Origin of the sequence: Streptomyces sp. NPDC050625 (assembly GCF_040654755.1) — a bacterium.
Classification (GTDB): Bacteria; Actinomycetota; Actinomycetes; order Streptomycetales; family Streptomycetaceae; genus Streptomyces.
Window position 1 is genome coordinate 171,011 of sequence record NZ_JBFAIQ010000005.1, and the last position, 57,671, is coordinate 228,681.

45 protein-coding genes and 2 pseudogenes (2 of these 47 running past the window's edge) are annotated in these 57,671 nt (G+C 71.3%); 25 read left to right on the plus strand and 22 right to left on the minus strand.

The window, feature by feature from the left end; all coding sequences use genetic code 11:
• The 3 genes in view from pdhA to AB0I54_RS14070 are tightly spaced (at most 10 nt apart) and all read left to right on the plus strand, a layout consistent with a single transcriptional unit that may run on beyond the window.
• Positions 1-808: the 3' portion of a pyruvate dehydrogenase (acetyl-transferring) E1 component subunit alpha gene (gene pdhA, locus AB0I54_RS14060; RefSeq protein WP_363296230.1), read on the plus strand. 383 nt of this gene lie to the left of the window's left edge; the window shows 808 of its 1,191 coding nt (coding positions 384-1,191); the start codon falls outside the window, past its left edge; the stop codon is at positions 806-808.
• Between the two features lies 1 nt (position 809).
• A complete protein-coding gene (locus AB0I54_RS14065) occupies positions 810-1,787 on the plus strand; it encodes an alpha-ketoacid dehydrogenase subunit beta (protein ID WP_363296231.1) in 978 nt (325 codons plus the stop codon).
• Between the two features lie 10 nt (positions 1,788-1,797).
• The gene (locus AB0I54_RS14070) at positions 1,798-3,195 is read left to right on the plus strand and encodes a dihydrolipoamide acetyltransferase family protein (RefSeq protein ID WP_363296232.1); all 1,398 of its coding nucleotides are present in this window, start codon (positions 1,798-1,800) and stop codon (positions 3,193-3,195) included.
• A gap of 76 nt (positions 3,196-3,271) precedes the next feature.
• Here the strand turns inward: AB0I54_RS14070 and AB0I54_RS14075 are convergent, their stop codons facing one another.
• Entirely contained in the window at positions 3,272-4,174 is a 903-nt protein-coding gene (locus AB0I54_RS14075; protein WP_363296233.1) for a D-alanyl-D-alanine carboxypeptidase, read from the minus strand.
• Between the two features lie 187 nt (positions 4,175-4,361).
• Here AB0I54_RS14075 and AB0I54_RS14080 point away from each other — a divergent pair, with 187 nt between their 5' ends.
• Positions 4,362-5,012 (plus strand): GntR family transcriptional regulator, encoded by a 651-nt coding sequence (locus AB0I54_RS14080; protein ID WP_363296234.1) that lies wholly within the window; start codon positions 4,362-4,364, stop codon positions 5,010-5,012.
• On the plus strand, positions 5,009-6,304 hold the full coding sequence (locus AB0I54_RS14085) for an MFS transporter (protein ID WP_363296235.1): 1,296 nt from the start codon (positions 5,009-5,011) through the stop codon (positions 6,302-6,304). Before AB0I54_RS14080 ends, AB0I54_RS14085 begins: the two co-directional genes overlap by 4 nt.
• A 16-nt stretch (positions 6,305-6,320) precedes the next feature.
• Here the strand turns inward: AB0I54_RS14085 and AB0I54_RS14090 are convergent.
• Together AB0I54_RS14090 and AB0I54_RS14095 are read right to left on the minus strand one after the other, a co-directional pair.
• A pseudogene (locus tag AB0I54_RS14090) lies at positions 6,321-7,022 on the minus strand (class I SAM-dependent methyltransferase); the annotation flags it as partial.
• A gap of 194 nt (positions 7,023-7,216) precedes the next feature.
• Positions 7,217-8,041, minus strand: a complete 825-nt coding sequence (locus tag AB0I54_RS14095; protein WP_363296236.1) for a maleylpyruvate isomerase family mycothiol-dependent enzyme — start codon at positions 8,039-8,041, stop codon at positions 7,217-7,219.
• 214 nt (positions 8,042-8,255) lie between these two features.
• Between AB0I54_RS14095 and AB0I54_RS14100 the strand changes: the two genes are divergently transcribed.
• Positions 8,256-9,056, plus strand: coding sequence for a carbon-nitrogen family hydrolase (locus tag AB0I54_RS14100; RefSeq protein ID WP_363296237.1), 801 nt, complete (start codon positions 8,256-8,258; stop codon positions 9,054-9,056).
• 86 nt (positions 9,057-9,142) lie between these two features.
• Here AB0I54_RS14100 and AB0I54_RS14105 read toward each other — a convergent pair whose 3' ends face one another.
• From AB0I54_RS14105 to AB0I54_RS14115, 3 genes and pseudogenes are all read right to left on the minus strand, one after another.
• A complete protein-coding gene (locus AB0I54_RS14105) occupies positions 9,143-11,824 on the minus strand; it encodes a SpoIIE family protein phosphatase (protein ID WP_363296238.1) in 2,682 nt (893 codons plus the stop codon).
• Between the two features lie 43 nt (positions 11,825-11,867).
• On the minus strand, positions 11,868-12,362 hold the full coding sequence (locus AB0I54_RS14110; RefSeq protein WP_363296239.1) for an LURP-one-related family protein: 495 nt from the start codon (positions 12,360-12,362) through the stop codon (positions 11,868-11,870).
• A 32-nt stretch (positions 12,363-12,394) separates the two neighbouring features.
• A pseudogene (locus AB0I54_RS14115) lies at positions 12,395-13,413 on the minus strand (helix-turn-helix domain-containing protein).
• A gap of 52 nt (positions 13,414-13,465) precedes the next feature.
• Here AB0I54_RS14115 and AB0I54_RS14120 point away from each other — a divergent pair.
• The 4 genes from AB0I54_RS14120 (at position 13,466) to AB0I54_RS14135 (ending at position 18,232) form a co-directional block, all read left to right on the plus strand.
• Positions 13,466-13,861, plus strand: a complete 396-nt coding sequence (locus AB0I54_RS14120; RefSeq protein WP_363296240.1) for a cupin domain-containing protein — start codon at positions 13,466-13,468, stop codon at positions 13,859-13,861.
• Between the two features lie 148 nt (positions 13,862-14,009).
• Positions 14,010-14,870 carry a calcium-binding protein gene (locus AB0I54_RS14125; protein WP_363296241.1) on the plus strand — a complete coding sequence of 287 codons (861 nt, stop codon included), beginning with the start codon at positions 14,010-14,012 and terminating at the stop codon, positions 14,868-14,870.
• 224 nt (positions 14,871-15,094) lie between these two features.
• Positions 15,095-16,351: a recombinase family protein gene (locus AB0I54_RS14130; RefSeq protein WP_363296242.1), complete on the plus strand. Its 1,257-nt coding sequence runs from the start codon at positions 15,095-15,097 to the stop codon at positions 16,349-16,351.
• A gap of 30 nt (positions 16,352-16,381) precedes the next feature.
• The gene (locus AB0I54_RS14135) at positions 16,382-18,232 is read left to right on the plus strand and encodes an NHL domain-containing thioredoxin family protein (RefSeq protein ID WP_363296243.1); all 1,851 of its coding nucleotides are present in this window, start codon (positions 16,382-16,384) and stop codon (positions 18,230-18,232) included.
• Here AB0I54_RS14135 and AB0I54_RS14140 read toward each other — a convergent pair.
• The 3 genes from AB0I54_RS14140 to AB0I54_RS14150 all read right to left on the minus strand — a co-directional run bounded on the left by AB0I54_RS14140 (position 18,220) and on the right by AB0I54_RS14150 (position 21,786).
• Positions 18,220-18,468, minus strand: coding sequence for a DUF6458 family protein (locus AB0I54_RS14140; protein WP_363296244.1), 249 nt, complete (start codon positions 18,466-18,468; stop codon positions 18,220-18,222). The two genes, AB0I54_RS14135 and AB0I54_RS14140, sit on opposite strands and share 13 nt — an antisense overlap.
• A 90-nt stretch (positions 18,469-18,558) precedes the next feature.
• Positions 18,559-19,857: a M18 family aminopeptidase gene (locus AB0I54_RS14145; RefSeq protein WP_363296245.1), complete on the minus strand. Its 1,299-nt coding sequence runs from the start codon at positions 19,855-19,857 to the stop codon at positions 18,559-18,561.
• 87 nt (positions 19,858-19,944) lie between these two features.
• On the minus strand, positions 19,945-21,786 hold the full coding sequence (locus AB0I54_RS14150) for an acyl-CoA dehydrogenase (RefSeq protein WP_363296246.1): 1,842 nt from the start codon (positions 21,784-21,786) through the stop codon (positions 19,945-19,947).
• A 214-nt stretch (positions 21,787-22,000) separates the two neighbouring features.
• On the opposite strand from AB0I54_RS14150, the gene AB0I54_RS14155 reads away from it, so the two are divergent.
• The 3 genes from AB0I54_RS14155 to AB0I54_RS14165 all read left to right on the plus strand — a co-directional run bounded on the left by AB0I54_RS14155 (position 22,001) and on the right by AB0I54_RS14165 (position 25,099).
• A complete protein-coding gene (locus AB0I54_RS14155; RefSeq protein ID WP_363296247.1) occupies positions 22,001-22,468 on the plus strand; it encodes an SseB family protein in 468 nt (155 codons plus the stop codon).
• A gap of 501 nt (positions 22,469-22,969) precedes the next feature.
• On the plus strand, positions 22,970-23,947 hold the full coding sequence (locus tag AB0I54_RS14160) for a pirin family protein (RefSeq protein WP_363296248.1): 978 nt from the start codon (positions 22,970-22,972) through the stop codon (positions 23,945-23,947).
• Positions 23,948-24,067: 120 nt separating this feature from the next.
• Entirely contained in the window at positions 24,068-25,099 is a 1,032-nt protein-coding gene (locus tag AB0I54_RS14165; RefSeq protein WP_363296249.1) for an AI-2E family transporter, read from the plus strand.
• Between the two features lie 17 nt (positions 25,100-25,116).
• Here AB0I54_RS14165 and AB0I54_RS14170 read toward each other — a convergent pair whose 3' ends face one another.
• Positions 25,117-27,276, minus strand: coding sequence for a SpoIIE family protein phosphatase (locus tag AB0I54_RS14170; RefSeq protein WP_363296250.1), 2,160 nt, complete (start codon positions 27,274-27,276; stop codon positions 25,117-25,119).
• A gap of 175 nt (positions 27,277-27,451) precedes the next feature.
• Between AB0I54_RS14170 and aspS the strand changes: the two genes are divergently transcribed.
• Positions 27,452-29,215: an aspartate--tRNA ligase gene (gene aspS / locus AB0I54_RS14175; protein WP_363296251.1), complete on the plus strand. Its 1,764-nt coding sequence runs from the start codon at positions 27,452-27,454 to the stop codon at positions 29,213-29,215.
• 121 nt (positions 29,216-29,336) lie between these two features.
• Positions 29,337-30,287 carry an intradiol ring-cleavage dioxygenase gene (locus AB0I54_RS14180; protein ID WP_363296252.1) on the plus strand — a complete coding sequence of 317 codons (951 nt, stop codon included), beginning with the start codon at positions 29,337-29,339 and terminating at the stop codon, positions 30,285-30,287.
• Between the two features lie 25 nt (positions 30,288-30,312).
• Here the strand turns inward: AB0I54_RS14180 and AB0I54_RS14185 are convergent, their stop codons facing one another.
• Complete coding sequence (locus AB0I54_RS14185; protein WP_363296515.1) at positions 30,313-30,918, minus strand: hypothetical protein; 606 nt, start codon at positions 30,916-30,918, stop codon at positions 30,313-30,315.
• A 269-nt stretch (positions 30,919-31,187) separates the two neighbouring features.
• On the opposite strand from AB0I54_RS14185, the gene AB0I54_RS14190 reads away from it, so the two are divergent.
• Together AB0I54_RS14190 and AB0I54_RS14195 are read left to right on the plus strand one after the other, a co-directional pair.
• Positions 31,188-32,537 (plus strand): polysaccharide lyase family 1 protein, encoded by a 1,350-nt coding sequence (locus AB0I54_RS14190; RefSeq protein ID WP_363296253.1) that lies wholly within the window; start codon positions 31,188-31,190, stop codon positions 32,535-32,537.
• Positions 32,538-32,669: 132 nt separating this feature from the next.
• Positions 32,670-33,017 carry a DoxX family protein gene (locus tag AB0I54_RS14195; protein WP_363296254.1) on the plus strand — a complete coding sequence of 116 codons (348 nt, stop codon included), beginning with the start codon at positions 32,670-32,672 and terminating at the stop codon, positions 33,015-33,017.
• 19 nt (positions 33,018-33,036) lie between these two features.
• Here AB0I54_RS14195 and metG (AB0I54_RS14200) read toward each other — a convergent pair whose 3' ends face one another.
• The 3 genes from metG (AB0I54_RS14200) to AB0I54_RS14210 form a co-directional block, all read right to left on the minus strand.
• The gene (gene metG / locus AB0I54_RS14200; RefSeq protein WP_363296255.1) at positions 33,037-34,638 is read right to left on the minus strand and encodes a methionine--tRNA ligase; all 1,602 of its coding nucleotides are present in this window, start codon (positions 34,636-34,638) and stop codon (positions 33,037-33,039) included.
• A gap of 4 nt (positions 34,639-34,642) precedes the next feature.
• Positions 34,643-36,358, minus strand: a complete 1,716-nt coding sequence (gene metG / locus AB0I54_RS14205; RefSeq protein WP_363296256.1) for a methionine--tRNA ligase — start codon at positions 36,356-36,358, stop codon at positions 34,643-34,645.
• Between the two features lie 150 nt (positions 36,359-36,508).
• On the minus strand, positions 36,509-38,104 hold the full coding sequence (locus AB0I54_RS14210; RefSeq protein WP_363296257.1) for a VWA domain-containing protein: 1,596 nt from the start codon (positions 38,102-38,104) through the stop codon (positions 36,509-36,511).
• A gap of 217 nt (positions 38,105-38,321) precedes the next feature.
• Here AB0I54_RS14210 and AB0I54_RS14215 point away from each other — a divergent pair, with 217 nt between their 5' ends.
• Positions 38,322-40,394 (plus strand): PhoX family protein, encoded by a 2,073-nt coding sequence (locus tag AB0I54_RS14215; RefSeq protein WP_363296258.1) that lies wholly within the window; start codon positions 38,322-38,324, stop codon positions 40,392-40,394.
• A gap of 84 nt (positions 40,395-40,478) precedes the next feature.
• Here the strand turns inward: AB0I54_RS14215 and AB0I54_RS14220 are convergent, their stop codons facing one another.
• From AB0I54_RS14220 to AB0I54_RS14230, 3 genes are all read right to left on the minus strand, one after another.
• The gene (locus tag AB0I54_RS14220) at positions 40,479-41,405 is read right to left on the minus strand and encodes an endonuclease/exonuclease/phosphatase family protein (protein WP_363296516.1); all 927 of its coding nucleotides are present in this window, start codon (positions 41,403-41,405) and stop codon (positions 40,479-40,481) included.
• 126 nt (positions 41,406-41,531) lie between these two features.
• On the minus strand, positions 41,532-42,455 hold the full coding sequence (locus AB0I54_RS14225) for a hypothetical protein (RefSeq protein ID WP_363296259.1): 924 nt from the start codon (positions 42,453-42,455) through the stop codon (positions 41,532-41,534).
• A gap of 318 nt (positions 42,456-42,773) precedes the next feature.
• Positions 42,774-43,220 (minus strand): hypothetical protein, encoded by a 447-nt coding sequence (locus tag AB0I54_RS14230; protein ID WP_363296261.1) that lies wholly within the window; start codon positions 43,218-43,220, stop codon positions 42,774-42,776.
• Positions 43,221-43,302: 82 nt separating this feature from the next.
• Here AB0I54_RS14230 and AB0I54_RS14235 point away from each other — a divergent pair, with 82 nt between their 5' ends.
• Entirely contained in the window at positions 43,303-44,496 is a 1,194-nt protein-coding gene (locus AB0I54_RS14235; RefSeq protein ID WP_363296262.1) for a PP2C family protein-serine/threonine phosphatase, read from the plus strand.
• Between the two features lie 86 nt (positions 44,497-44,582).
• Complete coding sequence (locus tag AB0I54_RS14240) at positions 44,583-45,638, plus strand: hypothetical protein (RefSeq protein ID WP_363296263.1); 1,056 nt, start codon at positions 44,583-44,585, stop codon at positions 45,636-45,638.
• A 40-nt stretch (positions 45,639-45,678) separates the two neighbouring features.
• Here the strand turns inward: AB0I54_RS14240 and AB0I54_RS14245 are convergent, their stop codons facing one another.
• The 3 genes from AB0I54_RS14245 to AB0I54_RS14255 form a co-directional block, all read right to left on the minus strand.
• The gene (locus tag AB0I54_RS14245; protein ID WP_363296264.1) at positions 45,679-47,652 is read right to left on the minus strand and encodes an Ig-like domain repeat protein; all 1,974 of its coding nucleotides are present in this window, start codon (positions 47,650-47,652) and stop codon (positions 45,679-45,681) included.
• A 121-nt stretch (positions 47,653-47,773) separates the two neighbouring features.
• Positions 47,774-49,015, minus strand: coding sequence for an amidohydrolase (locus AB0I54_RS14250; RefSeq protein WP_363296265.1), 1,242 nt, complete (start codon positions 49,013-49,015; stop codon positions 47,774-47,776).
• A gap of 73 nt (positions 49,016-49,088) precedes the next feature.
• The gene (locus AB0I54_RS14255; RefSeq protein WP_363296267.1) at positions 49,089-49,244 is read right to left on the minus strand and encodes a hypothetical protein; all 156 of its coding nucleotides are present in this window, start codon (positions 49,242-49,244) and stop codon (positions 49,089-49,091) included.
• A 155-nt stretch (positions 49,245-49,399) separates the two neighbouring features.
• On the opposite strand from AB0I54_RS14255, the gene AB0I54_RS14260 reads away from it, so the two are divergent.
• Entirely contained in the window at positions 49,400-50,743 is a 1,344-nt protein-coding gene (locus AB0I54_RS14260) for a helix-turn-helix domain-containing protein (RefSeq protein WP_363296517.1), read from the plus strand.
• A 263-nt stretch (positions 50,744-51,006) separates the two neighbouring features.
• On the plus strand, positions 51,007-51,741 hold the full coding sequence (locus tag AB0I54_RS14265) for a GAF and ANTAR domain-containing protein (protein WP_363296268.1): 735 nt from the start codon (positions 51,007-51,009) through the stop codon (positions 51,739-51,741).
• Positions 51,742-51,749: 8 nt separating this feature from the next.
• Here AB0I54_RS14265 and AB0I54_RS14270 read toward each other — a convergent pair whose 3' ends face one another.
• Positions 51,750-52,526 carry a hypothetical protein gene (locus AB0I54_RS14270; RefSeq protein WP_363296269.1) on the minus strand — a complete coding sequence of 259 codons (777 nt, stop codon included), beginning with the start codon at positions 52,524-52,526 and terminating at the stop codon, positions 51,750-51,752.
• Positions 52,527-52,637: 111 nt separating this feature from the next.
• On the opposite strand from AB0I54_RS14270, the gene thrS reads away from it, so the two are divergent.
• On the plus strand, positions 52,638-54,062 hold the full coding sequence (gene thrS, locus AB0I54_RS14275; protein ID WP_363296270.1) for a threonine--tRNA ligase: 1,425 nt from the start codon (positions 52,638-52,640) through the stop codon (positions 54,060-54,062).
• Positions 54,063-54,122: 60 nt separating this feature from the next.
• Positions 54,123-55,094 (plus strand): nucleoside hydrolase, encoded by a 972-nt coding sequence (locus AB0I54_RS14280; RefSeq protein ID WP_363296271.1) that lies wholly within the window; start codon positions 54,123-54,125, stop codon positions 55,092-55,094.
• A 106-nt stretch (positions 55,095-55,200) separates the two neighbouring features.
• Here the strand turns inward: AB0I54_RS14280 and AB0I54_RS14285 are convergent, their stop codons facing one another.
• Positions 55,201-56,121 (minus strand): LAETG motif-containing sortase-dependent surface protein, encoded by a 921-nt coding sequence (locus AB0I54_RS14285; protein WP_363296272.1) that lies wholly within the window; start codon positions 56,119-56,121, stop codon positions 55,201-55,203.
• A 291-nt stretch (positions 56,122-56,412) separates the two neighbouring features.
• On the opposite strand from AB0I54_RS14285, the gene AB0I54_RS14290 reads away from it, so the two are divergent.
• Positions 56,413-57,671, plus strand: partial view of a glycoside hydrolase family 13 protein gene (locus AB0I54_RS14290; RefSeq protein ID WP_363296273.1) — the 5' portion only. Its footprint extends 388 nt past the window's final position; 1,259 of the gene's 1,647 nt are visible here — the first part of the coding sequence; the start codon lies at positions 56,413-56,415; the stop codon falls past the right edge of the window.

The following is a 57,671-nucleotide window of genomic DNA, read 5'->3' on the forward strand; positions in this document are numbered from 1 at the left end:
CGTGGCCTGGTGCCGCGGGGTCGACCCGACCAACCTGCTCGGCATGTTCCGCGGTGTGAACCACGGCGGCTGGGACCCGAACAGCAACAACTTCCACCTCTACACGATCGTCATCGGCTCCCAGGCGCTGCACGCCACGGGCTACGCGATGGGCATCACCAAGGACGGCGCGGACTCGGCGGTCATCGCCTACTTCGGCGACGGCGCCTCCAGCCAGGGCGACGTGTCCGAGGCCTTCAACTTCGCCGCGGTCTACAACGCACCCGTCGTGTTCTTCTGCCAGAACAACCAGTGGGCCATCTCCGAGCCGACCGAGAAGCAGACCCGGGTGCCGCTCTACCAGCGCGCGCAGGGCTTCGGCTTCCCGGGCGTGCGGGTCGACGGCAACGACGTGCTGGCCTGCCTCGCGGCCACCCAGTGGGCGCTGGAGCGCGCCCGTGCCGGTGAGGGCCCGACGCTGATCGAGGCGTACACGTACCGCATGGGCGCCCACACCACCTCGGACGACCCCACCCGCTACCGCCACGACGACGAGCGGGCGTCCTGGGAGGCGAAGGACCCGATCCTGCGCCTTCGACGGTTCCTGGAGTCCGCAAACCACGCGGACGAGGGATTCTTCGCGGAACTTGAAGCGGAGAGCGAAGCGTTGGGCAAACGAGTACGCGAAGTGGTCCGAGCCATGCCGGATCCGGACGACTTCGCCATGTTCGAGAACGTGTACGCGGACGGGCACGCGCTCGTCGACGAGGAGCGAGCCCAGTTCGCCGCCTACCAGGCGTCGTTCGCGGACGCAGAGGGGGGCAACTGACATGGCCGAGAAGATGGCGCTCGCCAAGGCGATCAACGAATCCCTGCGCAAGGCCCTGGAGTCCGACCCCAAGGTCCTCGTCATGGGTGAGGACGTCGGCAAGCTCGGCGGAGTCTTCCGTGTGACGGACGGACTGCAGAAGGACTTCGGCGAGAGCCGGGTCATCGACACCCCGCTCGCCGAGTCCGGCATCGTCGGCACCGCGATCGGCCTGGCCCTGCGCGGCTACCGCCCGGTCGTGGAGATCCAGTTCGACGGCTTCGTCTTCCCGGCGTACGACCAGATCGTCACCCAGCTCGCGAAGATGCACGCCCGCTCCCTGGGCAAGGTCAAGATGCCGGTCGTCATCCGCATCCCCTACGGCGGTGGCATCGGCGCGGTCGAGCACCACTCCGAGTCCCCCGAGGCCCTGTTCGCGCACGTGGCGGGCCTGAAGATCGTCAGCCCCTCCAACGCGTCGGACGCCTACTGGATGATGCAGCAGGCCATCCAGAGCGACGACCCGGTGATCTACTTCGAGCCCAAGCGGCGCTACTGGGACAAGGCCGAGGTCAGCACCGAGGCCATCCCGGGTCCGCTGCACAAGGCCCGTGTCGCCCGCGAGGGCACCGACCTGACCCTCGTCGCCTACGGCCCGATGGTGAAGCTCTGCCAGGAGGCCGCCGACGCGGCCGCCGAGGAGGGCAAGTCCCTGGAGGTCGTGGACCTGCGCTCGGTCTCCCCGCTCGACTTCGACACCGTCCAGGCCTCGGTCGAGAAGACCCGCCGCCTGGTCGTGGTCCACGAGGCGCCGGTGTTCTTCGGCTCGGGCGCGGAGATCGCCGCCCGGATCACGGAGCGCTGCTTCTACCACCTGGAGGCCCCTGTGCTCCGGGTGGGCGGCTACCACGCCCCGTATCCGCCGGCGCGCCTGGAGGAGTCGTATCTTCCGGACCTGGACCGGGTGCTCGACGCCGTCGACCGTGCCCTGGCGTACTGAGGAGAGGGTCGTGACGACGATGACGGAAGCATCCGTACGCGAGTTCAAGATGCCCGACGTGGGCGAGGGACTCACCGAGGCCGAGATCCTCAAGTGGTACGTGCAGCCGGGCGACAAGGTGACCGACGGCCAGGTGGTGTGCGAGGTCGAGACCGCGAAGGCGGCCGTCGAACTCCCCATCCCCTACGACGGAGTGGTCCGCGAACTGCACTTCCCCGAGGGCACCACGGTGGACGTGGGCACGGCGATCATCGCGGTGGACATCGCGGGCGGGGCCCCCGCCGAGGCGCCCGCACCGGCTGCCGCCGAGCAGCCCGAGGAGGAGCAGAAGCCGGAGGGCCGCCAGCCGGTGCTGGTCGGCTACGGCGTCGCCGCCTCCTCGACCAAGCGCCGCCCGCGCAAGGGCACCGAGGCCACGGCCCCGGCGGCCGCGCAGGCGGTCCAGACCGAGCTGAACGGCCACGGCCCCGCTTCCTCCGCCGCCCAGCCGCGCCCGCTGGCCAAGCCCCCGGTGCGCAAGCTGGCGAAGGACCTCGGCGTCGACCTGGCCACGGTGGTCCCGTCGGGCCCCGACGGCATCATCACGCGCGAGGACGTGCACGCGGCGGTGTCGGAGGTCACGGCGGTCGCGCCCGCGGCTGCCGAGCCCGTGGTGGCGGCACCCGCCGCCGTGACGCCTCCGGCGCCGGCCGTGACGTACGACGGCGCGCGCGAGACCCGTGTCCCGGTCAAGGGCGTCCGCAAGGCGACCGCGCAGGCCATGGTCGGCTCGGCGTTCACGGCGCCGCACGTCACGGAGTTCGTGACGGTGGACGTGACGCGCACGATGCGGCTCGTCGAGGAGCTCAAGCAGGACAAGGAGATGCAGGGCCTGCGGGTCAACCCGCTGCTGCTGGTCGCCAAGGCCCTGCTGGTCGCCATCAAGCGCAACCCGGACATCAACGCGTCCTGGGACGAGGCGAACCAGGAGATCGTGCTCAAGCACTACGTCAACCTGGGCATCGCCGCCGCCACCCCGCGCGGCCTGATCGTCCCGAACATCAAGGACGCGCACGCCAAGACGCTGCCGCAGCTCGCGGAGGCCCTCGGCGAGCTGGTTGCGACGGCGCGGGAGGGCAAGACGTCCCCCGCCGCGATGCAGGGCGGCACGGTGACGATCACCAACGTCGGCGTCTTCGGCGTCGACACCGGCACGCCGATCCTGAACTCCGGCGAGTCCGCGATCCTCGCGGTCGGCGCGATCAAGCTCCAGCCGTGGGTCCACAAGGGCAAGGTGAAGCCGCGTCAGGTCACCACCCTGGCGCTGAGCTTCGACCACCGACTGGTGGACGGCGAGCTGGGCTCGAAGGTGCTGGCCGACGTGGCGGCGATCCTGGAGCAGCCGAAGCGGCTGATCACCTGGGCGTAACTGCCGTCGGGAACACAGATACACGGAAACGGGCCCGTCGTGACGACGACGGGCCCGTTCGCGGTACTGGTGGGCGTCAGCCCAGCTTGGCGAAGCCGTAGTTCATCAGCTTCTTGGCGTCCGACTCGCGCTGCGAGATGGAGGTGGAGGAGAGGACGGTACCGATGACCGTCTTGCCGTTGCGCGTGGCGGCGAAGACGAGGCAGTACCCGGCCTCGGGACCGGAGCCGGTCTTCACACCGATGGTGCCGCTGTAGCTGCTGAGCAGCCCGTTGGTGTTGGTCCACGGCGCCATCGTGCGGGTGCTGCCCGTCTTGGTGATGGTCTTGGCCGTGTACGACTTCGTCTTCACGACCGTGCGGAACGTGGAGTTCTTCATCGCGCTGCTGGCGATCTTCGTCAGGTCGCGCGGCGTCGAGTAGTTGGACCCGTTGCCGATGCCGTCGAACGAATCGAAGTGCGTGTTCGTCAGGCCGAGGTTCTTCGCAGCCGTGTTCATCTTGCCGATGAACGACTTCACGCGCGCGGCGCGGGTCGTACCGGAGCCGAACTTGTCGGCGAGCGCGTAGGCGGCGTCGCAGCCGGACGGCAGCATCAGGCCGTACAGCAGCTGGCGGACGGTGACCTTGTCGCCGACGATCAGGTGCGCCTGGGAGGCGTTGTTGGCGACGACGTAGTCGCTGTAGGCCTTCTGGATCGTCACCTTGGCGTCGAGGTTGAGGTTCGACTGGGCGAGCACGACCTTCGCGGTCATGATCTTCGTCGTCGAGCCGGTGGAGCGCTTGGTGTCCGCTGCCTTGGTGTACAGCGTCTTGGCGGTCCCGTTGTTCATGACGTAGCCACCCTTGGCCACGATCGTGGGCGTGGTGACGGCCTGCGCCGGTGCCGCGGTGAGGGCCCCGGTCGCGAGCACCGCGCCGGACGTGACGGCGACGGCTACGGCTCTGCGGAGGCGGATGCCCTTAATGCCGGTAATCAAGTGAATACCCCGAATTGTGTCGAATGCCCCTGCGGTGCGGCCGAGTTGAGGTGGCAAGGAGAGTGGGGCCGCACGTGTGTGACACGTAAATAGCACAGAAGGTTGTGTTGTTCCTGGGGAGAATTTCGGCCCGTCCGCATGATGGACCGCCACCCCGATGCGTACGTGTTGTATCTATCCTGTGGACATGAGCCTGGCCGTCAAACAGCCCCCCGCCGCCGACCGCGTCTACAGCCATGTCAAGCAGGGTGTCCTGGACCGCCGTTACGAGGGCGGCACGCTGCTCACCGAGGGCGAGCTGGCCGAGGCCGTCGGTGTCTCGCGCACACCGGTGCGCGAGGCGCTGCTGCGGCTCGAGGTGGAAGGACTCATCAAGCTCTATCCGAAGAAGGGCGCCCTGGTGCTGCCCGTCTCCGCGCAGGAGATCGCGGACGTCGTGGAGACCCGGCTGCTGGTGGAGGAGCACGCGGCCCGCAAGGCCGTTCCCGCACCGGCCGGTCTGATCGAGCGTCTGGAGGAACTGCTCGCCCGGCAGAAGGAGCAGGCCGCCGCCGGTGATCTGGCCGCGGCCGCGGTCACCGACCGCTGTTTCCACGCCGAGATCGTGCGCAGCGGCGGCAACGAGATCCTCTCCCGGCTCTACGACCAGCTCCGCGACCGCCAGCTGCGCATGGGCGTCGCCGTCATGCACTCCCACCCCGACCGGATCGCCAAGACGCTCACGGAGCACGAGGAGATCCTCGACGCGCTGCGCTCCGGTGACGCGGAGGGGGCCGTCGGGATCGTGCACCGGCACGTGAGCTGGTTCTCGCACCTCGCACGGGGTGAGGTGCGATGAGGAACGCCACCCTTCCGGGTGACCCTCCGGGCGGCCGCCGCGCCGTCGCCGTCTGGGGCATCGGCGTCTCGGTCTACTTCGTCGCCGTCATCTTCCGGACCTCCCTCGGAGTCGCCGGCCTGGACGCGGCCGACCGCTTCCACGTCAACGCCTCGGCCCTGTCCACGTTCTCGATCCTCCAGCTCCTGGTCTACGCCGGCATGCAGATACCCGTGGGCCTGCTCGTCGACCGGCTGGGCACCAAGAAGGTGCTGAGCATCGGGGCCGTGCTGTTCACCGCGGGACAGCTGGGCTTCGCCTTCTCACCGTCGTACGGCATGGCCCTCGCCTCGCGCGCGCTGCTCGGCTGCGGTGACGCGATGACGTTCATCAGCGTGCTGCGCCTGGGCACCCGCTGGTTCCCGGTGCGGCGCGGGCCGCTGGTCGCGCAGCTCGCGGGACTGGTCGGCATGGCGGGCAACCTGGTCTCCACCCTGCTGCTGGCCCGGCTGCTGCACGGCATCGGCTGGACCCCGGCGTTCGGGGGCAGCGCGCTGGCGGGCGCCGTCGTCCTCGTCCTCGCCCTGCTCTTCCTGAAGGACCACCCCGAGGGCCACGAGCCCGAGCCCTTCCCGCACCGGGGCGCGGCCTACGTACGCCGGCAGATCGCCGCGTCCTGGCGGGAGCCGGGCACCCGCCTGGGCCTGTGGGTGCACTTCACGACGCAGTTCCCGGCGATGGTGTTCCTGCTGCTGTGGGGCCTTCCGTTCCTGGTCCAGGCACAGGGCCTGAGCCGCGCCACCGCGGGCGGGCTGCTGACCCTGGTCGTCCTGTCGAACATGGTGGTCGGCCTGGTCTACGGCCAGATCGTGGCCCGGCACCACGCGGCGCGGCTGCCGCTGGTCCTGGGCACGGTCGCCGCGACCGCCGTCGTCTGGGCCGCGACCCTGCTCTACCCGGCCGACCGGGCGCCGATGTGGCTCCTCGTCGTGCTGTGCTCGGTGCTGGGCGCGTGCGGTCCCGCGTCGATGATCGGCTTCGACTTCGCCCGCCCCGCCAACCCGCCCGAGCGACAGGGCACCGCGTCCGGGATCACCAACATGGGTGGTTTCGTCGCCTCGATGACGACCCTGTTCGCGATCGGCGTCCTGCTGGACGCCACCGGCGACAACTACAGCGTGGCCTTCTCGGCGGTGTTCGTCCTGCAGGCGCTGGGCGTGAGTCAGATCCTGCGGCTGCGCAGCCGGGCGGTGCGGCGGGAGCGGGAACGGCTGGTCGCCAGCCGGGTGGAGACGGTGCACGTCCCCGCGTGAGCCGGCCGGCCGCGGCGACCGGTACGAGGGTGAGATGGACGATGCCCAGGATGCCGCGGTAGGTGAGCCACCGGGCCCGGTGCCGGTCGAGGTCCGCGCGCGTCTCGGCCGCCCGGGGATGGTCCGGATGCCCGGCGAGCCACACCTCGGTGTCCGCCTCGTACGCCGACTCGAACTCCTCCCACTCGTCCAGGCTCGCGGTCTCGATCCCCTCGGGCCGGAACCCGGCCTCCACGGCGAGGTCCACGAGCCGAGCCAGGTCGTAGTGCTGCCCGCCTCGGCCCCGGGCCACATGCCCGCCAGCTCGGCCGACGTCGGCGGCCGCTTCCAGAAGCCCTCGCCGAGCACCACACGCTCGCCGTCGGAGACCAGCCGCCGCAGCTCGCGCAAGGCCTCCAGGGTGTGCCCGGGGGGCTCGGCCGGCCCCGAGGCACAGCACCAGTTCGGCGGGCCCGCGCTGCGTCCCCTCGGCGGACTCCCCGACGAACTCCACCCGGTCCGCGAGCCCCCGCGCCCCGGCGTTGCGCCGGCCCCGCTCCAGATCCTCGCCGCGCACATCGATGCCGGTCCCACGGGCGTCCGGTACGGCGTCCAGGACGCGGAGCATCAACTCGCCCCGGGCGCAGCCGACGTCGAGCACACTGCCGGCCCGCAGCCGCGTGAGACGGCCGACCAGCGGGGCCGCGCTGGCCTCGGAGAGCGGGCCGTGGAGGGGCAGCCGGTTCCAGGCGGAGCGGTCGGTCGTCGGTCCCGGGGGTGGCCACTGTGTCCGTCACGGCGGGCACGCTGGTTACCGGCAGCGGACCGGGGACACCGAATTACCCGCCCCGGACGGCCGTACTGATCGACCGCCCGGACGGCCCCGCCGAACGACCGTCCGGGTGGCCCTGCCGCGTGACCGTGCGGGCGGCCCTACTGCGTGACCGTGAAGTTCCGCAGGACGGCCGCCGTCAGTTCCGGGTCGCCCTCCGTCTTCACCCGCTCGCCCGCGGCCTCCGGCGTCAGACGGCCGCAGGCCAGCCGGACATAGGTCTCCCAGTCCAGGGTGAAGGAGGCGGCGGGGCCGAGTGCGGGGGCCGTCTCCAGGGTGCCGCGGCCCTGGATGTCGACGCGGATGGTGCGCAGGAACTCCACGGGCCCGTACACGTCGAAGACGATCGCCGAACTGCGCGGGGCGTTCGCCTTGTCGGCGACGACGTGGGGCAGCTCGGCGAGCAGCATGTCACGGGTGATGTGCGCGCCCGGGGAGTCGAGGTTGCCCGGCTGCCCCAGGGCCGTGCGCAGATCCTGCTCGTGGACCCACACGTCGAACGCGCGGTTGCGCATGGCCTCCTCAAGCGTGATCTCGGTGCCGAGCGGGCCGCGCACCTTGTGGCCGGGCTCGCGCGACTCGTTCCGCAGCTGGCGGTTGCGGCGGATGATCGTGTACTCCAGCTCGGAGGTCATCTCCGGGGCCGTGTGATGGCGGCGGACGTCGACCTGCATCTCCATGTACCGCTGGTGTTCGTTCGTCACATGGAACAGGTCGCGCGGCAGTGCGTGGATGGGACGCGGGTCGCCGAGCATTTCACAGTCCATGCCGATGACATGGGAGACGATGTCGCGGACCGACCATCCGGGGCATGGGGTCCGCCGGTTCCACTCACCCTCGACAAGAGGCTGCACCAGCTCGGATATCGCATCGATGGAGTGGGTCCAGGCGTCGGCGTAGGGCTGGAGGGTGGGATGCAGACTCACGGAACGGGACCCCTCGGCGGTCGGTACACGGGCAGGTTGGGCGGCGGTGCCAGGGACGTGCCTGTCGGCGGGTGTCTTGGAACTCCCCCAGGCTCTCGGCTTTGCTCGAACAGGGGGGACCCCCAAGTTACGCTGCTGTGAGGCACCCCGGCAGTGCTTTCGTGTGACGATCGTAGGCCCGTGTGGACGGCTCGAATGCCAGGACGGTGGTAGTGTGCGCGCCTCGCTGATCCAGATCGCAGTAGATGAGGGCGAATCGGTCGAATCCCGTCGGCGGCGGGTGGCCGCGCTGGTACGGGACCAGGCCGACTCCGATCTCGTCGTGCTGCCCGAGCTGTGGACGACGGGCGCCTTCGCCCATGAGGAGTTCGGTCGCGAGGCCGAGCCGCTCGAAGGCCCCACGTACGAGGAGATGGCGAAGGCCGCCGGCGAGGCGGGTGTCTGGCTGCACGCGGGCTCGATCCCGGAGCGCGACCCCGACGGCCCCCTCTACAACACGTCCCTCGTCTTTTCCCCCTCCGGTGATCTGGTCGCGGCCTACCGCAAGATCCACCGCTTCGGCTTCGACAAGGGCGAGGCCGTCATGATGGGCGCGGGGCAGGATCTGGTGACGGTCCGTCTGCCCGGGACCACCCTTGGCGTGGCCACCTGTTACGACCTCCGTTTCCCCGAACTCTTCCGCGGGCTCGTCGACGCCGGCGCCGAGACACTGGTCATCCCGGCGGGCTGGCCCGAGCGCCGGCGCGCGCACTGGACGCTGCTGGCCAGGGCGCGGGCGGTCGAGAACCAGGCGTTCGTGCTCGCCTGTGGAACGGCCGGGACCAACGGACGGGTTCCGCAGGCGGGTCACTCGATCGTGGTCGATCCCTGGGGCGACGTGCTGGCGGAGGCGGGAGCCGAGGAGCAGGTGCTCACCGTGGAGTTCGACCCGGCAAGGGTGGCGACGATCCGGGAGCAGTTCCCGGCGCTCAAGGACCGCGTCCTGGGGCTGGCGCCCCCGCGCCACGCCCTTTAGATCGCGAAGGGAGCGCGAAGGGGGGCGCGAAGGAACCGCGTAGGGAGCGGATGGCGGCGGGCGGCGAATGGCGGATGGCGGCCGCTCTACGTCCCGTCCCACCCGGCCGGCAGCGGCTGTTCCGCCCAGACGACCTTGCCCTCGGCCGTGTAGCGGGTGCCCCAGCGTTCGGCGAACTGGGCCACCAGGAACAGGCCCCGTCCGTCCTCGTCCGTGGCGGACGCGCGGCGCAGATGCGGGGCCGTGCTGCTGCCGTCGGCGACCTCGCAGATCAGGGTGCGGTCGCGGATCAGACGGACGCGGATGGGGCCGTCGGCGTGCCGGATGGCGTTGGTGACCAGCTCGCTGAGGATCAGTTCGGTCGTGAAGGCGGACTCCGCAAGGCCCCAGCCCGCCAGCGTCCGGGCGGCCGAGGCACGGACCCGGCCGACGGCCGACGGTTCGGACGGCACGTCCCAGGCCGCTGTGCTGTCGGCGGCGAGCATCCGCGTACGGGCGACGACCAGGGCCACGTCGTCGCGCGGCCGCTCGGGCACCATGGCCTTCAGCACCGCCCGGCAGGTCGCCTCCGGTGTCCGGCCGGGCCGGGCCAGCGTCTTCCGCAGCAGCTCAAGACCCTCGTCGATGTCACGGTCGTGGTCCTCGACCAGCCCGTCCGTGTACAGCACCAGCGCGCTGCCCTCGGGAAGCTGCAGCCCGGTCATCTCGAACGGGAGGCGGCTGCCCAGGCCCAGCGGAGGCCCGCCGGGGACGTCGAGGAACTCCACGCTGCCGTCGGGACTGACGACGGCGGGCTGGAGATGCCCGGCGCGGGACAGGACGCACTGGCCGGAGCCGGGGTCGTAGACGGCGTACAGACAGGTGGCTCCGGTGACCGGCGGGCCCTCGTCGCCGGCGGTCCCGTCCTCGTCCTGGTCGATACGGGTCACCAGCTCGTCCAGGTGTCCCAGGAGCTCGTCGGGCGGGACGTCCAGGGTGGAGAAGTTGTGCACCGCGGTCCGCAGCCGTCCCATCGTGGCGGCCGCGTGCAGACCGTGGCCGACGACGTCCCCGACGACGAGCGCCACCCGGGCGCCGGGCAGCGGGATGACGTCGAACCAGTCCCCGCCGACCCCGCCCTGTGAGGCCTGCGCGGGCAGATAGCCGTAGGCCACGTCGAGGGCGCTCTGGTCGGGCAGGGCCCGGGGCAGCAGGCTGCGCTGCAGCGTCACGGCCATCGCGTGCTCGCGGGTGTAGCGGCGGGCGTTGTCGATGCTGACGGCGGCGCGCGCCACCAGCTCCTCGGCGAGGGAGACGTCGTCCTGCTCGAAGGACTTGCGCGGGCCGTGGCGCCAGAAGGTGGCCACGCCCATGATGACGCCGCGGGCGCGCAGCGGGGCGGCGATCATGGAGTGGATCCCGAACTCCACGAGCTTGCGGGCCCGCTCCGGGTCCTGTACCTGCCAGCCGGAGAACGCGGCCAGGTCCGCCTCCAGCACGGCCTCGCCGGTGCCGAAGCCGGAGGCCTGCGGGGTGGCCGGGACGAAGCGGATCAGCCGGCCGACGCCGTAGAACGGGCTGCCCTCCCGCACCCCGCGGAACGCGACGCGCCGCATGTCGGGGGAGCCGTCCCCGGGCTCCCCGCCGCGCAGGACGGGATCGGCCAGGTCGATGGTGACGAAGTCGGCGAACCGGGGTACCGCGACGTCCGCCAGCTCCTGGGCGGTGCGGGTCACGTCGAGGCGGGTGCCGACCTCCAGCCCGGCGTCGTACAGCAGCTTGAGGCGCTCCTGGGCCTGGTCCGCGCGGCCGGTGAGGGCCTGCAGCTCGGTGGTGTCCCGCAGGGTCGCGACGCTGCCCGGCGGCCCGCCCTCACGGTCGGTCGGCCGCTGGCTGACGGCCAGCAACCGGCCGCGGGCCAGGTGCACCTCGTCGGTGGCGTCCCGTCCGGAGGCGAACAGGCGGGCGATGTCGCCGCCGATGTCCAGGTCGAGGGCCGCGCGTCCCTCTGCGTCCGCGGGCAGCCCGATCAGTCTGCGCGCCTCGTCGTTGGCCAGCGCCAGCCTGCCCTCGCCGTCCAGGATCAGCACGCCCTCCCGCACGGAGTGCAGGACGGCGTCGTAATGCTCGTACATCCGGGTCATCTCGGCGGGCCCCAGACCGTGCGTCTGGTTCCGCAGCCGCCTGCTGACCAGGGCGGTGCCGGCGGTGGCGACGGCGAGGGCCACGGCCGCCGCGCCGATGAACACGGGCAGCTGGCGTGCGACGACCCCCGTCACCTCGGAGAGCCTGACCCCGGCGGCGACGAGACCGACGACCTTGCCGTGCGCGTCCTTCACGGGGACGACGGCGCGCACCGAGGGGCCCAGCGTGCCCGTGTAGGTCTCCCGGACGGTTCCGCCGTTCGCGGCGGGGCCGATCGTGCCGATGTAGGGCTTGCCGATCTGGCCGGGGTCGGGGTGCGTGTAGCGGACGCCGTTCTTGCTCATGGCCACGACAAAATCGACGCCGGACGCCTTCCGTGCCGCCTCGGCGTGCGGCGCCAGCGCCGCGCTCGGGTCGGCACTCTGCATCGCCGCCGCGACGCCCGGCGAGTGCGCGAAGGTCTGGGCCACCGCGAGCGACCGGTTACGGGCCTCTCGTCCGCTGTCCGACCGCACCTGAAGCAGGACGGCGGCCACCGCGGCGACGACGAGGAGCACCACGATCGCCGCCTGGAGGACGAAGACCTGCTGGGCGACGGTGCGTGCGCTCAGCACCGAACGCAGGCGGCCGGGAAATCCCGCCATGCCTCTTTTCTAACACTGTTCCGCGGGCCGGACACGGTGGCCGTCAGCCCGCCGCCCGCTCCTTCTCCGCGAGGTGGATCACGCACACCGCCACCGCGATCAGCAGCGCCGGGTCCGCGTCGTCCCGTACGACGTCGACGCCGTACGTCTCCCGGACGTGCAACCACCGCCGGGAGATCACCGCGAGGAGCTCTCCGTCGTACTCGATCGCGAACTCACGGTCGAGGATCTTGCCGCTGACGTCCAGTTCCGTGCCGTCGGCCAGGGACACGCGGTAGTGGTTGCGCAGCAGGGAGAGCCGCTTGCGCCGAATGGTCGCCAGCGGCTCGCCGGCGCGCTGGACGACCATGGTGTCGCGCAGCGAGAACACCTTCCGGTGGATGTCGATCAGGACGCGCCCGTGCGTGTCCTTCAGCTCGAAGGTGTCGCGCAGCCGCATCGCCTTGCCGTCGACGAGGAAGACCTTGTCGCCGTGCTCGTCCTCGATCCAGTAGTCGTCACCGATGCCCAGGAGCCGGTCGCGTACGAGGAGTCTCATACGGTCACCGGTTCCCGGGAACGGGCCGGTCATCACGGACGGGACCCGAAACGGCGGCGGTAGGCCGACGGGCTCAACCCCGTCTCCCGCCGCAGTCGTGCTCGCAGGTTGGCCGCCGTGCCGAGGCCGCTGCGGGACGCGACGACGTCCAGTCGTTCCTCTCCCCGCTCGATCAGACGGCAGGCCAGCGCGACGCGCTCCCCGGTCAGCCAGGCCAGCGGGGTGGTGCCCAGCTGGGTGCGGAAGCGGCGGTGGAGCGTGGCGGGGGAGAGCGCCGCGCGGGCCGCCAGGTCCGCCACCGTCAGTGGTTCGGCCAGCCGCTCCAGTGCCCAGGCCAGCAGCGGGCCGAGCGACGCGTCGGGGACCTCGGGGACCGGGCGCTCCACGAACTGTTGCTGGCCGCCGTCCCGGTGGGAGGCGAAGACCAGGCGCCGGGAGACCGCGTTGGCGGTCTCGGCGCCGTGGTCCCGGCGCCAGATGTGCAGCCCCAGGTCGAGGGCGGCGGCGCTGCCCGCGGCGGTCATGAGGTCGCCCTCGTCCACGAAGAGCACGTCCGGCTCCAGCCGCACCTTCGGGTGCAGGGCGCGGAAGGTGTCGGCCCAGAGCCTGGGGGTCCCCCCACGCCCTTAAGGCAGTGGGGGAGCGTGGTGGCCCGTCGGCCGTCGAGCAGCCCCGCCTCGGCGAGCGCGAAGCTGCCCGTGCAGAAGCTGACGACCCGGGCGCCCCGGGCGTGTGTGCGCCGGATCGCGTCCAGGACCTCGGGCCCGCGCGGTACGACGTTGTCCGGGCGGCCGGGCACGACCAGGGTGTCCGCCTCGTCCACCGCCTCCAGGCCGGGCACCGCCGTCAGCGTGAAGAAACCGTGGTTCATCCGCACGTCGGGCGTCGGCGCGCACAGCGTCACCTCGTACAGGGGCCGGGGCAGGCCCAGCTCGGGGCGCGGCAGCCCGAACAGCTCGGTGGCGACACCGACCTCGAACGGGTTCGTGCCCCCGTCGACGATCACGGCGACCCGGTGGGGCCGCATCGGCTGAGAGGATCCTTGCGGCATACGCGATTTCTAGCACTCGTGCGACCGTGACGGCACCCCGCACGATGGGCCCATGGCATCCCACGAACCCGTCTCCCTGGCAACGGCCCTCGCCTCCTTCGCCGAGCGGTGGAGCCCCCGCATCGTCACCACCGTCAACGACTACGACGTACGCGTGGCGAAGGTCGAGGGCGAGCACGTCTGGCACGTACACGACCACACCGACGAGTTCTTCCTGGTCCTCGGCGGTGAGCTGCACATCGCCCTCAGGGAACCGGCCGGCGAGCGCACGGTCGTCCTCCCCACGGGCTCGGTGTTCACCGTCCCGCGCGGCACCGAGCACAAGCCCTACGCCCCCGGGCCCGCCGAGATCCTGGTCTTCGAGCCCACCGGCACCCTCTCGGTGGGCGACCGGCACGACGAGGTCCCCGGGCACGTGGACGCGACCACTGGACACGCCTTGTCCTGACCGGGGCACGGAATCCTCCGGGACGAGGGGTGTCCCGCAGTTGAACTTCCGGTGCGTGCAAGGAAGTTGCCCAACCTGACGCCTCGGCCCCGAGTCGAACGCTGCGTAAGTCGCCAAGATTCCGCACGTTCCTCCCGGAGGTTCCGTCATGCTCTCTCGCCTTGCCCGCCGCAGGCCGGCACACGCCGTCCCGGCGCTGACGCTGGCCCTCGGCGCCGCCCTGGCCGTTCCGTTCGCGCTGGCCGGCCCGGCCGACGCCGCGACGGCGCCCGCCACCGCCTCGGTCAACCGGTACGACTGGCAGCTCACCTACCAGGCCGCCGCCGGCCAGACCAACAAGGCCACCGTCACCGCCGCGCTCACCGCGGACCGCACGGGCATCACCTATGTGATCGACGACGTCGTCCAGATCAGCGCGGGCCACGACTGCGCGTACCCCGACAGCGCGGACCGCACGAAGGTCTCCTGCACGGTCACGATGCTGGACAGCCAGGACCCGTACGCCGCCCTGGTCATGAACCTCGGCGACGGCAACGACACGGTCGCGTACAAGAACTCCACCGACCAGATCTACTACTACGCCGAGATCTCCCTGGGCGCCGGCAACGACCGGCTGACCGACTCCGGCCGCCTCGACGGCGCCTACGCCTCGGGCGACGCGGGCAACGACACCATCACCGTGGGCGCCGAGGGCCTGGCCTGGGGCGGTGACGGCAAGGACACGATCTACGCGAGCGGCGGCGACAACATCGTGCAGGGCGGCAAGGGCGACGACGAGCTGCACGGCGGCGCCGACGCCCAGTACCTGTCCGGCGACGACGGCAACGACAAGCTCTACGGCGGAACCGGGAACGACAGCCTGTACGGCGGCAAGGGCAACGACGTCCTGTACGGAAACAGCGGCAACGACAAGCTCTACGGCAACAGCGGCAACGACAAGCTGTACGGCGGCCCCGGCCGGGACACCCTGTCGGGCGGGCCCGGCAGGAACGTGGTCCACCAGGACTGATGACCGTCCCTCACCGTTTCCGGTGCGGTGAGCGGGGCGTGGAGGGTGGTGGGGGCGGCGGCTGTCTGCTGACGGTCCTCACCGCCGACCGGGCCGTCCAGAGATTGGGCCTCGGGACGCCAAACTCGGGTGCCTGGGTCATCCAACGCGGAGGGACAACCACACGAGTTCATTACCCTTGACCCTGCTGTTCGTTCACCGAGTAAGCAACTCTGGGAGGGGACGTGCAGCAGCGTGATTCCTACGCCGATCTCTACTTGCGGCTGTCAGTTGACCGCGAGGGAAAGACCGCCATCGAGCGGCAGGAGGCCGACTGTCGCGACTGGGCGGCCCGGCATGATCTGGTTGTTCGCCAGGTGCACGTCGACCGAGGGAAGTCCGGCTACAAGGACGTGATCCGAAAGGGCTTCGACGCAGCCACGAGGGCTGTTGTCTCAGGTGCCGTGGGGACGCTGATCGTATGGAAGCTGGACCGCCTCAGCCGTAAGGGCACTGCTGAAGTCGGCCCAATCCTCGACGAGTTCAACAGAGTCGGAGGTCGGCTGATCTCTGTCATGGACGGGCTGGATTCGAGTTCTCCCGGGGCCAGGCTCGCCCTCGCGTCCCTGTCGGAGTGGGCGCGAGTCGAAGCCGAGACCCAGGGCGAGCGGATTCACCACGCCAAGGAGTATCTGCGCGGCAAGGGAAAATGGATCGGAGGCCGGCCGCCTTACGGACTGTGTACCGATCTTGAGACCGGGCGGCTCGTGCCGGACCCGGAAACCTCTGTGTACGCACGTCTGATCGCTGACGAGGCACTCGCGGGGCAGCCTCTTGTGAGAATCGCAAGGCTCCTGAACGAGTATGAGATCCCTGCCCCGCGAGGAGGCTTATGGCAGGTGGGTTCCCTGTCCCAGCTTCTCAAGGCACCCGCGTTCGCGGGTCTGCTTCCTGAGACGGAGACGGTCTGGGACGAGGATCTCGGTCGCCGGAAGTACACCGGTGTCGTCCGACCGTACCGGGATCCGCAGACAGGAGAACCCGTGGCCGTTGGTGAGGGAGTCGTGTCCGTCGAGGAACAGCGGCGGATCGTTGCACTGTTGACGACCAGGACTTGCCAGCGGGGCAATGGAGCGAGGCGCCCCGTTCGCGGACCAGTCCATTTGCTGACCGGGCTGCTGTACTGCGACGTCGCAGGCTGCGGAACACGCATGAGTATGAACGGCACATCGTACGTGTGTCAGGGCGTGCGACTCGGACACACCTGTCCGGGAGCCCGCGCGATGGCCCGCCCTGTCGAGGAGGCAGTGGTCTCCGCATTTCTCGACAGGCATCCGATGTCGGCGGCGATGTGGGAGGGCAGTGATACCCCGCAGAGGCGGGCTCTGCTGTCCGCGTCCGTGGAACGGATTGGGGTAACCAGGGCTCCGGGAAGAGGCCGACGGTTCGACCCCGACAAGCGGCTTCGGATCGAGTGGGCCGAGCGGGCGGGCGTGGAATAGCGCAGGTCGGTGATGTGGTTGGGTTGACTCATGGCAAAGCGCGCACGCGTCCGCGCCCCCGAACTGATTGGCAGGGGCGGTTGGATCAACACAGGTGGCAAGGAGCCAGGCCTCGCCGGGCTTCGAGGTCGCATCGTAATTGTTGATTTTTGGACATTTTGCTGTGTGAACTGCCTGCACGTCCTCGACGAACTGCGCGAACTTGAGGAGAAGCACCGGGACACGGTCGTGATCATCGGCGTGCACTCGCCGAAGTTCGTGCACGAGGCGGAGCATCGGGCGGTGGTGGACGCGGTGGAGCGGTACGGCGTCGAGCATCCGGTGCTCGACGACCCCGAGCTCGCCACCTGGAAGCAGTACGCCGTGCGCGCCTGGCCGACGCTCGTCGTGATCGACCCCGAGGGGTACGTCGTCGCGCAGCACGCCGGTGAGGGGCATGCGCACGCCATCGAGCGGCTGGTGCGGGAGCTGGAGGCCGAGCACGGCGCGAAGGGGACGCTGCGGCGCGGGGACGGGCCGTACGTGGCGCCGGAGCCGGAGCCGACCGTGCTGCGCTTCCCCGGCAAGGCGCTGCTGCTGCCGTCCGGGAACTTCCTGGTCAGCGACACCACCCGGCATCAGCTGGTGGAGCTGGAGGCGGACGGGGAGACGGTCGTGCGGCGGATCGGCTCCGGTGCGCGCGGCTTCGTGGACGGTGCGGCGGGGACGGCCTCCTTCAGTGAGCCGCAGGGCCTCGCCCTCTTCGAGGACGGGGCGTCCGTGGTCGTCGCGGACACCGTCAACCACGCCCTGCGGCGACTGGACCTCGGCACGGGCGAGGTGACCACGCTCGCCGGCACCGGCCGGCAGTGGTGGCAGGGGTCGCCGACTTCGGGACCGGCCCGTGAGATCGACCTCTCCTCCCCCTGGGACGTGGCCGTCTTCGGCGGGAAGGTGTGGATCGCCATGGCCGGGGTGCACCAGTTGTGGGCGTACGACCCGGTCGAGGGCACCGTCGCGGTGGCCGCGGGGACCACCAACGAAGGGCTCGTCGACGGGCCGGCCGCCGAGGCCTGGTTCGCCCAGCCCTCCGGTCTCGCGGCGAGTGCCGACCGGCTCTGGCTGGCCGACTCCGAGACCTCCGCGCTGCGCTGGGTGGACCTCGACGGTCGGGTCCACACCGCCGTCGGCACCGGGCTGTTCGACTTCGGCCACCGTGACGGCGCCGCCGAACAGGCGCTGCTCCAGCATCCGTTGGGGGTGACGGCGCTGCCCGACGGTTCCGTGGCCGTCGCCGACACCTACAACCACGCCCTGCGCCGCTACGACCCCGCGACCGGTGAAGTGACCACCCTGGCCACCGACTTGAGGGAGCCGAGCGATGCCGTCCTCGTCGGCGAGGACATCGTGGTCGTGGAGTCGGCCCGGCACCGGCTGACCCGGCTGCGGCTGCCGGAGGAGGCGGTCCGGGTGGCGGCCGTCGCCCACCGCACCCGGCGCGCGGCGACCGAAGTCGCCCCGGGCAGGCTGCGGTTGGACGTGATCTTCCAGGCCCCGGCCGGCCAGAAGCTGGACACCCGGTACGGCCCCTCGACCCGCCTCCTGGTCTCCGCCACCCCGCCCGCGCTGCTGCTGGAGGGCGAGGGCGCGGACACCGACCTGTCCCGCACCCTGGAGCTCGATCCGGCGGTGGCGGAGGGGGTCCTGCACGTCTCGGCGATGGCGGCGTCGTGCGACGACGATCCCATGAACGAGTACCCCGCCTGCCATGTCCACCAGCAGGACTGGGGCGTTCCGGTCCGCCTCACCGAGGGCGGTGCGGACCGCCTTCCCCTGGTCCTCGCGGGGATGGACGACGCGGGGACGGATTGTGCGGGGACGGACGACGCTCAGACGCCGTAGCCGTCGCCGTAGCTGTCATGGTGGTGGTGCCGCTCCTCCTCGACGACCGTCGTCGGGGGCGGCACCACGATCCTCCTGCGCCGGGCGATGCTGGTGAACGTGGTGACCCCGATCAGCCCCACGGCCATCAGGATGAGTCCGACCAGGTCGAGGTTGACCCCTTTCATGTGCCAGTCGGTCGCGAACGTGAGGATCGCGCCAGCGGCGATGAGGATGATGCATCCGCCGAGGCCCATGGGTGTCTCCTCCCCTTGCGATCCGGTGGTTCCGGTCGGGGGTCGGGTACCCGGGACCCCGCTGCTCATGCCCGGGGTGCGCCGGCGGGCCTACTGCTCCAGGAACGCCACGAGCGCGTTCGCCAGCAGGAACGGGTCGTCCGCGCCGCACAGTTCGCGGGCGCTGTGCATCGACAGGATCGCCGCGCCGATGTCGACGGTCCGGATGCCGTGGCGGGCCGCGGTGATCGGGCCGATGGTGGTGCCGCAGGGCATGGCGTTGTTGGAGACGAAGGTCTGGAAGGGGACGCCCGCCCGCTCGCAGGCGGCGGCGAAGACCGCGCGGCCCGAACCGTCCGTGGCGTAGCGGTTGTTGACGTTCACCTTCAGGATCGGCCCGCCGTTGACCCGCGGGTGGTGCGTCGGGTCGTGCCGCTCCGCGTAGTTGGGGTGGACCGCGTGGCCCGTGTCGGAGGACAGACAGACGGTGCCGGCGAAGGAGCGGGCCCGGTCCTCGTACGACCCGCCGCGCGCGAACACCGAACGCTCCAGGACGCTGCCCAGCAGAGGCCCGTCGGCGCCGGTGTCCGACTGCGAGCCGTTCTCCTCGTGGTCGAAGGCGGCCAGCACGGGGATGTGGGGCAGGGCCCGCTCGGAGCAGGCCACGGCCGCCAGGGCCGCCGCGCCCGCGTGTACCGACAGCAGGTTGTCCATCCGGGGACCGGCGACCAGCTCCTTGTCGCGGCCCAGGTAGGAGGGCGGCTCCACGGAGTGCGTCATCAGGTCCCAGCCGGCCACGTCGCCCGCGGGCAGCCCGCACTCCTCTTCGAGGAAGGCGATCAGGTCGCCGTCGCGCACATCGCCGCTCAGGCCCCAGACCGGCTGCAGATGCCGCTGCTTGTCGAGCTTGAGCCCCTCGGTCGACACCGACCGGTCCAGGTGGATGGCCAGCTGGGGCACCCGCAGCAGGGGCCGGTCCACGTTCACCAGGCGGGTCGAGCCGTCCCGCAGGGTGAGCCGCCCGGCCAGGCCCAGGTCCCGGTCGAGCCAGGAGTTGAGCAGGGGCCCGCCGTAGATCTCCACGGCGACCTGGCGCCAGCCGTGCGCCCCGCTGTCCGGCTGTGGCTTGACCCGCAGGTTCGGCGAGTCGGTGTGCGCGCCGACGATCCGGAACGGCGTGTGGGGCGCGGCGCCCTCGGGGACGTACCAGGCCACGATCGCGCCGCCGCGCAGCACGAACCTGCCGCCGCTCGTCCCGTCCCACGCGTCCGTCTCCGCGACCTGCCGGAAGCCGGCCTTCTCCAGCCGCTCGGCGGTGTTCGCCACGGCGTGGTAGGGCGACGGGCTCGCCGCGAGGAAGGACATGAGGTCATCGGTGTGGCCGCGGTCGAAGCGGGCTGGTTCGCTCATGGGGTTCACCTTAACGACGGGCGAGGGCCCGCTCCCCCTTACCGGGAACGGGCCCACGCAGGAAACCTGTGGCAGAGGCTGCCGGGACTAGAAGGCCGCCTCGTCCAGCTCCATGAGGTCCAGGTCGACGCCCTCGGACACCTTGCGGGCCAGGGTGACGCCGGGCAGGACGTTGGCCGCGAAGAACTTCGCCGCCGCGATCTTGCCGGTGTAGAAGGCCACGTCCTTGGAAGACACAGCCTTGGCGGAGGCCGTCTCCAGCTTCTCGGCGGCGACCGCGGCGCCCTTCAGCAGCAGGTAGCCGACGACCACGTCACCGGAGGCCAGCAGCAGGCGGGTGGTGTTCAGGCCCACCTTGTAGATGTTCTTGACGTCCTGCTCGGTGGCCGCGAGGTCGGTCAGCATCAGGCCGACGATGGCCTCCAGCTCGACGGCGGCCTTGGCCAGGTGCTCGCGGGCGCCGGCCAGCTCCTCGCCGCCGGTGCCGAGCGCCAGGAACTTCTTGATGTCCTCCGCGAGGGAGTTCAGCGCGGCGCCCTGGTTGCGGACGATCTTCCGGAAGAAGTAGTCCTGGCCCTGGATCGCGGTCGTGCCCTCGTAGAGGGTGTCGATCTTGGCGTCGCGGATGTACTGCTCGATCGGGTACTCCTGCAGGAAGCCGGAGCCGCCGAAGGTCTGCAGCGACTGGGCGAGCTGCTCGTAGCCCTTCTCGGAGCCGTAGCCCTTGACGATCGGCAGGAGCAGGTCGTTGAGCGCGTGCTCGGCCTTCGAGTCCTCGCCGTTCGCCTCCTTGACCGCGATGGCGTCCTGGACGGAGGCGGTGTAGAGGACGAGGGCGCGCATGCCCTCCGCGTACGCCTTCTGCGTCATCAGCGAGCGGCGCACGTCGGGGTGGTGCGTGATGGTGACCTTGGGCGCGGCCTTGTCCATGAACTGGGCGAGGTCGGGACCCTGGACGCGCTCCTTGGCGTACTCGAGGGCGTTGAGGTAGCCGGTGGACAGCGTGGAGATCGCCTTCGTGCCGACCATCATGCGGGCGAACTCGATGATGCGGAACATCTGGCGGATGCCGTCGTGCTTGTCGCCGATCAGCCAGCCCTTGGCCGGGTGGCGGTCGCCGAAGGTCATCTCGCAGGTGTTGGAGGCCTTCAGGCCCATCTTGTGCTCGACGTTGGTGGCGTAGACGCCGTTGCGCTCGCCCAGCTCGCCGGTCTCGAAGTCGAACAGGTACTTCGGGACGAGGAAGAGGGACAGGCCCTTGGTGCCGGGTCCCGCATCCTCGGGGCGGGCGAGGACGTAGTGGAGGATGTTCTCCTCCATGTCGTGCTCACCGGACGTGATGAAGCGCTTGACTCCCTCGATGTGCCAGGAGCCGTCCTCCTGCTGGATCGCCTTGGTGCGGCCGGCGCCGACGTCGGAGCCCGCGTCGGGCTCGGTGAGCACCATGGTCGAACCCCAGGTCCGCTCCACGGCAATCTGCGCGATCTTCTTCTGTACGTCGTTGCCCTCGTCGTAGAGGATGCCGGCGAACGCCGGGCCGGAGGAGTACATCCACACGGCCGGGTTCGAGCCGAGGATCAGCTCCGCGTACGCCCAGATCAGGGACGGGGGAGCCGTCGTGCCGCCGATGCCCTCGGGCAGGCCCAGGCGCCAGTACTCGGAGTTCATGAAGGCCTTGTAGCTCTTCTTGAAGGACGCCGGGACGGGCGCGGTGTTGGTCTCGGGGTTGAAGACCGGCGGGTTGCGGTCCGCGTCCGTGAAGGATTCGGCCAGCTCGTTCTCCGCGAGGCGCGTCAGCTCCTCCAGGACGCTCTTGGCGGTGTCCGTGTCCATTTCACCGAACGGGCCGGTGCCGTACAGCTTGTCGCGCCCGAGTACTTCGAACAGGTTGAACTCGATGTCGCGTAGGTTCGACTTGTAGTGCCCCATGGGTGACGGCTCCGTATCGGACTCGGCGAGGCACTGTCTCCTCGCAACTGGTTCACGTACCAACAAGTAGCTACGATGATGCTACCCGTCGGTAATAAGAAGCAACCCCTGCCCGTCCAAGTGTGAGAAGGGTCTACATAAGAACGCTGGGGAACGGCTCAAGAAGGCTTGACGGGCCTTCGGCGACCCCGGTGGGGTCGGTAGGCTAGCGCCCATGTACGGCTACGACCAGAACGTGGGTGCGCAGTACGCCCCGCCGCAGCAGCAGCCCGGCGGTCTCGGCGGGTACGGCCAGCAGTCGCCGCTCTACCCGGAGCCGTCGCCGCCGTCGCTCGCGGACGCGGTGCGTGCCTTCACCACCGGTCAGCTGGCCGCGGAGGACTTCCAGCAGGTCTTCGCCACGTCCAAGGTCTACTGCCCGCGCGGCGACAACCCGGGCTTCCTCGCCCTGCACAACACCCAGCAGCCGGTGATCCCGATGTTCACCTCGCTCAAGGAGCTGCGCCGGTACGCCGGCAAGGAGTCCAAGTACTTCGTGATCACCGGCGCCGAGGTGATCGACCTGCTGCCGACCGGGTACGGCTTCGTCCTGGACATGGAGGGCGAGCACCGGATGGTCTTCGACGCGAAGGCGGTCGAGCAGATGGTGGACTTCGCGATGCGCCGGATGTACGGCGGCTGAACCGTCCCCTCCGCCCACGGGTCGGCCCTACTGTGCCCGCGTGACCCCACCCGACACCTCGCCGCCGGCCCTGCACGACCGGCGGCGTTCTACTGCCCGACTCCGCCGCGGCGTACTGCTGTTGGAGCCGGGGGGAGTGCGCCGCGGGACACCCGTCGCCGCGATCCGACGCGTCGAGGAGCGTGGCCCTTGGGGTGCTGGGTGTCCCCTACGTACTGGTCGTCACCGTCCCCTGTGTCCTGGTGCCCGGCGTCGCCGCCGTGGTGGCCGGCCTGCGCATGCTGCGCGACACCGTCGTGCTGCGGGCCCGGGGGATCGCGGTCGAGGGGCGGACGGAGTTCTCCCACGACATCGGAGCCGGCGACGGGCCGCTGCGCCGCCCTGTTCGGCTGACCGGCACCCGGCGGGGGCCCGGAGGGAATGTCCTCCGGGCTTTCTCTGTTGGGGGTGGCAGAAAGTTCAATGCTCAACTAAAGTGGGCTCACAAGGAGGTACCGACCAATGCCTGCAGTGACCGTCGAGAACCCGCTGACCCTGCCCCGTGTGGCCGCGCCGGCCGATGCCGTCGCCCGTCCCGTACTGGCCGTGACGACCGCACCGAGCGGATTCGAGGGCGAGGGCTTCCCGGTGCGCCGGGCGTTCGCCGGAGTCAACTACCGCTACCTCGACCCGTTCATCATGATGGACCAGATGGGCGAGGTGGAGTACGCGCCGGGCGAGCCCAAGGGCACCCCGTGGCACCCGCACCGTGGCTTCGAAACCGTCACCTACATCATCGACGGCACCTTCGACCACCAGGACAGCCACGGCGGTGGCGGCACCATCACCAACGGCGACACCCAGTGGATGACCGCCGGTTCGGGCCTGCTCCACATCGAGGCCCCGCCGGAGTCCCTGGTCATGTCCGGCGGTCTCTTCCACGGCCTGCAGCTGTGGGTGAACCTCCCGGCCAAGGACAAGATGATGGCCCCCCGCTACCAGGACATCCGCGGCGGCAGCGTCCAGCTGCTCACCTCCCCCGACGGCGGCGCGCTGCTCCGTGTCATCGCCGGTGAGCTGGACGGCCACGCCGGTCCCGGTATCACCCACACCCCGATCACGATGATCCACGCGACCCTCGCCCCGGGTGCGGAGATCACCCTGCCCTGGCGCGAGGACTTCAACGCCCTCGCGTACGTCCTGGCCGGGCGCGGCTCCGTCGGTGCCGACCGTCGTCCGGTCCAGCTGGGCCAGACCGCCGTCTTCGGCAGCGGCTCCTCGCTGACCGTCCGCGCGGACGAGAAGCAGGACTCCCACACGCCGGACCTGGAGATCGTCCTGCTCGGCGGGCAGCCCATCCGTGAGCCCATGGCCCACTACGGCCCCTTCGTCATGAACACCCGTGAGGAACTCCAGCAGGCCTTCGAGGACTTCCAGAAGGGCCGGCTCGGAACGGTCCCGGCCGTCCACGGCATGACCGAGAGCGGACCGCAGGCCTGAGCCCGGGTCCGGCGAGAGCCCCGTCCGTCAACGGCGCCGGACGGGGCTCTCGCCGTACCGCGTCACCCGGCCGGGCCCGAGCGCAGGACAGCCCGGCCGCGGGCGTGATCGGCTGGGTGCGTGCAGCTTCTGCCCGACCCCGTCCGCCGACTCGCCGCCTGGTGCGTGGTGATCCTGCTCGTCTACGGGGTCGGGTACGTCGGGGTCCGGCTGTGCACCACGTTCCGTACGGCCGTCACTCCCGTGCTGCTCGCGCTGCTCGGGACCGCGCTGCTCGGGCCGCTGTACCGGCGGCTCGTCCGGGCCGGGGTGCAGCGCTCGCTGGCCGCCGGGCTCACCTGTGTCGCGGTCGTGGCCGTCATCGGCGGGGCCGTCTACATCGTGGTCGCCGCGCTGATCGACACCGGGGGCCAGATCATCTCCTCGCTGCGGGCCGCCGCGAGGTCCGTCGCCGAGCACTTCGGGGCGGCCGGGACCTCGCTGGACGACCTCGCCGAGAACGCCAGGAACCTGCTGGCCAAGTTCGGCGGGACGGCCGCCTCCAATGTCATCAGCGGGGTCAGCGTGGTCGGCGAGAGTATCGCCATGGCCGTACTGGCGCTGCTGCTCGTCTTCTTCTTCCTGCGCGACTCCCACCGGGCCGCCGAGAGCCTGCGCTCCCTCGCCCCACGCGGCACCGGCGACACCCTGGAGGCCATGGCGCGGCGGGCCTTCGCGGCCGTCGAGGGGTTCATGCGCGGCACCACCGTCATCGCGCTCATCGACGCCACCTGCATCACCATCGGGCTGCTGATCCTCCAGGTGCCGGGCGCGCCCGGCCTCGGCGCGCTCGTCTTCGTCGGCGCCTACATCCCCTACCTCGGCGCCTTCCTCTCCGGCGCGGTGGCCGTGCTGGTCGCGCTCGCCGACCGGGGGTTCGTGATCGCGCTGTGGGCCCTCGGGGTCGTCGTCGCCGTGCAGGTGCTGGAGGGCCATGTGCTCCAGCCGGTGATCCAGAGCCGGACCGTGCAGATGCATCCCGCGGTGGTGATGCTGGCGATCACGGCCGGGGCGTCCGTCGCGGGCATCGTCGGGATGCTGCTGGCCGTACCGCTCACCGCGGCCGCCTTCGGGGTCGTGCACGAGCTGCGGAGCCGGTACGCCACCCAGTAGCGACCGCTCCGACCAGGTCACCCCTTCTCGTACAGCTCGAACCAGATGCTCTTGCCCTCACCTCGCGGATCCACCCCCCACGCGTCCGCGAGCAGCTCCATCAGCACCAGACCGCGCCCGGAGGAGGCCAGCTCCCCGGGGCTTCGCTTGTGCGGGAGGTCGTCCCCGACGTCGGTGACCTCGGCCCGCAGCCGCCGCTCGCCCCTCTCCCCGGTGACCTCGGCGAGCAGCAGGGCGTCGGCGTCGGTGTGCACGAGGACGTTGGTGAGCATCTCCGACACCAGCAGCGCCGCGGTGTCCACCTGCTCGTCGGAGGTCCAGTCGTGCAACAGCCCGCGCACCTGATCGCGGGCCTCGGCGATCCGCTCCGGCTCGTCCTGCGCCACCGCCAGCAGGGTGCGCCGGACCGTGGGCCCGACGAGCATCGTGGCGCCGTAGCCGTCGCCCACCCCCGGCCTGCCCAGCAGCAGCACGGCTATGTCGTCCTCGCGGCGATCGGCCAGCGGCCCCGGCGTCTGGTGCGAGGACGGTCCGTGCACCGCCTGCACCAGGGCGTCCGCGAGCGACTCCAGGCCGCCCTCGTGGTCCTCCAGGACGGCGCGGAGGCGGTGCCATCCGCTCTCCAGGTCATGACCGCCGGTCTCGATCAGCCCGTCGGTACAGATCATCATGGTCTCGCCGGGCTCCAGCGCGAACCGTGTCGTCGGGTAGTCGGCGTCCGGGTCGATGCCCAGCGGCAGACCGCCCGCCGTCGGCCGCATCATCACCGTGCCGTCCGCCATCCGGATCGCCGGGTCCGGATGCCCGGCGCGGGCGATCTCCAGGACGCCGGACACCGGGTCGACCTCCACATAGAGGCAGGTCGCGAAGCGCGGGTCGGCGTCGTCACCGCCGCTGTCGTCGACACCGTGCAGAGCGCCGTCGTTGACGCCGTGCAGAAAGCGGGAGGCCCGGGAGAGGACCGCGTCGGGGCGGTGGCCCTCGGAGGCATAGGCGCGCAGGGCGATCCGCAGCTGTCCCATCAGACCGGCGGCCCGTACGTCATGTCCCTGGACGTCACCGATGACCAGCGCGAACCGGCTTCCCCCGGACTTCGTCCGGGAGGTGCCCCCGGGCAGCGGGATCATGTCGTACCAGTCGCCGCCGACCTGGAGCCCGCCGCCGGTGGGGATGTAGCGGGCGGCCACGCCCATGCCGGGGACCTCGGGGCCCAGCGTGGGCAGCATGGAGCGTTGCAGTCCGTCGGTCAGTTCGCGCTGGGACTCGGCGGCTCCGGCCCGGGACAGGGCCTGGGCGAGCATGCGGGCCACCGTCGTGAGCACCGAGCGCTCGTCCGGTGTGAAGGCGACCGGATAGGCGAAGGCCGCCATCCAGGCACCCATCGTGCGGCCGGCGGCCGTGAGCGGCAGGAACGCCCAGGACTGCCGGCCGAAGTGCTGGGCGAGCGGCCAGGTCACCGGGTAGCGGCTCTTGTACTGCTCGGGGGAGGACAGATAGACCGCACGGCCGGTCCGGACCACCTCGGCGGCCGGGTAGTCCGTCTCCAGCGGCATATCGGTGAAGGGAGCCTCGTCGCCCGGCTGATGCCCGTGATGGCCGATGACCGTCAGCCGGTCGCCCTGCACCCCGAAGACGGCCAGCCCGTCCGGCGAGAACCCCGGCATCGACAGCCCCGCCGCGACCCGCAGCACCTCCGACGTGGACCGAGCCTCGGCCAGCGCCCGGCCCGCGTCCAGCAGGAACGCCTCCCGGGAGCGGCGCCAGTCACCGGTGACGGGGGTCTGCGCGGCGGTGCCCGGCGTCGGTTCGGTGACCTCCTGCAGGGTGCCCGTCACCCGGTACACGCGCTCCTTGCGGTCGTACACCGGTCTGAAACGGCTGCGTACCGTGCGTACGATCCGGCCCTGCTCGTCCATGATCCGCAACCGCACCTCGGCCAGCGTGCCCTCGTCGGAGGCGAGCCGGATGATGCTGGTGTTCTCGTTCCAGTCGACGGGATGGAAACGGGCGCGTGCCCGGGCCTCGGTGAGGGTGGTCGTCCCGCCGGGCAGTCCGAGCAGCCGAGCGGTCTCCGCGTCGATCGTGACCAGCCCGGTGGCGGTGTTCCAGTGCCACACCCCGGTCGCGAGGGAGGAGAGAACCTCCCCGACGGCGGGCAGGGGCTCGCCAGTGCGCATTGCCCCACTTTAGGAAGATGCGATCGAAGAGTGCCACCGCTCCCCGCTGCGGTAATGGTGGGAGGCGATCTTCGGGTGCCCGGTACGCTGGTCTGTGTTTCACGTGAAACAAGCTGAAGCAACCTGAAGCACAGCCCCACACAGGCCCCGATCCGCGAAGACTGGATGAACGACGATGCATCGGTACAGGTCCCACACCTGCGGCGAGCTCCGCGCCTCTGACGTCGAGACCGACGTCCGGCTGAGTGGCTGGCTGCACAATCGGCGCGACCTGGGCGGCATCCTCTTCATCGATCTGCGCGACCACTACGGCATCACGCAGCTCGTCGCCCGCCCCGGCACGGCCGCGTACGAGGCCCTGGACAAGCTGTCCAAGGAGACGGTGGTCCGCGCCGACGGCAAGGTCGTCTCGCGAGGCACCGAGAACGTGAACCCGGACCTGCCGACGGGCGAGATCGAGATCGAGGTCGGCGAGGTCGAGGTGCTCGGCGCCGCCGCCCCGCTGCCCTTCACGATCAACGCCGAGGACGGGGTCAACGAGGAGCGGCGCCTGGAGTACCGCTTCCTGGACCTGCGCCGCGAGCGCATGCACCGCAACATCATGCTGCGTACGGCGGTGATCTCCGCGATCCGTCACAAGATGACCGCGCTCGGCTTCAACGAGATGGCGACGCCGATCCTGTCCGCCACCTCCCCCGAGGGCGCCCGTGACTTCGTGGTGCCCTCCCGGTTGAACCCGGGCAAGTTCTACGCCTTGCCGCAGGCCCCGCAGCAGTTCAAGCAGCTGCTGATGATCTCCGGCTTCGACCGCTACTTCCAGATCGCGCCCTGCTTCCGTGACGAGGACGCCCGCGCGGACCGCTCGCCGGGCGAGTTCTACCAGCTCGACATCGAGATGTCCTTCGTCGAGCAGGAGGACGTCTTCCAGCCCGTCGAGAAGCTCATGACGGAGCTCTTCGAGGAGTTCGGCAACGGCCGCCACGTCACCTCGCCCTTCCCGCGGATCCCGTTCCGCGGGGCGATGCTCAGGTACGGCTCCGACAAGCCGGACCTGCGCGCCCAGCTGGAGCTGGTGGACATCACGGATGTCTTCGAGGGCTCCGAGTTCAAGGCGTTCGCGGGCAAGCACGTGCGCGCGCTGCCGGTCCCGGCCGTCCAGGACCAGCCCCGCAAGTTCTTCGACCAGCTGGGCGACTTCGCGGTGTCGCTGGGCGCCAAGGGCCTGGCATGGGTCCGGGTCGCCGAGGACGGCTCGCTGACGGGCCCGATCGCGAAGTTCCTGACGGAGGAGAACGTCAAGGTCCTCACCGAGCGCCTCGGGCTGGTGGCCGGTCACGCCGTCTTCTTCGGCGCGGGCGAGTTCGACGAGGTCTCGAAGGTCATGGGCGCGGTGCGGGTCGAGGCCGCCAAGCGGGCCGGCCACTTTGAGGAGGGTGTCTTCCGCTTCTGCTGGATCGTCGACTTCCCGATGTACGAGAAGGACGAGGACACCGGCGCGATCGACTTCTCGCACAACCCCTTCTCCATGCCGCAGGGCGGCCTGGAGGCCCTGGAGAACCAGGACCCGCTGGACATCCTGGGCTGGCAGTACGACATCGTCTGCAACGGCGTCGAGCTGTCCTCCGGCGCCATCCGGAACCACGAGCCGGAGATCATGCTCAAGGCCTTCGAGATCGCGGGCTACGACCGGGAGACCGTCGAGGAGAAGTTCGCGGGCATGCTCCGCGCCTTCCGTTTCGGCGCCCCGCCGCACGGCGGCATCGCGCCGGGCGTCGACCGCATCGTCATGCTGCTGGCCGACGAGCCGAACATCCGCGAGACCATCGCCTTCCCGCTCAACGGCAACGCCCAGGACCTGATGATGGGCGCGCCGACGGAGCTGGAGGAGGCACGGCTGAAGGAACTGCACCTGTCGGTGCGCAAGCCGCAGCCGAAGTAGGCACCAGCGCGTCCCGAGGGGCCCGAAACCGACACCGGTTTCCGGCCCCTTTCGCGTGCGGCTGCGAAAAGGAGCCGTTTTCTCAGCTCGGTGACAGGGTTCCTGCCTACCTTCCGGGCGCATGACAGCCCATGAGGAACCCCAACAGGAAAAGAACACAAGCGCGTTGACACGCCGTCGGGTGGTTGCCGTCGGCGCGGGCGCGGTCGCCGCGGCGGGACTCGGCGGCGGTGCGTTCGCCGCGAACGCGACGGCCGGGCAGCGCCGCGCGCTCCCCGCCGGCGAGGACTGCTATCTGCTGACGTCCGAGACGGTCGAGGGCCCCTACTACATCGACGCGGACAAGCTCCGCCGGGACGTCACGGAGGACCGCGAGGGCGTTCCCCTACTCCTCGCGCTCAAGGTGATCGACTCCGAGACCTGTCGGCCGGTCAGGAACGCGGCCGTCGACATCTGGCACTGCGACGCGATGGGCGTGTACTCCGGCTACGAGAACCAGGGCAACGGCGGTGGCGGCGGCCCGGCCCCCACCGGCACCCCGACGGACACCCCCACGGGCGCGCCCCCGTCCGGCGGACCGGGCGGCGGGGGCGGCGGCCACCAGGAGCCCACGGACGACACCCGCTACCTCCGGGGCACCTGGCGCACGGACCACCAGGGCCGGGTGAAGTTCCGGACGGTCTTCCCGGGCTGGTACCGGGGCCGCTGTGTCCACATCCACGTCAAGGTGCACGTGGACGGCGAGTGGACGGACGCGGGCTACGAGGGCGGGCACACCTGCCACACGGGCCAGTTCTTCTTCGCGGAGGAGGCGGTGCTCGCCACGGCGACCGTGGACCCGTACGCCACGAACACAGCCGAACGCACCACCCTCACCGAGGACACCATCTACGACCAGAGCGGCACCCGGGGCGGCCTCCTGAAGCTCCGCTACCACAAGGACCACATCGCCCGGGGCGTCCGGGGCTCGATCACCGTGGCCGTGGACCCGGCGGCCACCCACGACGGCCAGGACGCTCCCCGGCCCAGCGCGTCGGAGACACCGTCGGCGACGTCGACGTCGACGGCATAGCTCCGGACGAGGGGGCGTCCCGGGATCATTTGTCCGGGGACGCCCCCTCCTCCAGCAGCCGCTCGGCGATGTCCGTCGACCAGGCCTGGGCCCAGGCGCGCAGGGCGGTGATCTCGTCGTCCGCCAGGCCGTAGGCCGTGAAGGCCGTGTCCGGGTAGTAGTCCGTGCCCTCCAGGCGGGTCCGGAGGGTGGGGAGGTCGAACTCGTCGCGGACGTGGCGGCGGGCCAGCTCCTCCAGGTCGGGGAAGGAGAACAGGTCTGCCGCCGCCCGCGCGTCGATCAGATCGACCGCCAGCCCCCGGTCGTAGAGGGCGCGGATCTTCGTCCCCACCGCGTCCTCCAGGCAGAGCGTCGGGCCGTACGAGGTCAGGACGGGCGGGCTCCAGAAGGCCTCCTTGTGGAGGCCGAGGGGGACGGCCGTGCCGGTCGGCGGATCCGTGACCGTCAGATGGGCGGAGAGGGGATCCACGTCCTGGACGGTCGTCTCACGGCCCCGGGAGACGAGCGCGTCGTGCAGCGCGGCCGCGATCCGGGGCATCGGCTCGGCGCTCTCCGTCGCGAAGTCCACGTTCGCGTGCGTGCGTTCGAGCAGGCCGTGGGCCTGAAGGGCGTATCCGCCGGCCAGGGCCATACGGGCGGCCACGGCCGGGACGTCGGCGAGGAGACGCCGATGGGGGTCGGGGAGGTGTGCGGCAGGGGATGCGGGGAGGTTCACTCGGTGGCCCGGGGGAGGTGTGGTCGTAGGGCTGGAGCCTAGTGGCCGGGCGCGGTGCCCGATCTTCGACGAGGCCGTGCGGTCGCGGCAACCTTTTTGGGCGGGGCGGCAACTGAGGAGGCGTAAGCCCCCTCGCCGGGGGCTTCACACCAGCACGTGAACCACACCCACGTAAGGAATCCCCCGTGGCCTCTGCCTCTCACCGCCGGTCCCGCCGCACGCGGCGCGTCCTCGCCGTCTCCACCGCCTTCGTGGTCGCCGGCGCCGGTGCCGGTTTCTTCGTGATGAACGCGAACGCCGGTGGCATCGACCTGTACCACCAGACGCTTCCCGCCAAGGACGGCTGGGCGGCCTCGGGTTCCGGGACGAGCGGTGGTGCGAAGGCCGACTCCGCGCACACCTTCACCGTCAGCACGCGCGCGCAGCTCGTGAAGGCGCTCGGGTCGGCGTCCGACACCACCTCGCGGATCATCAAGGTCAAGGGCACCATCGACGCCAACACGGACGACTCGGGGAAGAAGCTGACCTGCGCCGACTACGCGTCGGGCACCGGCTACTCGCTCTCCGCCTATCTGAAGGCGTACGACCCCTCCACCTACGGCCGCTCCAAGCTGCCCTCGGGCACCCAGGAGAAGGCCCGTGCCGTCGCCCAGGCCAAGCAGGCGAAGAACGTCGTCTTCAGGGTGCCGGCCAACACCACCGTCGTGGGCGTACCGGGCACCAAGGCCGGTATCACCGGCGGCATGCTCCAGATCCAGAACGTGGACAACGTCATCGTCCGCAACCTGACCTTCGCCGCCACCGAGGACTGCTTCCCGCAGTGGGACCCCACCGACGGCGACGACGGCAACTGGAACTCGAACTACGACTCCGTCACCCTGCGCGGCGCGACCCACGTCTGGGTCGACCACAACACCTTCACCGACGCACCGCGCTTCGACAGCGCCAACCCGAAGTACTACGGCCGCGAGTACCAGATCCACGACGGCTCCCTCGACATCACCAAGGGCTCCGACCTGGTGACCGTCGAGCGCAACCGGTTCACCAACCACGACAAGACGATGCTGATCGGCAGCAGCGACACCGACAGCGTCGGCAAGCTGCGCGTCTCCCTCCACCACAACGTGTGGAAGGGCATCGTCCAGCGTGCCCCGCTGACCCGCATCGGCCAGGTCCACATCTACAACAACCTCTACGACACGACCACCCTCAACGGGTACGTACTGCAGTACAGCATCAACTCCCGCGCCAAGGCCCAGGTCGTCGCGCAGAACAACTACTGGAAGGTCGCCGCCGGCCAGAAGATCTCCAAGCTCCTCAGCGGCGACGGCACCGGCTCGGTCGCGGGCAGCGGCAACCTCGTCAACGGCACGACGACCGACCTCGTCGCCGCGTACAACGCCACGACGTCGAAGAAGCTCAAGACGACGGTGAACTGGACACCGACCCTCACGGCCGGCCTGCAGACCTCCGCGAAGAACCTCCCGACGGAACTGGCGACGACGACCGGCGCCGGGATTCTGTCCGGCGGCTGAGCGATCAGGGCGGGGGGCGTGCGGACGCGAAGTCTCCGGACGGTCCTGCGAGGTTTTTTGCGTGGGCTGTCACATGTGTGGGTTCGGGGGCGTCAGAGGGGTGTCCGGTGTTGATTTCGAACGGAGCTTCTCATGCGTGTCGCCTATGTCGTCGTCACCGTCCTCGCCGCCCTGATGTCCGGCTTCTCGGGTGCCGTTCTGCTGCTGCGGGCCCAGTGGATCGTCAAGCTGCTCGAGGACTACCGGGTGCCCCGGTCGTGGTGGACCCTGCTCGGGCTGGCCAAGGCCGCCGGGGCCGTGGGGCTGCTCGTCGGGCTGTTCGTGCCGGTGGTCGGGGTCGCGGCGGGGGTGGGGTTGGTGCTCTACTTCGCCGGGGCCGTCGTCACCGTGGCACGGGCGCGCTGGTACTCGCACATCCCGTTCCCGCTGGTCTACGCGGCCCCGGTCATCGGTGCGCTTGTTCTCGGTGCCTCGGTCTGAGGGGAGGAGCCGGGCGGATTCACGCGCCCGGCTTCTCCTCCAGGCGCGGGAAGAGGGCCGGGCCCTTGGTCACCGTCGAGGCGGCCGGGAGCCTGCCCCACTGTCCGGCCTGCTGGATCCGCTGGTCCGACAGGGGGCCCAGGGAGGGCTCCGCGCCCAGGGAGTCCCAGAGCCTTCCGGAGGTCTCGGGCATGACCGGGGCGAGGAGGACGGCGACCGCGCGCAGGGACTCCGCCGCCGTGTAGAGGATGGTGGCCAGGCGGGCCCGGCCCTCGGCCGAGCCGTCCTTGGCCACCTTCCACGGCTCCTGCTCCGTGAGATAGCCGTTGACCTGCTTGATGAAGTCGAAGACGGCCAGGATGCCGCCCTGGAAGTCCAGTTCGTCGCCGATACGGCGGTCGGACTCGGCGACCGCCCTCGCGAGGCCCTCGTGGACCGCCCGCTCCGCCGCGCCGTCCGCCGTGGCCCCGGGCAGCGTGCCGTCGAAGTACTTGCCGACCATCGCCGCCACACGGGAGGCGAGGTTGCCGTAGCCGTTCGCCAGCTCGCTCGTGTACCGGGCGGAGAAGTCCTCCCAGGAGAAGGAGCCGTCCTGGCCGAAGGCGATGGCCCGCAGGAAGTACCAGCGGTACGCGTCCACACCGAAGTGGGACGTGAGGTCCTGCGGCCTGATGCCGGTCAGGTTGGACTTCGACATCTTCTCGCCGCCGACCATCAGCCAGCCGTTCGCCGCGACCCGGGCGGGCAGCGGCAGGCCCTGTGCCATCAGCATCGCCGGCCAGATGACCGCGTGGAAGCGGAGGATGTCCTTGCCGACCAGGTGCACATCGGCCGGGAAGGTCGACTCGAACTTCTCCTGGTTCTCGTTGTAGCCGACCGCCGTGGCGTAGTTCAGGAGCGCGTCGACCCATACGTAGATCACGTGCTGGTCGTCCCACGGGACCGGGACGCCCCAGTCGAAGGTCGAGCGGGAGATGGAGAGGTCCTGCAGACCGCGCCGGACGAAGTTCACGACCTCGTTGCGCGCGGACTCGGGCTGGATGAAGCCCGGGTTGGCCTCGTAGTGCGCGAGGAGCCTGTCGCCGTACTCGCTCAGGCGGAAGAAGTAGTTCTCCTCGCTGAGGATCTCCACCGGCTTGCGGTGGATCGGGCACAGCTTCCGGCCCGCGAACTCGCCCTCGCCGTCGATCAGTTCGCCCGGGGGCTTGTACTCCTCGCAGCCCACGCAGTACGGCCCCTCGTAGCCGCCCTTGTAGATCTCGCCCTTGTCGTACAGGTCCTGCACGAACTCCTGGACGCGGTCGGTATGGCGCTTCTGCGTGGTGCGGATGAAGTCGTCGTTGGCGATCTCCAGGTGCTCCCACAGGGGCTGCCAGGACTCCGTGACCAGCCGGTCCGCCCACGCCCTGGGCGTCGTGCCGTTCGCCTCGGCCGTGCGCAGGACCTTCTGGCCGTGCTCGTCGGTGCCGGTGAGGAACCAGACGCGCTCGCCGCGCCCGCGGTGCCAGCGGGCGAGCACGTCCGCCGCGACCGTGGTGTAGGCATGGCCCAGGTGCGGCGCGTCGTTGACGTAGTAGATCGGGGTGGTGACGTAGTACGACGACGGGTTCCGTGTCGTCACGGGGTCATCCCTCCTGGCCGCCGAAGCGCTCCTTGTACGTCTCCAGGTCCTCGTCCGTCAGCTTGGCGAACAGCACCGGCGGGACCGTGAAGGGCGTCCCGGCAGAGACGGAGGAGAGGGCCTTCGCCTCGTCCGCCGAGACCCACACGGCCGAGTCGTCCTCCAGGTCGAACGCCGCGCGCATCGTGGCCGCCGAGCTGGGGATGAGGGGCTCCGAGACCACCGCGTACAGGTGGATCAGGTTCATCGCCGTGCGCAGGGTGAGGGCCGCGCCGTCCTTGTCGGTCTTGATCTCCAGCCAGGGGGCCTTCTCCTCCAGGTAGGAGTTGCCGGCCGACCACAGGGCGCGCAGCGCGGCGGCCGCCTTGCGGAACTGGAGAGCCTCCATGTGCTCCTCGTACTCCGCGAGGAGACGCGCGATCTCCTCGCCGAGCTTCGCCTCCGCCTCGCCCGGCTCGCCGCCCGCGGGGACGTCGTCGCCGAAGCGCTTGCGGGAGAAGGACAGGACGCGGTTGACGAAGTTGCCGAGGGTGTCGGCGAGGTCCTTGTTGACCGTGGCGGTGAAGTGCTCCCACGTGAAGGAGGAGTCGTCGGACTCCGGGGCGTTCGCGATGAGGAAGTAGCGCCAGTAGTCGGCCGGGAGGATCTCCAGGGCCTGGTCGGTGAAGACACCGCGCTTCTGGGACGTGGAGAACTTTCCGCCGTAGTACGTCAGCCAGTTGAAGGCCTTGACGAAGTCGACCTTCTTCCACGGCTCGCGCACGCCCAGCTCGGTGGCCGGGAACATCACCGTGTGGAAGGGGACGTTGTCCTTCGCCATGAACTCCGTGTAGCGGACGTCGTTGTCGACGTCGTACCACCAGGACTTCCAGTCGCGGGTCTCCGGGTCCTGGTCCGACCATTCCTTCGTCGCGCCGATGTACTCGATCGGGGCGTCGAACCAGACGTAGAAGACCTTGCCCTCGGCGGCCAGCTCCGGCCAGGTGTCGGCCGGGACCGGGACGCCCCAGTCCAGGTCACGGGTGATCGCGCGGTCGTGCAGGCCCTCGGTCAGCCACTTGTGGGCGATGGAGGACGCCAGCTGCGGCCAGTCCCTGTCGTGCTTGGCGACCCACTCGCGGACCTCGTTCTCCAGCTTCGACTGGAGGAGGAAGAGGTGCTTGGTCTCGCGGATCTCCAGGTCCGTGGAGCCGGAGATCGCCGAGCGCGGGTTGATCAGGTCGGTCGGGTCCAGGACACGGGTGCAGTTCTCGCACTGGTCGCCGCGGGCCTTGTCGTAGCCGCAGTGGGGGCAGGTGCCCTCCACGTAGCGGTCCGGGAGGAAGCGGCCGTCGACCGGGGAGTACACCTGGCGGATCGACCGCTCCTCGATGAAGCCGTTCTCGTTCAGCTTGCGGGCGAAGTGCTGGGTGATCTCGTGGTTCTCGGCGCTGGAGCTGCGGCCGAAGTAGTCGAAGGCGAGCGCGAAGCCGTCGTAGACCGCCTTCTGGGCGTCGTGCGCCTGCGCGCAGAACTCGGCGACCGGGAGGCCCTGCTCCTTGGCGGCCAGCTCGGCGGGGGTGCCGTGCTCGTCGGTCGCGCAGATGTACAGGACGTCGTGGCCGCGCTGGCGGAGGTACCGGGAGTACACGTCCGCCGGGAGCATGGACCCCACCATGTTGCCCAGGTGCTTGATCCCGTTGATGTACGGAAGGGCGCTGGTGATGAGGTGTCGAGCCATCGGGGGCTGCTCCCAGGTCGCGGTCGCTGTGTGTACGAACCTTGAAATCGTAGCCGACATGTGTATGCCGCCCGCTTCCCGTTTTACGGGGTGAGAAGCGGGCGGCATGGGGTGGGTGGGGATGTTCGGTTATGGGGTGTCTACGGGGAGTTACGGGCGCCAGTTCGCCAGGACGCCCTCGTACAGCTCCGTGTCCGTGAGCTCGCGGGGGGTCGGGCCCGCGTGGAAGAACGACGTGTTGTCCGTCTTCAGCTTGCGGAGGTAGTCGAAGGCCTTGTTGTCGTGCTCACCGAAGGCGACGAAGGAGAAGAAGACGGCGGGGTGGGTCTTCGCGGCGGCCGTGAGGGACTGGGTGGCGGGGGTCTTGGCGTCGGGGGCGCCGTCCGTCTGGAAGACGACCAGGGCGGGGGCCTTGGCGTCGTTGTTCTTGTCGTGGTGGGCGAGTACGGCTTCCACGGCGGCGTGGTAGCTGGTACGGCCCATGCGGCCGAGGCCGGCGTGGACCTCGTCGATCTTGTTCTCGTGGGCGGCGAGGGTGAGGTCGGTGGTGCCGTCCACTTCCGTGGAGAAGAAGACGACGTGGACCGTGGCCTCGGGGTCGAGGTGGGCGGCGAGGGCGAGGGTCTGCTCGGCGAGGGCCTGGGCGGAGCCGTCCTTGTAGTACGCGCGCATGGAGGCGGAGCGGTCGAGCACGAGGTAGAGCTTCGCTCGGGTGCCGGTGAGGTTGGTGTTCTTGAGGGTGGCTGTGGCTGCGCTGTAGGCGGTGGCCAGGCTGGGGGCGTCGGCCTTCAGGCGGGCGAGGCCCTCTGGGAGCTCGGCGTCGTCAGCGGCCTCGGCTTCGCCTTCGGCCGGGTCGTTCCCACCCGCACCGCCCGTGCGGGTCTCGTCGTCGAGTGCGGGTGGCCCCTGTGGGGCGTCCTCGCCGTCGGCGGCCGCGGGTGCGTCGGCCTCGGCGGCAACCGGCTCCACGACGGGCTCGGGGGTGGCCTCCGCGGTCGGCTCCGGCGTCGGCTCGACGACGGCCTCGGGCTCCGGCTCCGGCTCAGGTTCCACGACGGGTTCCGCTTCGGCGACCGGATCCGGCTCGGCCTCGGCGGTCGGCTCGGGCTCCACGACGGGCTCGGCCTCGGCGACCGGCTCAGGCTCAGCTTCAACCTCGGCCTCAGCTACGGGCTCGGGCTCCGCCTCGACCTCGGCCACCGGCTCGGGCTCAGCCACGGGCTCCGGCTCGGCCTCGACCTCGGCCTCAGCCACCGGCTCAGGCTCGGCCTCGACCTCGGCCTCGGCCACCGGCTCGGGCTCAGCCACGGGCTCCGGCTCGGCCTCGACCTCGGCCTCAGCCACCGGCTCAGGCTCGGCCTCAGCCACCGGCTCGGGCTCAGCCACCAGCTCAGGCTCGGCCTCGACCTCGGCCTCAGCCACCGGCTCAGGCTCGGCCTCGGCCACCGGCTCCGGCTCAGTCACCGGCTCCGGCTCGGTCTCCGGCTCAGCCGCCGGCTCCGGCGTCCGCTCCACCCCCGGATCGGTCGGTGTCGGCTGCTTCGGGACCGTGATGTTGTTGAAGGCCGCCGAGACCAGTTCGTGCTCGTCCGAGGTGGACGTGCGGGGCTCGGGGACCTGCGGGGTGGGGGGCGTGACCTGCGGTTCCTGCTCCTGCGAAGGAACTCGTTCCGCACCCTCCGCCTCGGCGGTACGCGTCTTGCGTGACCGGCCGAATGCGTTCCGCAGGAGAGTGAGAATGCCCATGTGCGCAACCCTTCGCGTGAGTTGATGCCCGTCAATCCCTGGCCAGGACGGACACGTAAGGTTAGCGGCCCCTGGGGGTGATCTTGGGGAGGGTCAGGTTTGCGCCGAGGACCCCCGCTCCCTCGGGTTCACCGTTCGTTCATCCGGAGGCTGTCCGCCCGCACATAAGCACCCCTAACGTCACGCTCATACCAAGGGCACGCAAGGGGATAGTAAAATGCGCAAGCTGCAGCCGATCGTCGGAACTCCGTCCGGCTCGCACCCAGGTGGGCGATCCGCCCTCACCTGTCGCTTCCGGTGTGGTGACGCCTGCTTCCACGAGGTTCCCAACACCAGCTCCAACGACTACGTCGGCGATGTCATCGCCGGCACCCTCAGCCGCCGCAGCGCCCTGCGCGCCGCCGCCGTCGTCACGGTGGCCGCCACCGCCGGCGGCGTCGGGGTGGCCGGGGCCCGGCCCGCCGCGGCCGCGACGGACACCTCCGCCACGTACGGCAAGAACGGCGCGAACGGTGCGCGCGGGCTGCGGTACAGCCCCGTCGCCCCCAACACCACCGACGCCGTCGTCGTCCCGGACGGCTACCGGCAGAACGTCGTCATCCGCTGGGGCGAGCCCATCCTGCGCGGCGCGCCCGCCTTCGACCCGGACAACCAGACCGCGGCCGCCCAGGCCGGGCAGTTCGGGTACAACAACGACTTCCTGGCGCTGCTCCCGCTGCCCGGTGAGCGGAACCGGCAGCTGCTCGTCGCCAACCACGAGTACACCGACGAAGTCCTGATGTTCCGGGGGTACGACGCCGCCAACCCCACCCGTCAGCAGGTCGAGGTCGCCTGGGCCGCCCACGGGCTGGGCGCCGTCGTGGTGGAGGAGGACCGCAAGACGGGTGCCCTCACCGCCGTAGCGCGGCACCGGCTCAACCGGCGTGTCACCGCCACCACCGAGTTCCGGGTCACCGGCCCCGCCGCGGGCTCCGCGCTGCTGAAGACCTCCGCCGACCCGACCGGCACCAAGGTCCTCGGCACGCTCAACAACTGCTCCGGCGGCACCACCCCGTGGGGCACCACGCTGCACGGCGAGGAGAACTTCAACCAGTACTTCGCCAACGGCAGCAGCGCCAACGACAAGCGGTACGGCATCGGCACCGGGGCCACCGAGCGCAAGTGGGAGCGTTTCGACAAGCGCTTCGACCTGGCGCAGGAGCCCAACGAGGCGCACCGGTTCGGCTACGTCGTCGAGCTCGACCCGTACGACCCGGAGTCCACGCCCCGCAAGCACACCGCCCTCGGCCGGTTCAAGCACGAGGCCGCCACCGTCCGGCTCACCGACGACGGACGGCCCGTCGTGTACTCCGGGGACGACGAGCGGTTCGACTACTTCTACAAGTTCGTCGGCAGCAAGCGGATGCGCCACGGCAGCGGCCGCGCCGTGCGCGAGCACAACCTCTCGCTGCTCGACGAGGGCACGCTCTACGTCGCCAGGCTCACCGGTGACTCGCCGACGGCCGAGATCGACGGCAGCGGAAAGCTGCCCGCCGACGGCGAGTTCGACGGCGGCGGCACCTGGATCTCGCTGGCCACCGCCACCGCCCACGGGGCCGTCTCGCACGTGGACGGGATGACCGCGGAGGAGGTCTTCGTGTTCACGCGCCTCGCCGGCGACAAGGTGGGCGCCACGAAGATGGACCGTCCCGAGGACATCCAGCCCTCGCCGCGCACCGGCAAGGTGTACGTCGTCCTCACCAACAACACCAACCGGGGCAAGGCGGGCTCCGCGGCCGCCGACGAGGCCAACCCGCGCAACAACAACAAGCACGGGCACATCCTGGAGCTCACCGAGCACCGCAACCGGGCCGACGCGAAGAGCTTCGGGTGGTCCCTGTTCCTGGTCGCCGGTGACCCGGCCGACCCCGCCACCTACTTCGCGGGCTTCCCCAAGGACCGGGTCAGCCCGATCTCCTGCCCGGACAACGTGGCCTTCGACCCGCACGGCAACCTGTGGATCTCCACCGACGGCAACCAGCTCGGCTCGCACGACGGACTGTTCGGCGTCGCCACGCGCGGCGAGCGGCGCGGTGAGCTCAAGCAGTTCCTGACCGTGCCGACGGGCGCCGAGACCTGCGGTCCGCTCGTGCAGGAGCGCCGGGTGCTCGTCGCGGTGCAGCACCCGGGCGAGCTCGACGGGGCGTCGGTGGAGAAGCCGGCGAGCACCTGGCCCGACGGGCCCGGGAAGATCGTCCGCCCGGCCGTGGTCGCCGTGTGGCGTGCGGACGGGGAGGACATCGGGGTCTGAGGCCCGACGCGCCGACGATGCACAGCTGCGTGCGGTGGGGCGAGGTGCGTCCGTCGGCTCCGCCTCACCGCAGTCGGCTCCGGGTCACTTCCGCTGGTGCAGCGTGATGTCGACCACCAGCGCGCGGTGGTCGGTGCCGGTCAGGCCGACGAAGCGGGCGTCGGCCGTGGAGAAGTCCCGGGACACCAGGACGTGGTCGATCTGGGCGCCGAGGACCGGGGAGGTGCGGGCGGGCCAGCTGGGGGTGCGGTCGTGTCCGGCGAGGCGGGCGGCGTCGTACAGGCCGGCGTCGAGGATGCGGCGGAAGGCGGCGTGGTCCTGGGAGGCGTTGAAGTCGCCGGCCAGCACCGTCGGGGTGTCGTCGTCGGCCTCGGCGAAGTCGCGCAACCGGCCCAGCTCACGGCGCCAGACGTCGAGCTGTCCGGGCAACGGGGGCATGGGGTGGGCGAGTTGCAGGCGCACCCGGTGTCCCTGGACCTCGGCGACGGCCCCGGGCATGCCCATCGTGCCGCGGACGCCGTCGGTGCCTTCGAGCGGGTAGCGGCTGAGCAGCAGTGAGCCCGCCGAGCCGCCCGCCGCGACCGCCTGCCGGTGGGGGTAGGCGCCGCCGAAGTCCCGCTCCAGGGTGGCCCGGCAGGTGTACTCGCACTCCTCGACGAACACCACGTCGGGACGCAGCCGCCGGATCTCGGGGGCGAGGGCGCCGGTCGCCCGCCCGAACTCGACGTTCGAGGTCAGCACCCGCAGCCGGGCCAGGGGCGCGCCGGTGGGCTCCGTGCTCCTTCCGTACGGCTCGATGAACCACGCCAGCAGCGCGAGGGCGGCCACCCCCCACACCAGCCCCGTCCACCACCGCGCGAGCAGCGCGCACAGCAGCGCCACACCGGTGGGGAGCAGGAGCCAGGGCAGGAAGGCCAGCAGCTGCGGTACGGGGGTGACGCCGTCGGTGTCGGCCAGCCGGCAGCCGACGACCGCGCTCACGCCGGCCAGCAGCAGGGCGGCACACCACACGCGGAGCCCTCGCCCCGCTCGCCGGGGGTGGTCGGCGCCGTACTCCCCGTGCTCCCCGTTCGGACCGAACGGCCTTGTCCCGGAACCCCGGACGGGCTGGTGGGTCACGAGCCCGAGGGTACGCCGTCACACCTGCGCGCGCGTGGGAGCCGGGGCGGTCGCCGTCGCGGCCGCGCGCCGACGTCGTACCAGGCGTACCGCGCGCACGTACCGGGTGAGCCAGGCGGTCAGCGCCACCGTCAGGCCGAGGCCCACCAGCAGCCAGGACACCGTGCGCAGGGTGGCCGTGAGCGCGTCGTAGACGGCGCCCGCGGCCGCGTGGGGAACGTCGGCGGGCAGGTCGGCGAGGGTGAGACCACGGCCGACGGCGAGGGCGACGCCGAGCAGGGCGCCGCCCAGGGCCGTGCCCAGGCCGGTGGCGACGATCGCGCGACGGCGGTGGACGGCGAGCGCGATCCCGGCGACGGCGAGGACCACGGAGGCGACGGGGAGCCAGAAGCCGGCGACTTCGAGCACGTGGAAACCCTTCCGGAACGGGGTCAGTCGGCCCGCCGGGAGCACGGTGACCGCGGTGTGCTCGACGGGGATGCGGGCCGCGAGCGGCACATGGTCCTGGGCGAGTTGCTCCTTGACCTGGGCGGTGACGGGGGCCAGATCGACGAACACGGCGCTCTCGCCCCCGCCGTCCTCGTCGCGCAGCGCCCGCAGGACGGCGTCGTGCGTGGCCCGGTTGCCCGCGTCCCAGGCCAGACGGAAGGCCCGGGTCTGGGTGAAGGAGCGCACCGCGTCGTGCACGAAGGGTCCGACCGTGCCCCGCATCCGGCGGGTGTCGAAGCGGTCGTCCACCTCGCGCATGATTCCGGCCCCCACGGTGTCCGCCACGGCGTCCCGCACGTCCGGGTCGGTGGCGAGGGGCGCCATCGTCGTGACGTACCGGCCGGTGTCGGCGAGCGTGTACGCCGCCCAGGCCGCCAGTGCGCCGAACGGCACGAGGAGGCAGGACAGGGCGATCAGCGCCGCCGACAGGGCGCTCCTGAGGCGTGGGGGCACGCTTTCAGGCAAGGGCCTGGGGGCCGGGAACGCGAGCGGTGCGCCTGCATTCGGGGGCATTTGGGGCAACGGGTCCAACCGAACGGGGGTCGCCCCGACGGTCCCTTCGACGGGGCGGCGACCATGCGCTCCGGTGGAGGGATCACCCAAACGGGTGTTTCCTGGTGTTGGGGAGGGACGGGCTCAGGCCCGGCACTCGCGTGGACCACCGCATGGACGCCGTCGAGCATCTGGAGCCTGCTCGGCGGCCGGTGAGGAGGGAACAGGGGAGCGCGTGGGCCCCGGCAGTCCGGCCGGGGCCCACACGTGCCCCACGGATCAGCGGATCCGGTGTCCCGCCGCGTCCTCGTGCGTGTAGTAGCGATAGAACAGCGTGACGAACACCAGCGCGCCGATCGCCAGGCCCAGGATCGCGGACTCCAGCGGGGTGTGACCGCGGCCGCTCAGGCTGAACAGGAAGCCGACCGCGATGCCCGCGAAGGCGCTCCACAGCACCGCGTGCACCTCCCGCGGCAGCCGCGGGGCCAGCGTCTGCAGACCCATGTACACGGCGAAGAACACGATCGCGGTCACAAAGCCGAACAGCAGGTTCCAGCCGGTGATGGGGCCGCCGTAACGGGTGTTGGCCGCGGCCCAGTACCCGTAGATGAGCCCCAGTACCGCGGGCGTCACCCACCTGGCGATCGCATGGGTCCGTTCGCTGAAGACGTCGGGTGGTGCGCCGCGCCGGGCCACCGTGCCGGTCGCGGGTGCCGCATGAGCCATGAGAGCACTCCTCTCTCTCCTCGCCCCCGCCTTCCAGAGCACACCTGGGGGGACCGCCTGGCAAGTCGGAAAAGGGGTCCGGATGCGACCGGAATCACCGCGTGCTTGGCTGAGCCGCGTGACCCACGACCCGGACCTGCGCCGGCAGCAGCTGCTGCGGATCCATGGGCGGAGCGTCGCCTGGCTGGCGCCGCTGCTGCTGCTCATCGTCATCGCGGTGATCGACTACTACACCGGCGAGCGGTTCCGGATAACCTCCTGGATCGTCCTGGTGCCCGGTATCGCCGCCGCGATCTGCGGGGTGTGGACCACGGCGGCGTTCGCGGTGGTCTCGGTCGTGGTGTACGTCCTGATGAACAGCGTCTATCCGAACGAGTTCCACGCGGGCCTGCCCGACTTCATCCTGGTCGCCATCGGCGGTGTCCTGGCCACGCTGGCCTGTGCGGTCCGGGTGCGCGGCGAGCAGCGCATGCTGCACATGCGGGACGTCGCCGAGACCACCCGCCGTACCGTGCTGCGTCCGCTGCCGCCGGACTGGGCGGGGCTGGAGCACGCGGCGGTCTACCTCTCCGCGGACACCGAGGCCCGGGTGGGCGGCGACTTCTACGACATCCAGCCCGGCCCGTACGGCGCCCGCGTCCTCGTCGGGGACGTGCAGGGCAAGGGCCTGGGCGCGGTGGAGACCGCGGCCGCGCTGCTCGGCACCTTTCGGGAGGCCGCGTACCACGAACCGGACCTGGTGACCGTCGCCGCCCGCCTGGAGATCCGTATGCTCCGCCACCGCGGCCACACGACCGCCCTCGGCCGCGACGACGCCGACCGCTTCGCCACCGCCGTCCTGCTCGGCTTCTCGGACGACCGCCCCGGAAAGGTCGAGGTCGTCAACTTCGGTCACGAACCCCCGCTCGCGGTCGGCCGTGACGGCGTACGCCCCCTGCCGCCCGGCGACCGCCTCCCGCTGGGCATGAACGACCTCGTCGCCACCGACGGCCCGTCTCCCCCGGTCACAGTCCCCCTCGCCTCGGAGACGACGCTGCTGATCACCACGGACGGCGTGACGGAGGCCCGGGACGGCCACGGTGAGTACTACTCCCTCGCCGACCAGGTCGCCCGCGCCGTCGCCGCCGACCCTGACGTCGCCGACCCGCGGCGCCTGGTCGGCCACGTGCGCGACGGCGTCCTGCGCCACAGCGGCGGTCGTCTGGGCGACGACACCACGATCTTCGCGGTCCGACGGCTCCAAGGAGCCGCGTTGGGAGGACGATTGCCGTCCTGACGCCCCCCTTTGCAGCCGCAGCGGTTACGGTGCTGCTCTGACCGATCACCGGGACCGACGACCGCGGACCGACGACAGGGGGGACGATGCCCGGAACCGTGCTGCTGCTCGCGGCCTCGCCGATGGGCCGTGGGCAACTGGTGGACGCGGCCTCCGTCCTCCCCGTCCTCGCGGCCGTCGCCCCCGCCGTGCTCTCCGGCACGGACACCGCCAACGTGGTCGAACTCGCCGACCCGCTGGAGCCGCAGGCCGTCCTGACCCGGCTGCGCGCCGCCGCGGCCGCCCCCGGTCCGCTGACCGTCTTCGTCACCGGCCAGCTCCAGCTGGACCGCCGTCAGCGCCTGCCCCATCTGGCGCTGGCCCGCACCACCCCGGCGACCGTCCGCTACACGGCCTTCCCCTGGCACTGGATCCGCGAGGAGCTGCGGCTGCGCCCGAACGGCGCCACGACGCTGGTCGTCGATCTGCACGCGGACGCCGAGACCTGGGAGCAGCTGACCGCCCGTCCGCTGGACTCCGGCCGCAACAACGCCGTTTACGGTCGCATCGCACCGCCGCCGTCCCGCCGCGGCGCCGGCCTGCCGTCGTACATGAAGGCGGTGGCGACGATCCTGCGCAGTGGACACCGGCCGCCGCTGGAGCAGTTGCACCAGCAGGCGGTCGCCCGGCTGGGGGCCCAGGCCGCCACGAACGTCCTGCTGACCGCGCGGGTGCCGCACAGCGGTGATCCGCACGCGGCCATCGCCGCCGCCGTCGAGGCCGGGCGGCACGTGGAGGCCGACGGGCTCGCCGCGCAGTGGGAGCAGGCCGCGGTGCGCGCGCACGGGCCCGGTTCCGAGGACGCGCTGCACTGGGCCGAAGTCCGTGCGGATCTCGCGATGTTCGCGGGGGACGCGGCGCGCAGCTGCCGTACCTGGCTGACGGTCGCCACCGCCCGGCTGGCCGCCGGACAGGCCGTGGACGCGCCCGCCGTGGAGGCGGCCGCGGACCGGGCGCACCACCAGTGGGGGCGTATCGACGACAGAACGCGGGCCCGTGAACTCGGGCCCGCGCTCGCGGAGTTGAGGCTCAGGGTGCCGGGGCGGAAGCAGGGTGCGCTGGACCATGTCCAGCAGCAGCTGCGTCAGCTCCAGACCCAGTGAGACCCCGGCCGGCCGGTCGGCCGAGGTCTCAGTCGGTGGCTCAGCTGGTGAAGGTGAAGTACTTCCAGGCGCCGTGCGTCGTGGAGTTCACGGTGTCACCGGAGCTGCTGTTGAGGTACGAGGAGCGGGCCCGGAAGCGCCAGCCGACGTCCTCGCCGTGGTTGCCGCCCAGCTCCACCTTGGACACGCCGTTGGAGCCCAGCGGGAAGTACTGCGAGCCGGCGTCGTACCAGGTGCCCTGGTAGTAGACCTGGAACTGCAGCCGCTGCTGACGGCCCGGGAAGTACGACATCGTGGTCGTGAACAGCGGGTTCTTGGACTTGTGGAAGAAGTAGTAGGTGTGGCCCCACGTGCTCTTCGTCTTGTACTGCCGGCTGACCGACATGGACACCTTCACCTTGGCGCCGACCGTGCTGGACACGGAGCGCGGCTGGTAGCGGGCGTCGCCCGTGAACTTCGCCGTGACCTTGGTGTCCCGCTTCAGGTCCAGGGTGACCGACAGGTTGCCGCTGGAGTTGACCGTGCCCTTCTTCACCAGCTTGTTGGGCTTGTCCGAGCCGAACGGATCGGCCCAGATCTCCACGGTGCGGTTCTTGTACGTCGACCCGAGGTGCGCCGTGAACTTCACGTCGGTGCCGTACGAGTACACCTTGCCGTTGTTGTTGACCGTCAGCGTCGGCCTGGCCCGGGAGACGTCGACGGTGTCGGACGCCTTCGCCGCGGCGTGGTCGGCGTCGCCCGCGTACGCCACCGTGTACTTCACCTTGCCGCCGGCCGGCGGGGTGTCGGTGAAGGACCAGGTGCCGTCGGCCTTGACCGTCACCGGGGTGAGGGCCTTGCCGTTCGGGGACTCCAGGTCGGTGCGGGTGACCGTCAGCTGGGTGCCCGCGGGCAGCGCGATCGTCGAGGTCGCCTTGCCGGTGACGGTGAGCTGCTTGGCGCGCGGGGCCGACGCCGGGGCGTTCACCGTGAGGTTGGTGGCCGCCTTGGCCGGGGCGTCGAACTCGCGCAGCGAGTACACGCCCTCGCTGTTGGAGGTCACCGCGAACAGGCGGGAGGCGTCCGGTGCCCAGGCCAGGCCGCCCGGGGCGAGGGTGTCCGCGCCGCTGGTGTTCCCGGTGTTGGGGAAGTCGTAGGTGCGCACCGCCTCGCTGCTGCCCGGCCGGAAGACGTAGACGTCCGGGTCGTACCAGGCGAAGCTGCCGCCGGCGACGGTCCCGTTGGGGGCGATGGCGACCGAGTTCGGGTAGGCGGTGCTCGTGTACTTGCCGTCCTCGTTGAGGTCGGCGGTCTTGAACACCTGGTGGTAGTAGGGCGCACCGCTGGCCACCACGACGTCCTTGCCGTCGGGGGTGACCTGGAGGTCGCCGAGGTTGCTGCCGGCCTCACGGGTGGACGCCAGCTTCTTGGCGGTGCCCGACGAGACGTCGTAGGAGGCGATCTCGGCCGGGCTCTGGCCGAGGGCGCCCGCGACCAGGGTGTCGGAGCCCGGTGCCGCGTCCAGCAGCGGCGCCGCGTACCAGCCGTTGTCCTGGCCGAGGGTGACCTCGTGCGTCTCGCTCGCCAGGTCGACGGAGCCGATGTTGCCCTCGGTGGAGCCGCCGTAGCCGAACCACAGCTTGCCGCCGGCGAGGGCGACGCTGAGCGGCTTGTCGCCCACCGGGTACCGGGTGGACTCGGTGTCGGTCGCGGTGTCGATGACGGCGATCGCGTCCAGGTCCTGCACGGCCGCGTACAGCGTGCCGGAGTCGGCGGACAGCTCCAGGCCGGTGACGCCGGACAGATCGGTGGTGAGCTGCTTGACGACGTTGCCGGCGTAGTCCGTGACGACGATCTTGCCGTTGCTCGGATCGCTGATGAAGACCTGCTGGTGGACGCCGTCCACCACGATGTCGCCGGACTGCTTGATCGGCAGGATCTTGCCGGTGTCGGCGAACGCCGGCGTGGCGGCCAGCGCCGCCGAGCTGAAGAGGACCGCCAGGGTGGTGGCAGCCGTGAGAGTGCGCATACGCACGCTGATTCGAACCCCCCGGGTACGAATGGAGAAAACCGGACGCCACGGAACACGGCTGTTGTGTGTGTGCCCTGTGAGCCATGTGTGGCGGATGCAAGAAGACTAGGAGGGGAACACTAGGTCATGCCACTGACAAAAGGGCGAGCGCCCCCGAGACGAGCGTCCGCACGCCCGGTGCCACGGTGGCGAGGTCGGGCGCGAAGTGCGGGCTGTGGTTGCTCGGCACCTGCTGGACCTTCTCCATCAGCTCGTCGCCGGGCGCCTGCTGCCACACCTCGGCCGGAGTGGTCGTCACGAACCAGTAGGAGTACGGGATCGAGCCCACCGCCAGCTGCGGGAAGTCCTCGCTGCCCATGGCCGCACCCGGGTCGAAGACGGTCCCGGCGCCGAAGACCTCGCCGTGCACGGCGGCCACCCGGCGGTCGGTGTCGGCGTCGTTGACCATCACCGGGAAGGTGGCGTCGACCGTCACCTCCGGCTCGCGCGGGCAGCCGGCGGCCAGGCACTCGCCCCGTGCGATACGCCGGATCGCGGCGAGCATCCGCTCCCGCACCGCCTCGGACTGGGTGCGCAGGTTCAGGGCGATGCGCGCCTCGGACGGGATGATGTTGTGCCGGGTGCCCGCCTCGATACGGCCCACGGTCAGCACGGCCGGCTCAGGGGCGGCGAGTTCACGGGAGACGACGCTCTGCAGCCGTGTGACCAGATACGCCGCCGTCACCACCGGGTCCACGGTCGACTCGGGCCGCGAACCGTGTCCGCCCCTGCCGTGCACCACGATGTCGACGTCCGTCGAGGCGGACATGATCAGCCCCGGCGCGTGCGGGTACAGCCCGGCCGGTCCCGGCGCCGCGTGCTGCCCGAGCAGCACATCGGGGCGCGGGAACCGCTCGTACAGCCCGTCCTCGACCATGCGCCGCGCGCCCTGCCCGGTCTCCTCGGCGGGCTGCCCGACCGCCAGCAGCGTGCCCGACCAGGTCTCCCGCCCCGCGGCCAGCGCGGCGGCCGCCCCGGCGAGCCAGGTGATGTGCAGATCGTGTCCGCAGGCGTGCATCAGGCCGTCCGTCCGCGAGGCGTACGGCAGCCCGGTCTCCTCCTTGACCGGCAGCGCGTCCATGTCGGCGCGCAGCAGCACCACCGGCCCGTCCCCGTTGCGCAGCACCCCGGCGACACCGGTCCCGCCGACCCCCTCGGCCGTCTCGAACCCGGCCGCCCGCAGCCGCCCGGCGAGCTTCCCGGCGGTGCGGTGCTCGCGCAGGGACAGTTCGGGATGCCGGTGCAGATCCCGGTAGAAGCCCTCAAGGTCCGGGACCGGGAGATCGGCGGTGAGGTCCAGCGCGGTACGAGCGGCGGGAGAGGTCACGAGGTCAGCGTAGGCCCCGGGCGGCCGGCCGGCGGCCCGGGGAGACGCGCGCTGTACCAGTCATGGAACGGCCCTATCGAGCCGTCTTGGCTGTCTGTACGGTCTGCTGGACCGGGTGGGCGTCGGCCGCGCGGGCCGGGCCGGCGTTCGCCGCCGTGATCAGGGCGATCACCGCCACCACGGCGGCGGCCAGGCCCCTGGCGGTGGGGGTCTCCCCGATCGAGCGCATGCGGGAAGGGGGGAGCGTGGAGGGGCGTCCGTAGCGTTCGTGCACGGCAACCTCGCAACAACAGCGACGTGTTAAGCATGTTTAATGCGCGGTTTAACCTAGAGGCTGATGGAGTCCAACGGCAAGGGGCACTGGGGCAGTTGGGGGCGATTGCGGTGCAGGAGCGGGACGATCCGGAGATCATCGGGCGGCGGGTGCAGCAGCTGCGCACGGAACGGGGGCTGACGCAGCGGCAGTTGGCCGAGCCCGCCTACACGCCCGCCTACATCTCCACCCTGGAGGCGGGGCGGGTGCGTGCCTCCGACGACGCGCTGCGGCACATCGCCGGGCGGCTCGGGGTCGCCTTCGAGGAACTGGCCATCGGGCGGCCCGCCCACCTCGCCACCGATCTGCGGCTGCGGCTCACCGAGGCACAGCGCACCCTGGCCACCGGGGAGGCCGAGGAGGCGGCCGCGCAGTACGCCGCCTTGTTCGCGGAGGCGGAGACGCACGCGCTCCCGCTGGAGCAGGCCACCGCGCTGCTCGGACTCGGTGAGTGTGCGCTGGACACCGGAGACCTGGCCGGGGCCCGAGGGCACTTCGAGCGGGCCGAGGAGCGGATGGCGGGGGAACCGCTGCCGCTCCGGGTGCCCGCGCTGCGCGGGCGGGCCGTCTCGCACTACCTGGCGGGTGAACTCCGGTACGCCGTCTACCTGCTGGAGTCCACGCTCGACGAACTCAACCGCGGCGGTCTGCACGACCCCGACGCCCTGCTGCTCCTGTACGCCAGTGTCATCGGCCCCTACATGGACATGGGTGCCCATGCCCGCGCCGCCCAGGCCGCCGAGTTCGCGCTGGCCCTCGCCCCGCACGTCGCCGACCCGGCGCTGATCGCCCGGATGCACCGCTCCGTCGCCCGCACCCTGCTCGCCGAGGGCCGGGTCGCCGAGGCCGACGCCTCGCTGGCCAAGGCGGCCGAGCTGTACCGCCAGCTGCAACTGCGCACCGAACTCGCCAACTGCCACTGGATGCGCGGGTACGTGTACGCCCAGGACGGCGAACTGGAGCGGGCCGAGGGCGAGTTGCGGGAGGCCATGACCATGCTCTCGGCCACCCGTGCCGCCCTCTACAGCAGCCAGGTCGCCGTCGAACTCGCCGACGTACTGCACCGGCGCGGAAAGTCCGACGAGGCCGCCGGACTGCTGCACGGGGTGCTGGGGGACCTGTCCTCCGAGCGCGGTGCCGTGCACTCCGCCGCCGCGCACCGGCTGCTCGGCATCATCGCCGAGGACGCCCGCGAGACGGAGGCGGCCGAGGAGCACTACGTCCGCGCCCTGAGCCTCCTGGAACGGGCGGGCGCCGCCGGCGACCTCGCCGACCTGTGCCGCCTGCTCGGCGACCTGCTGCGCCGCACCGGCCGAGTGGAGGCCGCGCTGGACGCGTACCGGACGGGTCTGGGTCACCGGACGGCCCCGGGCACCACGACGCTCGGCCCGGCGCCTGCGCAGCCGCCTTTGTGAGGGTGCGGGGGCTTTTTTCGGCCACGGCGTCGTGCTGCCTGTTGGGTGATCTGCTGCGTCGTACCGGCGAGTGGGGGCCGCATTGGACGCGTACGGGACGGGTCTGGGTCACCGGACGGCCCCGGGCACCACGACGCTCGGCCCGGCGCCGGCGCAGCCTCCTTTGTGAGGGTGCGGGGGCTGTTTCGGCCACGGTGTGGTGGGTAGTCGGTAGGCCCCTTCCGACGGGAGCGTCGCTCGCCCGGGCCCTTCGGGCTGTGCCGATGCTGAAGGAGGCGGTGCAGGTGCAGCGGGTCGACGAGGCGATCGTCGAGCGGCTGCGGGGCATGGCGCCCTGGGCCGCGCCCGGGCGGGTGTGCGCCCTGGCGGTGGAACTGCTGCCGGTCACCGGCGCGAGCGTGTCGCTGTGCGTCGGGGGACTGCCGCTTCGGATCGGGGCGAGCGACGAGGCGGCGGCGGGCATGGCCGAGCTGCAGACCACGCTGGGCGACGGCCCGAGCCTGTACGCCGCCGGGATCGCCGCGCCCGTGCTCGCCCGCGACCTCACGGCCGTCCCGGCCGTGCTGCGCTGGCCGGTCTTCGCCCATCAGGCGACGGCCGCCGGGGTACGGGCGGTCACGTCGATACCGCTGGGCGTCGAGCCGGTCTGCGTGGGCACCCTCGACCTGTACGGCGCCGAACCCGGCGATCTGGACGGCGGCGATCTGCACACCGCGCTGGTTCTGGCGGGCGTCCTGACCTCCGCTCTCGTCGCCCTGCCCCGCGTGGAGGAAGGTGCGGAGGAGAGCGCCTACCCGCCCGGCGGGGACGGGCTGAGCGGTCTGACGGCGGGCCACGGCCAGATCCACCGGGCCGTCGGCATGGTCATGGCCCAACTACGGGTCCCCGCGGACGAGGCGCTCGACCGGCTGCGCGGATTCGCGTTCGCGCGCGGCCGTACGGTGCTCGACGTGGCGCAGGACCTGGTCGAGCACCGCGGGAGCCTGTACGCGGACTGAGCGCCGGGTCAGGCCTGCGCGCGTCCCTGTTCCCGGACCTGGGCGAGACGCCGGCTGCCGAGTTCGAGGGCCTGGGCGACGGCATCGGAGGGCGGGGTGCCCAAAGAGCCCTCGGTGAGGACGATCGCGTCGTCGCCGACGCGCACGACCGCGACGTCCACGGTGAGGGTGACGGCCTCGCCCTCGTCGTCGACGGTCTGCCCGGTCAGCGTCACCCGTAGGCCCTGCCGGGCGTCCCCGACCTGCGGCAGCTGGGCCTCGTAGACCTGGACGGTCTGGGGCCCCGCGCCGGTGGTGGCCGCCGAGAACTGCGCGCACGTCTGCGGCAGCGTCCTCAGCCAGGCCAGCGCGCGGTCCACGTCGGCCCTGCGGTCGCCGGCCACCTGGTAGCGCAGCTGCGCCTGGTCGTCGCCGTCGTCGAGGGCCGTCACGGCGTACGCCCCCGCCGACTGGCCGAGCAGCTCGTCCGCGTACAGGGCGTCGAGCAACTGCTGGCACTGAGGGGCCGCGGTGGCCGCCTTCAGCAGCGTGTCCCGCCAGGTGGCGGCCCCCTGGGTCGGCCCCCACGGCACCCCCAGATCCGCCTCCGTGATCAGAGCCGACCTCGCCTGGGCCGCCGTGAGCGCGGGGCCGGCGGACGGGGAGAGCTGTCCGGCGGCGGAGGCGGCGGGGGCCGCCCGCCGGGCCGCCTTCCCGGGCTGGCCTGCCAGACAGCCGGAGGCCGTGACCAGCACTCCGACGGCGAACACGGAGGCGGTGAGGCGACGGGCCGGGCGGACGGACATGGCGGGGCCTCCTGAGCGTGCCGGGGACCGGGTACGTGTGTGATCTCACGGCACCACCCCTCGGCCCCGCCCACCAGCGCGACGAGCCGTCCGGGTGAGGCGCGGTGGCCGGTGCGGAAAACCGGTCGACCGTGCGTCCGCGCCCTGTTAGCTTCGGCCCATGCAGCGCGCCCTGTCGTACCCCTTCCGCACGACGACGCCGGAGAGTGTCCCGGCGCGCTGACAGCTGACCCAGTCCGAAGCCCCGGGGCGAGTACCCCGGGGCTTCGTCGTGCCACGGGGTGTTCGCCTCCCGCGCAACCCGCAACCGAGGAGACCACCGTGCACGACCACCGCCGGCTCGGCCGAGAGCTCGACCTGTTCGACACCGACCCGCTGATGGGCGCCGGGCTGCCCTACTGGCTGCCCGACGGCGCCGTCGTACGCCACACCCTGGAGGAGTACGTCCGGGACGCGGAACGCGCGGCCGGGTACCGGCACGTGTACTCGCCGGTGCTCGGGAAGCGGGAGCTGTACGAGATCTCCGGACACTGGGACCACTACAGCGACGACATGTTCCCTCCCATGGAGCTGGGCTCGGAGCAGATCGTCCTGCGCCCGAGCCTCTGTCCCCACCACGCCCTGATCTACCGCTCCCGCTCGCACAGCTACCGCGAACTGCCCCTGCGCATCGCCGAGCTGGGCGGCATGTACCGCTCCGAGCTGTCCGGTGTGCTCGGCGGTCTCACCCGGGTCCGCGCGATCCAGCTCAACGACGCGCACATCTTCTGCACCCTGGACCAGGCGGTCCAGGAGGCCCGCGCCGCCCTGGAGCTGATCGCCCGCGCCTATGCCGACCTCGGCATCCGCGCCGCCCGGTACCGCCTCTCCCTCCCGGGCGAGGGCGGCAAGTACGTCGCCGACCCGGCGCTGTGGCAGCGGGCCACCGCGCTGCTGAAGGAGGTCCTGGCCGAGTCCGGCGTGGACTACGAGGAGGCGGAGGGCGAGGCCGCCTTCTACGGCCCCAAGATCGACGTGCAGATCGCCGACCCCGCGGGCCGTGAGTCCACCCTCTCCACCGTCCAGATCGACTTCCACCAGCCCGAGCGCTTCGACCTGCACTACATCGGCCCCGACGGGGCGAAGCACCGGCCCGTGATGGTGCACCGCAGCGTCATCGGGAGCGTGGAGCGGGCCGTGGCGCACCTCGTCGAGGAGCACGGCGGGGCCTTCCCCGCCTGGCTGGCGCCCGTGCAACTGGTGGTGCTGCCGGTCGCGGACGAGCAGTACGCGCGCGCCCAGGCCGTGGTGCGGGAAGCCGTCGCACGGGGGCTGCGGGCCGAGCTCGCCGGTCCCGGGCAGGGCAGCCTCGGTGCCCGGATCCGGGCGGCGCGTCTGGTCCCGTACCAGGCGGTGATCGGCGCGCGCGAGGCCGACGGCGACGCGGCGGCCCTGCGGCTGCGGGACGGCCGCCGCCCGGGAACCCTGCCCGCCGGCGAGCTGCTGGACCGGATCGCCGCCCGGGTCGGGGCTCGCGGGACCGCGCTGTGGGACTGAGGGGCGCATAGGGTCGGGGCGAGGGAAGAGGCACGAGGGACCAGAGAAGGAGCCCCCGCCGTGACCGACCGGACAACCATCCCCGTGATCATCGACTGCGACACCGGCGTCGACGACGCCCTGGCCCTGCTGTTCGCCGTCCGCCACCCCGGCCTGGACCTGCGCGCCGTCACCTGTGTCGCCGGGAACACGAACGTGGACGGGGTGGTCCGCAACACCCTGACGGTGCTGGAGCAGGCGGGCGCCGGTGACATCCCCGTCGCCCGCGGGGCCGCGCGGCCGCTGATCGAACCGGTCCGCTCGGCCCGGCATGTGCACGGGGAGGACGGGATGGGCGACCTCGGGCTGCCCGCGCCCACCCGTGCCCCGGCCGACGTGGACGCGGTGACCCTGCTGCGCCGCGAGATCCTCGCCTCGCCGCGCCCGGTGACCCTGATCCCGACCGCGCCCCTGACGAACATCGCGCTGCTCCTGCGCACCCACCCGGAGGTGACCGGCAACATCGAGCGGATCGTGTTCATGGGCGGCGCGGTGGCCACCGGGAACGCCACGCCGGTCGCCGAGTTCAACGTGTGGCACGACCCGGAGGCGGCCGCGATCCTGCTGACCGCGGGGGTGCCGATCACGATGTACGGACTCGACGTGTTCACCCGGGTCGTGGTCCCGGGCGCCGAGGTGCGGCGGCTGCGGGCGAGCGCGGAGCCGGGCACCCGGCTCGCCGGTGAACTGCTGGCCCACCGGCCCTCCGCCCCCGACCCGGACGGCGACGACCCGGCGGGCGGGCTCGGTGACGCGGGCGCCGTGTGCGCGGTGGCCGACCCGGCCGGCATCGCCACCCGCCCGCTGCCGGTCGAGGTCTCCCTCGCCCCCGGCCCGACCCGCGGCCAGACGATCGTCGACCGCCGGCCGCGCCCCGGGGAGTCCGAGATCCATCACGGCGTACGCGAACAGCCTCTGGTGGACGTGGCGTTGGACGTGGATGTGGAGCGCTATGTGAAGCTCTACCTGGAGACCGTGGAACGGGCCCAGTGACGGCCCAGTGACGGCCCATTGACGGCCCGGTGACGGTCACGCCCCGCTGCCGTACGCCCGAACGCCCCGGAGCGGGGGTCTCCGGGGCGTTCGTTTCGGGGGTGGTTCAGGAGCGGGCCGTGCGGCGGCGCTTCGTTGCGAAGACGATCGCGGCGCCGCCCGCGAGGAGCACCGCTGCGCTGCCCGCGATGATGCCGCTGGCGCTGCCGCCACCCGTCTTCGCGAGGTCACCGCCGCCGCCGTTCGGCGTGGGGGCCGGTGCGGGGGTCGACGCGGAGGCGCTCGGGGTGGGGGGCTCGGTCGGCGGGGTGTCCGTCGCGGGCGGTGTCGACTCCTCGGCCGGGGTCGAGGGCTGTCCGGACTCCGGGGCGGACGGGGTGGGGGTGGCCGGGGGCTGCGACTCGGTCGTCGTGCAGTCCTTGGTGCCGCCGTTCCAGGCCGCGATCAGCTTGTCCTTGATGACCGGGTGGTCCGGGCCCTTGGGCAGATCGCCGTGCTCGAAGCCGTCGTTCGCGTCCGCCTTGCCGTCGAACTTCACCGCGCCGCGGTAGAGGTCGATCTGGGCGAAGCAGCCCGCGTCCGGCACCGCGATGTCGAGGGAGTCGGTCTGGCCGGGCTTGACCGTCACCGAGTCGAAGTCCACGAAGACCTGCTCGCCGGAGGTGGCGAAGGAGGAGCCGTGGGCGAGATAGGAGGCCAGGGACGCGGTGCAGGTGGTGGCGTCGCCGGCGGCGCGCACCTTGATGTGGACCTTGCCGTCCTCGGTGGGCTTCAGGTTCTGGTCGTCGACCTTGACCGAGTCGTAGAACGCGCTGCCGTCGAGCGAGAACTGGCAGCGGTCGGTGCCGGTCTCCGTGCCCGCGCCCGTGCCGGGCCGGTAGGTGCCGCCGGACTTCCAGCCGTCACCGCCGGGCGTGCCCTGGGCCCAGGCGCCGGACGCGGCGGCGACGGAGGCCGCGCACAGGGCGAGCGACGCGGCGCCCGTCCCCAGCAGGCGGCGCGCGGTGACACGTCTGGCTATGGACATACGTATCCCATCTCAGGAGCTCGAAGAGAGCGGCAAGGAAACACCGGCCCCATTGGTCACTTGCGGCACGGCGTGAGCACATGGTGGTTCTTGCGGTTTAAACCTGTCAACCTGCGCCGATGCAGGGGGAGTTGACGCGCCGATCACAACTCCGCCACATCGGGAATGATCCGCTCCGGCAGGCACGAAGGTTCGCTTTCCCGGCAATGTGGACAGTCTTCTCTCGTCCTTCTCTCGTCCTTGTCTCGTTTCTCTCGTCCTTCTCTCGCCGTCCTTCCGGAAGGAGCCCGAGTGACCGACCTTTCCCCCAGGAACCCCGACTGGTGGCGGCAGGCCGTCATCTACCAGGTCTATCCACGCAGCTTCGCCGACGCGGACGGCGACGGGCTGGGCGACATCAAGGGCGTCACCCAGCGCCTGAACCACCTGGCCGTTCTCGGCGTCGACGCCCTGTGGCTCAGCCCCTTCTACCCCTCCGAACTCGCCGACGGCGGCTACGACGTCGCCGACCACCGGGACGTGGACCCGCGCCTGGGCACCCTGGACGACTTCGACGCCATGGTCGCCGAGGCCCACCGCCTGGGCCTCAAGGTGATCGTCGACCTCGTCCCCAACCACACCTCGCATCTGCACCCCTGGTTCCAGGAGGCCCTGCGCGCGGGCCCCGGCTCCCCGGCCCGCGACCGCTACGTCTTCCGCCCCGGCCGCGGCACGCACGGCGAACTCCCGCCCACCGACTGGCAGTCGGTCTTCGGCGGCAGCGCCTGGCGCCGGGTTGCCGACGGCGACTGGTACCTCCACCTCTTCGCTCCGGAACAGCCCGACCTCGACTGGGGCAACGAGGAGGTCCGCGCCGACTTCCGCACCACCCTGCGCTTCTGGTGCGACCGGGGCGTCGACGGCTTCCGCGTCGACGTGGCGCACGGTCTTGCCAAGGACCTCGACGACCCGCTGCGGGACGTCGGCGACGTGGGTGCGACGGGCGAGGAGGCCCTGGACCGGGTGGCGCCCGGCACGCACCCGTACTGGGACCGCGACGAGGTCCACGAGATCTACCGGGACTGGCGCAAGGTCCTCGACGCCTACTCGCCGCCCCGTACGGCGGTCGCCGAGGCCTGGGTGCCGGACGCCCGGCGCGCGCTGTACGCCCGGCCGGACGAACTGGGCCAGGCCTTCAACTTCGAGTATCTGCAGACGGGCTGGGACGCGGACGCGCTGCGCGAGGCGATCGGCGCCTCACTGGCCACGGCCCGCACCGTCGGGGCCTCCGCCACCTGGGTCCTGTCCAACCACGACGTGGTGCGCCACGCCTCCCGGCTGATCCTGCCGCCCGGCACGGACGAGAACGCCTGGCTGCTCTCCGGCGGCCGTGCACCGCGGACCGACGAGGCGGCGGGCCTGCGCCGGGCCCGGGCGGCGACGTTGCTCATGCTGGCGCTGCCCGGATCGTCGTACCTCTACCAGGGCGAGGAACTGGGCCTGCCCGAGGTGGCGGACCTGCCCGTCCCCGTTCTCCAGGACCCCGTCTGGGAGCAGACGGGCCGTGTCCG

Coding starts and splice junctions, on each gene's coding strand:
- AB0I54_RS14065 (WP_363296231.1), top strand. CDS start 810: ATGGCCGAGAAGATGGCGCTCGCCAAGGCGATCAACGAATCCCTGCGC.
- AB0I54_RS14255 (WP_363296267.1), bottom strand. CDS start 49,244: ATGCGCTCGATCGGGGAGACCCCCACCGCCAGGGGCCTGGCCGCCGCC.
- AB0I54_RS14160 (WP_363296248.1), top strand. CDS start 22,970: ATGCCTGCAGTGACCGTCGAGAACCCGCTGACCCTGCCCCGTGTGGCC.
- AB0I54_RS14085 (WP_363296235.1), top strand. CDS start 5,009: ATGAGGAACGCCACCCTTCCGGGTGACCCTCCGGGCGGCCGCCGCGCC.
- AB0I54_RS14230 (WP_363296261.1), bottom strand. CDS start 43,220: ATGGCTCATGCGGCACCCGCGACCGGCACGGTGGCCCGGCGCGGCGCA.
- AB0I54_RS14285 (WP_363296272.1), bottom strand. CDS start 56,121: ATGTCCATAGCCAGACGTGTCACCGCGCGCCGCCTGCTGGGGACGGGC.
- AB0I54_RS14140 (WP_363296244.1), bottom strand. CDS start 18,468: ATGGGCCTCGGCGGATGCATCATCCTCATCGCCGCTGGCGCGATCCTC.
- AB0I54_RS14155 (WP_363296247.1), top strand. CDS start 22,001: ATGTACGGCTACGACCAGAACGTGGGTGCGCAGTACGCCCCGCCGCAG.
- AB0I54_RS14180 (WP_363296252.1), top strand. CDS start 29,337: ATGACAGCCCATGAGGAACCCCAACAGGAAAAGAACACAAGCGCGTTG.
- AB0I54_RS14125 (WP_363296241.1), top strand. CDS start 14,010: ATGCTCTCTCGCCTTGCCCGCCGCAGGCCGGCACACGCCGTCCCGGCG.
- AB0I54_RS14170 (WP_363296250.1), bottom strand. CDS start 27,276: ATGCGCACTGGCGAGCCCCTGCCCGCCGTCGGGGAGGTTCTCTCCTCC.
- AB0I54_RS14235 (WP_363296262.1), top strand. CDS start 43,303: ATGCGACCGGAATCACCGCGTGCTTGGCTGAGCCGCGTGACCCACGAC.
- aspS (WP_363296251.1), top strand. CDS start 27,452: ATGCATCGGTACAGGTCCCACACCTGCGGCGAGCTCCGCGCCTCTGAC.
- AB0I54_RS14195 (WP_363296254.1), top strand. CDS start 32,670: ATGCGTGTCGCCTATGTCGTCGTCACCGTCCTCGCCGCCCTGATGTCC.
- AB0I54_RS14210 (WP_363296257.1), bottom strand. CDS start 38,104: ATGGGCATTCTCACTCTCCTGCGGAACGCATTCGGCCGGTCACGCAAG.
- AB0I54_RS14120 (WP_363296240.1), top strand. CDS start 13,466: ATGGCATCCCACGAACCCGTCTCCCTGGCAACGGCCCTCGCCTCCTTC.
- metG (WP_363296256.1), bottom strand. CDS start 36,358: ATGGCTCGACACCTCATCACCAGCGCCCTTCCGTACATCAACGGGATC.
- AB0I54_RS14080 (WP_363296234.1), top strand. CDS start 4,362: ATGAGCCTGGCCGTCAAACAGCCCCCCGCCGCCGACCGCGTCTACAGC.
- AB0I54_RS14215 (WP_363296258.1), top strand. CDS start 38,322: ATGCGCAAGCTGCAGCCGATCGTCGGAACTCCGTCCGGCTCGCACCCA.
- AB0I54_RS14150 (WP_363296246.1), bottom strand. CDS start 21,786: ATGGGGCACTACAAGTCGAACCTACGCGACATCGAGTTCAACCTGTTC.
- AB0I54_RS14240 (WP_363296263.1), top strand. CDS start 44,583: ATGCCCGGAACCGTGCTGCTGCTCGCGGCCTCGCCGATGGGCCGTGGG.
- AB0I54_RS14145 (WP_363296245.1), bottom strand. CDS start 19,857: ATGAGCGAACCAGCCCGCTTCGACCGCGGCCACACCGATGACCTCATG.
- AB0I54_RS14105 (WP_363296238.1), bottom strand. CDS start 11,824: ATGGCGGGATTTCCCGGCCGCCTGCGTTCGGTGCTGAGCGCACGCACC.
- AB0I54_RS14110 (WP_363296239.1), bottom strand. CDS start 12,362: ATGAGACTCCTCGTACGCGACCGGCTCCTGGGCATCGGTGACGACTAC.
- AB0I54_RS14185 (WP_363296515.1), bottom strand. CDS start 30,918: ATGGCCCTGGCCGGCGGATACGCCCTTCAGGCCCACGGCCTGCTCGAA.
- AB0I54_RS14270 (WP_363296269.1), bottom strand. CDS start 52,526: ATGTCCGTCCGCCCGGCCCGTCGCCTCACCGCCTCCGTGTTCGCCGTC.
- AB0I54_RS14265 (WP_363296268.1), top strand. CDS start 51,007: ATGCTGAAGGAGGCGGTGCAGGTGCAGCGGGTCGACGAGGCGATCGTC.
- AB0I54_RS14135 (WP_363296243.1), top strand. CDS start 16,382: ATGGCAAAGCGCGCACGCGTCCGCGCCCCCGAACTGATTGGCAGGGGC.